Source organism: Chryseobacterium wanjuense (assembly GCF_900111495.1).
GTDB lineage: Bacteria > Bacteroidota > Bacteroidia > Flavobacteriales > Weeksellaceae > Chryseobacterium > Chryseobacterium wanjuense.
Genome location: NZ_FOIU01000001.1, coordinates 2,536,507 through 2,594,177 on the forward strand (window position 1 = coordinate 2,536,507; position 57,671 = coordinate 2,594,177).

Here is a 57,671-nt window from a genome sequence, read left to right on the forward strand (position 1 = left end):
AAAATTCCGTATTGCTGATTGGCGTGATGTCACAAACCGAATCCGAAGCGCCGCCGTCCTGTTTGTATAAGTATTGCTTTGTCTGTCCGCTTACCAGATCAAAAGTGACAATCCTAGTTAACGTCGTATTCGTTGCCAAAGCCTTTGTTGGAACATACATCGTCGATTGCATCGTCCCTACCAGCATTTTTCCGTCTGGTGTCATGCACATGCCTTCCATTCCTCGGTTAGGTCTTCTTTTGGCAAAAACGGCAGGAAGTTTTCTCGTTCCGGTATTTACTCCGTACGGGCTGATTCTTTCCAACTCTATTCCATCTGCGCTGTAATGAACAATGTGCGGTCCATATTCATCAGAAACCCAAAAAGTTCCGTCTGCTGCAGCAACAATACTTTCGCTGTCTAAGCCGTAATTATCCGTTCCCAACACACTTCCGTCTGCTGCATAGGCAATTTCTCCCGTGCTTCCCATTCCTACGGGATTCGGAAGACCTGTGATAGGCTGTCCGGAAGGATTTTTAAGTTTGATATACTTTATTACCTCAATATTTCCGTCTGCATTTATCTTAAAATGCATAATTGTCGGTGTAAAATTTGGAACCAGGATTTTAATTCCGTTTGAATACGCCACGTTCGGGCCACGATCGGTAATGGCGTAGAACTCTCCTTTTTGAGTCGGATGTGCTGTTGCGCCTGACCCGAAACCTCCGTTGATTACGTTAATCCCGTTTAAAGTCGTTAATGTAGAAAAAGGGAATTCCTGAGGAAGTTTGGAATAATTGATATCCTGATTGTTTACATTGTCATCATCATTACAAGCCAATACAGTAAGGGCAAATAAAGGTAATAAGAATTTTTTCATGTTTACTTTTTACTGGGAGCGAAAGTAGGCATTGATTGTAAATTGATCTTGAATGCAATATTAATTTTGAAATAAATAAATGAAAGTGGGAAGATGGAGGCTGGAAGTTTATCTAATTGAATAAACTGCCAAGTTAAATTTTTTCAATAGGAACGGGCTTTAACCGAAACCTAAAATTATAAGTTTTGGCTAAAGCCAACCAGCATACTCCAAACTGAAAAACGGGCTAAAGCCCGTCTCTATTGATGAAAATGTCTGTGGAAACCTATTGGTGATTGAGGCTCTCAAAATCACCATTCCCTGACACAATAGCCCAGATAGAAACGGCATCCTTTTTTGTTGCGGCTGGAGCAAAGCGGAAGCCGTAACAAAAAAGATATAGTGGATAGCTGGAAATAGCTTCTAAAAATAAGTAATGAACAATTGGCAATGAGTAATAGATTACATTTCAAATAAAAATATTCATAAAAAAAAACGCACCAAGGTGAATTGATGCGCTTTTAATTATTTCTTTAAAGAAAATTATTTTTTCTCTGCAGATCTCTGTAAAACTTCGTCTACCATTCCGTAGCCTTTTGCTTCTTCAGAAGTCATCCAGTAATCTCTGTCTGAGGATTTTTCAACCCAGTCATACGCTTGTCCTGAATGATGAGCGATGATCTCATAAAGCTCCTGCTTTAGTTTCAACATCTCTCTCAAGTTGATTTCCATATCTGAAGCCACTCCTTGAGCACCTCCTGAAGGCTGGTGAATCATTACTCTTGAGTGTTTCAGGGCAGAACGTTTTCCTTTTTCTCCGGCTACCAACAATACAGCTCCCATAGAAGCAGCCATACCTGTACAGATAGTCGCTACATCGGGCTTGATGATCTGCATCGTATCATAAATTCCCAATCCCGCATAAACACTACCACCAGGAGAATTGATATAGATCTGAATATCTTTTGAAGGGTCTGCGCTTTCTAAGAATAAAAGCTGCGCCGTAACGATATTGGCAACCTGATCGTCGATCCCGGTACCTAAGAAAATGATCCTGTCCATCATCAAACGGGAGAAAACGTCCATCTGAGCAACGTTTAATCTTCTCTCTTCCATGATGTACGGCGTAAGATTCGTTGGACCATACATTCCCATATACTGATCGGTAACCAGACCGTTATTTCCTAAATGTTTTACAGAGAAATCTCTGAATTCTTTTTTAATGTCCATATTTCTATTGTGTATTATTAAAATTTATTGAAGTTTAAATTACAACTTTTATTCCTAAAATTTTATAGGACTTTTTGTCACAGAGTTGGCAAGTATTGTGTATAATTTTAACTTATCTGTCAGTATAAATGCCCGTTATTGCAGAATAATTCAAGATTTTTGTTAATTCTATGGAAACCACGGTAAGCATCTGAATTTTCTTTAATAAGTCAAAATATTTTTCTTCGTCCGAATCTGCACATTCCGCAAGCTCTCTTTTGCTTTTTAAAATAAGAAAATTAACATATCTGAATTTATGAATCAGGATATCACCGGCAACCTGCTCGGGAATTCGGTCTCCGTAATTCGGTGAAAAAATATTTCTGGTCTCCCAATTGTTGAGCTCACTGTAAATATTCATTGAATTGACGGCGGCTTTGCTCAGTTCCTCATCCATCAATCCAAAAAAGAAATTCCCTTTTCGCAGTTCTTCTTTTTCGATTCCTTCCTTGATGTACTCTACGATTTTCTTATTTAATTCAACTTGAAATTCATAATCGTCTTCCTCAAAATGATGTAAAATTTCCTCAATTACCGTAATGTCATATTTTTTTTCATCGGGAGTTGTCCGTTGCAGAACCACGTCGCCATAGTTCAGCATATGATTGATCAGGTCATTTTCAAGTTTGGTTACATTAAAAATGATAGGATCAACTTCCTCTTTACTTTCATGAACAATCTCAAGTTTTGCCGGCTGAGCTTCCGTTCTTGCCTGAGCTTTCTGCGTCTGGTTCTGGGTAATCTGCTTCTGAACATCCAGCTCATTAAACAAACTCTGCTCCGACAATCCGAATTTATTGGAAACCTGTTTCAGATAAACCTCTCTTTTTAAGGCATTCTGAACAAAAGAAACCGATTTTACGATATCGCGGATGGCTTCAGCTTTTTTTATCGGGTCGTTTCCGACTTCTTTTAAAAGGATTTCAGCTTTAAAATCAATAAAATCCATCGCTTCATTTTCGATGAATTTTTCGACATATTCCTGCGGATGTTTTCTTGCAAAAGAATCCGGGTCATCACCGTCCGGAAACAGAAGAACACGGATGTTCATTCCTTCCGTCAGCAGCATATCAATACTTCGGAAGCTGGCTTTGATACCGGCATTATCGCCATCGAAAAGGATGGTAACGTTTTCCGTAAGTCTTTTGATTAATTTAATTTGTTCCGTCGTTAAAGAAGTTCCGGAACTTGCCACAACATTTTCAATTCCCGACATATGAAGGGAAATCACATCCATATATCCTTCCACCAAAAGACAGACATTTTTTCGCGAAATAGCCTGTTTACTTTGATTTAATCCGTAAAGAACATTGGATTTGTGATAAATTTCCGTCTCGGGCGAATTGAGATATTTTGCCGTTTTGACATTATTTTTAAGAATTCTCGCTCCAAAACCAAGCACCCTCCCCGAAAAACTATGGATCGGGAAAATGACCCTCTCCCGAAAACGGTCGACTCCGGCTGGTGTATTTTCAGGGAAAATAGAAAGTCCGGATTTTTCGAGAATTTCTTTTGCATAGCCTTTTTCAAGCGCATATTCCGTGAAAGCATTTTTCTTCTCCGGAGAATATCCAAGCTGAAATTTTCTGATGATATCATCCTTCAGCTCACGCTCTTTGAAATAAGCGAGACCGATCGATTTTCCTTCTTCGGAATCCCAAAGTATTTCCTGAAAATAATTATTGGCAACTTCGTGAATTTTATATAAAAGATCCCTTTCCGTATGCGCCTGCTTTGCTTCTTCGGAAAAGTCTTTCTGATCTTCTTCAATCTCAATTCCGTATTTTTTGGCGGCATGGCGAAGTGCTTCCGGATAAGTGAAATTTTCGATTTCCATTAAGAATGAAATGGCTGTTCCACCCTTCCCGGTCGAGAAATCCTTCCAAATCTGCTTGCTCGCCGAAACCACAAAACTTGGTGTCTTTTCATCATGAAACGGACTGAGTCCTTTATAATTAGACCCTGCCCTCTTCAACTGCACATATTCTCCCACAATCTCTTCTACGCGGATTGTGGAGAATATTTTATCTATGGTCTGTTTGGAAATCATGATGTAAAAATAAGAATATGTTTCTTATTTCCTTTAAAAATAAAATTTCGTGAAAATCTGAAACAAACTTAAAATTTAATCATAAAAAATGTAATTCACTAATATTAAAATATTTAGATTGTCTATCCCCGACTATCATGAAATCAATAAGAATGAATAAGTAACTCATAGTCAGTTTTTTACTTAAAATTTCCATTCACATCCCAAATTGCGCTGATTTCCAAATACATACATTTATTATATCTTCACTGAAAATAAATTAACTATAATTGATTTTACATCACAAATCAGCAAAAAACACAAATTATTTTTTAAGAATTCAAAACACAACAAATCAAAAAAAATAATTAAGATGAAAAAAATTACTTTTCAATTCAGAAAATGGGCATTTTTGTTAATCTTCTCTTTTATCGATTGTAGCATATTTGCCCAAGAGAGAGCGCAAGAATACCAATTAGGTACAAACACAGACTTTTTAAATCAATTACAGTCACAACTAAACACAAATGGTAAAAATGATCTGCTGACTCTTCAAGTATCTGACAAAGAAGCCCTAAGATCGATCGTAAACTATTACGAAAGAAGCCCTGACGGAACTTTGCATCTTGAGGGAGAGCTTACTGGAAGCGCAACCGGAACTTTCAGCATCCGAATAAAGGAAAATAAGCTTGAAGGAAATATTATGCTTCCAAAAAACAAAGAGGCATTTATTTATAAGTCTGATACTAAAGGGAATGCCTTTATCAAAAAAATTGATATTAATAAAATCATCTGTGTAGATTTTCATGTTCCCGCTCAAAAATTAACGGAAAATAAGGTAGTCCGAACTCAGAAAAATTCTGTTCTGGGCAATGTTTCCAGTCTGCAGAGCAATCCGGGAGCCGGAGGATGTCTATTGCTGGATTTTAACGGATATATAGTACCCGCAGGAAGCGGATGGAACGGAGGAAACTCTTTTGTAGCCGCACCTTCAGGGATGAGCGATGCCGATATTCTGGAAGCCTGGGAGCTTGTATCCGAAGATTTCAGACCCTTCAACCTGAATGTGACCACTGATGAAGATGTCTTCAACAGCTATGCTCAAAACAAAAGAAGAAGATGTGTAATCACTCCTACCAGTACCGCTTCATCAGGAGGTGCGGGAGTTGCACTCATCAACAGTTTTTCATCGACGTCAGATTTACCTTGCTGGGTATTTACACAATCGGCAGGAACGTATGGAAAAATCGTAGGCGAAGTGGCATCTCATGAGCTGGGACATACACTAGGACTGCATCATGACGGGCAGGCTCAGTATACCTATTATGGCGGTCATGGAAATTGGGCGCCGATTATGGGAGTAAGTTATTATAAGAATGTAACCCAATGGAGCAAGGCAGAATATTCTAATGGAAACAACCATGAAGATGATCTTTCCATCATCAGCAGTGCTACGAACGGTGTTGGATACAGAATTGATAATCAAGGAGATAACTTCACCAACGCAACAACACTTAACACACTTGGAGAAGATGTTCTAGCTACACAAAATCAAGGAGTTATAGATCACACCAATGATATCGACGTGTTCAAGTTCCATACTTACGGAGGAGATGTTAATTTAAAAGTACAAGCTTCGGAAATACACAGTAATCTGCTTTTGAAAATCGCATTATACAACAGTCAGAATGTTTTAATAACCTCAGCCACAGGACATCCTGACAATCTGGGCGATCCGGTTGTCATTAATACCAACCTTACTACCGGAGATTACTATCTGGCCGTTACCGGAATCGGAGAAGGAACTCCCGATACAGGCTATACCAGTTATGCATCACTGGGTTATTACAACATTTCCGGAACACTGCCAAAAATTGGCACTTTAGCTGTAGATGAGCTTGAAAATGCAACCATCTATCCGAAAATGGTGAAAGATGAGTTTACCATCGACACCAAAATGAACGGAGAATATGAAGTACAGGTCTTAAACAGCTTAGGACAACTGTTGTACAAAAAACTTTTTTCTGATCAGATTCACCAGATAGCTTTTGCTGACAAACCCGTCGGAATTTATTTCGTCATTCTAAAAAACAAAAAAACAGGATTCCAAAAGTCACACAGCATTATCAAAAATTAATATCAATAAATAAAAGCTGTTTTACAGAAATAAAGCAGCTTTTACATTTTAATCACCAACAAAAAAATAAACAAAATGAAAAAACAACTTATTTTTGCAACATGGGCAAGCCTGCTTATTTGCATCTCAGTATTCAGTAATTTTTATGCCCAGGAAAAGCAGTCTTATTTTCTAGGAAGCACAGCGCAATTTGAACAGCAATTAACATCTTCTGTTTCAGAGCGCGAAGCGAGAGCATTAAGTTTAGCCATTTCAGAGCATGAAACCTTAAATGCTACAGTGAATTATAACAAAATTAATAATGGCTCCATGCACCTTGAAGGGGAAATACAGGGAGATCATCCCGGGAGTTTCAGTATTGTAATAAAAGAAAACAAATTGAATGGAAACATCTTACTTTTTAAGGATAAAAAGGCCTACACTTATTATTCTGACAACGGAAAAGCTTTTGTAAAAGAAACTGATATAAATAACTTAGTCTGTACAGACTTCAGTAAATCACCAAGTTCTTATAAAAGCGAAAAATCTTCATCGAGAACAACTTTAGCTGATATTAATAACCTACAGAGCTTTCCTGGGGCTGCAGGATGTATCCTGCTAGATTTTAACGGACATTATATGCCTGCAGGAAGCGGCTGGAATGGTGGGAATCCTATCAACGCACAACCTTCCGGCATGACTGCCAGTGCTATTGAAGAAGCATGGGAAGTTGTGGCAGAAGACTACAGACCTTTCAGTATCAATGTAACTACCAATGAAAGTGTCTACAACAGCTACCCTCAAAATAAAAGGATGAGAGCTGTCATTACTACCACTACCCAATACCACACCCCCGGTTTATCAGGTGTTGCCTTTGTAAACAGTTTTTCTAATGCTTATGATAATGATACCCCTTGCTGGGTTTTTACATGGGGTGCAACAATGCCAGGGAAATTCACGGGTGATGTGGCTTCGCATGAGCTGGGACATACTTTCGGACTCGGCCATGACGGAATAAATGGTGGCGGCTACTATGCCGGTCATGGCAATTGGGCACCTATTATGGGAATGTCTGACAGGCCCGTAATGCAATGGAGCAAAGGAGAATATACCGGAGCAAGTAATCTTGAAAATGATTTGGCTATTATTTCAGGAGCTGCCAACGGTGTCGGCTATCGCGCTGATAACGCAGGTGGTACCTACCCGACTGCCGTTCCCTTAACTATTGTAGGAAATCAAATCACGCCTGTAAAGGGTGTCATCGAAAGAACAGGAGAACTTGACATATTTTATTTCAATACAACAGGCGGAAATATCGAAATATCCATAAAAGCAGCCGACAGACACAGCAATCTGCGTCCGCGAATAAGACTTCACGGAAATACGGCTTTGCCTCCAATACTCGACTATACTGCACAGTCTAGTAACTTAGGTCTTCCTTTAACTTTCAATACCAATCTTCCGGCCGGAAAATATTATATCATCATAGAAGGCGTTGGTGACGGCACTGCAAACACAGGATATACCAATTACGGAAGTCTAGGCGCATACAGCATTTATGGGAAAACCAATTCTTCACTTTTGAGTACCAAAGAGATTAAAGAGAATAATGCTGTTAAGATTTTCCCTAATCCTGTAAAAGATAATCTCACTATCGACCTGGGATCCGACAATGACACCTATGAAATAGAACTTGTCAATCCTGTTGGGCAGTCATTATACAAAGCGACAACTTCGGAGAAAACTCATAAAATATCCGTATCAGAGAAACCAGCCGGAAAGTATTTTATTATTTTAAAAAATACAAAAACCGGATTGCGGAAATCATATAATATTATTAAACAATAAAATAAATGACAGGAATCAGTTTCAAAATTTGAAGCTGATTCTTTTTTTTGACTTCTCTTATTTTACTTTCGTTCTTATTTTCTATATTTTTGACTGTTGAATTTTAATTCAGAGAAAATGAAAATGACCATTCAGAAAAAAGAAGACTGGCAGGAGATTGTAGAGAAGATTCTCCCTCAGCTTAAACATAATATTTTTTTATTAAAAGGAAATCTCGGAGCAGGAAAAACCACTTTCACACAGTTTTTACTTAAAAATTTAGAAAGTGAAGATGAAGTGAGCTCTCCTACCTATTCCATTGTTAATGAATACAATACCCCAAAAGGAAAAGTATATCATTTTGATCTGTACCGTTTAAAAAACATCGAAGAAGCTTACGATATCGGTATTGAAGAATATCTGGACAACGCTTTTCTGTGCATTATTGAGTGGCCGGAAGTCTATCAGGATGAGCTTTACGGGCTTAACTATCACGAAATGAATATCATCAATAACGGAGATACAAGAGAAATTTCATTCGAGTAAATATTATGTATCTTTGCTATTGAATTTGAATGTAAATAACTATCTGTAAGAACCTAATTTAATTAAAGGATGAGTACTACAAATATTTTTACTCCTTTTACCGAAGAGGAACTGATGCCGAAGGAAGAAAAACTGGAGGTTATCAAAAAAGGAAAACAATTCAGTATTGGAATTCCTAAGGAAACTTCTCTGAACGAGAGAAGAACTTGTATCACACCCGATGCGGTGCAGGTTTTGGTAGAACACGGTCATGAACTTATCATAGAATCAGGAGCCGGTGAAAGTTCGTTTTTTACAGATTTGCAGTATTCTGAGTCGGGTGCGAAAATCACCACCGACCCGAAAGAAGCATTTGCTCAGGATTTAATCTTAAAAATCAATCCTCCGACAGAAGAGGAAATTGATTACATGAAACCGAACACTTATCTGGTTTCGGCACTTCAGATCAACCTGAGAGATAAAGATTACTTCCTAAAACTGGCAGAGAAAAAAGTAAACGCCATCGCTTTTGAATTTATTGTAGATGAATACAAGCAATTGGCTTTGGTAAGACTTGTCGGGGAAATCGCCGGAACAGTTTCGATTTTATACGCCTCTGAATTATTGGCATTATCAAACGGCTTAATGCTGGGAGGAATCACGGGAGTGAGACCTGCCGAAGTAGTCGTTTTAGGAGCCGGAATTGTTGGAGAATTTGCTACAAAAGCAGCCGTCGGTCTGGGAGCCAGTGTAAGGGTTTTTGATAATTCACTTTCGAAACTGAGAAGACTTCACACCTTAGTCGACAGCAGAGTACCGACCTCCATTATCGATCCGAAAGAATTAGGCAAAGCATTAAGACGTGCAGATGTTGTTATCGGTGCGCTTCCAAGATTAAATATGACTCCGATTGTGACCGAAGATATGGTCATGAAAATGAAAAAAGGCAGCGTAATCATCGATATCACCATCGACAACGGAAAAGTAATTGAAACATCCGAGCTTACCACAATGGAAGATCCTTACGTGATCAAGCACGGCGTTATCCATTGCGGACTTCCGAATCTTACCTCAAGAATGCCGAGAACGACGACAAAGGCCATCTCCAATTTCTTTCTTTCCTATATTTTAAATTACGACGAAGAAGGCGGCTTCGAAAATATGCTGGTGCGCAAAAATGAAATGAAACAGAGTCTTTATATGTACAAAGGCAGACACACAAAGAAAATCATCTGCGACCGTTTCGGGCTTACTTATCACGATATCAATCTTTTAATTTTCTAATGAAAAAACTGAAATTCTACTTAATTGGTCTTGTTCCGGGACTTCTTATTGTATTTTTTATATTAAACAAAAAAGGCGCAAGCTGCAGCGGTTATCTTCCCAACAGCCGTGTCATCGCGGAAACTCTTTCTAAAGATTTCAAGTATTCTGATGCTTTTAAAACAGAAATGAATACCTTAAAAATCGATGAAAAATTCCTGAAAGACAGCATTATCACCAAAGGAAAAGTAGATTTTGACAGAAGTCACGCCCAGAAAAAGCCGTGTCCGGATTATCTTTTGACATATCCTGAAAATAATCCGACTTACGAAATCACCTTTGAAAAATGTGAGGAAACCGTAATGTTGAATTCTTTGAAGAAATTGAAGTAAAAGCTTTGCAAAGCATTTATGCCTTAGCTCCTTTTAAATTAGAATTATCTTTATTAAAAACTTTGCATTAAAAAAAATGCTTCGACAACTGCGAATACTAAAAGTTTAAAAAAGATATTAAGTAAATAAATTGTAAACCCATGGAAGGCAACTACTACATGATTCATGATTATCTGATATTCATTGGAGTATTTGCTATTTTCTTTTTTTTAACGGTAAGCATTTATTTATTTATCCAAAATCAAAAATTTAAAGTAAAAAACGCTAAGCTTTCGGAAGCCAACAAAATAATCCAACAACGATTGAATGAAGTTCAGCTCGAGCATATCGGCACCAAACTGAATCCTCATTTATTCAAAAATATTTTAAATTCCGTCCAGTCACATGCTTATCAGACGTATATGTCGTTGGATAAATTGGCGAATGTTTTAGACTATATTTTATATGAAAGCAACAATAAATTTGTAAGCCCGAAGGAAGAATTAAATTTCGCTTTAAGCCTAATTGAGATTAATAAAATTAAAGTAAATCCTCTTTTCGATTTCAGAATTAAATCCAGAATTAATAAATCTGATGCCATCTACGAAGAGAAAGTTTTTGCCCCGTTAATTTCGGTTGACCTCATTGAAAATGCCTTTAAGCATACAGATTTTCTTGCTCAGGATTCCTTCATTTCCATTCAGATGGAGCTTGAAGACGGTATTTTTACCATGAAAGTGAGTAACAAAGCTTCCTTGAAAAACATTTTGGAGAAAGAAAAAAGCGGTTTCGGAAGCCAGTCACTGGATCAAAGATTGAAAATGATCTACAATAATCATTATTCACTTCACAAAAATTCAAAAAATGGTATCTTCACCGCAGAATTAACAATCAATCTAGGAGAATTTTATGATAAAATGCGTTATTCTTGATGATGAATTACTGGCTATCAGTTATTTAAAACTTCTATGCGAACAAATTGATAATGTGGAGGTTGTAAAAGCATTTAACGATCCTAAAATATTCCTGAACGAAATCGCCAATCTCGACTGCAACGTCTGTATTTTAGACATCGAAATGCCGGGAATGAATGGTCTGCAGGTCGCCGAACTGATTTCAGATTCAAAAAAAATAATTTTCACCACCGCTTATAAAGAATACGCCGCAGAAGCTTTTGACCTGAATGTGGTGGATTATGTAAGAAAACCGATCAAAAAAGAAAGGTTGATCCAGGCATTCGAAAAAGCGAAAGAACTCATCCAGAATTCTCATAAAAAAAACTTCATCGAGTGGAATACAAACATTGGTAAAACCGTGATTTTCACCGATCAGATCGTTTATATCAAAACATCCGAAATCGACAGCCGCGACAAAGATATTATCTTAAATGACGGTACAGCCATCGTTCTGAAAAACCTGAGCTTTAGAAATCTTCTGGAAATGCTTCCTGCAAAGGATTTTGCACAGGTAAATAAAAAAGAGATCATTGCCATTTCTTCTATCAAGATTTTCTCTACCAACGAAATCATCACCACCATCGCTGAAGGCGAACATTTTCTGAAACTGCAGATCGGTGAAACCTACAAAGGCTCATTAATGGAGATGTTCGGAAAATAGGTCTTTCAAAGATTTCTTCTTTTATTACAGAAATCAGTCGTTTTGTTACATGGATGGTTTCAAAAATATTTAGTCGTGTATTTTTGCGCCCGATTTACATTACCCTCCCAAAACGGAACGTGGAAAATGGGAATTGGTTGAGGTATTCTTTTAGATAATTTCATTACATTATTTATGACATTTATTACATTTTAGAAATAAAAATTTTCTCATAATTATATTCTTATCAACTTTGCAAAAATTTTAGGATCATGAATTTGGGGAAATATAAAAATCTCATTTTTTACGTCAGTACTATTGCATTTTTTTCATGTCTTATGTATTGGTTTTTTGTTGAAGGGAAAACATTGGAAATCGGGGAAAATATAGCTTCGCCCAAAGGTACAGGTGCTACCATGTGGGAGAATTTTGCCGATTCTTTTATGACGAATCTTCATCATCCTTTAGCCCTTCTGTTGGCTCAGATCGTTACCATCATCATGGTGGCGAAACTTTTCGGATGGATCTGTGTTAAACTAAAACAGCCTTCCGTAATCGGTGAAATGATCGCCGGTATTGTTTTGGGACCTTCCCTTTTCGGTCTCTATTTCCCGGAACTTTCGGCCTTTATTTTCCCGAAAGAATCGCTTCCGAATCTACAGTTTTTAAGCCAAATCGGTCTTATTCTTTTCATGTACATCGTGGGAATGGAGCTGGATTTAAGTGTTTTAAGAAAAAAAGCCCATGATGCTGTGGTGATCAGTCACGCAAGTATCATTATTCCTTTTGCATTGGGAGTCGGGCTTTCGTATTTTATTTATAAAGAATTTGCTCCGGATGGTATCCAGTTCAGTTCGTTTGCTTTGTTCATCGCTATTGCAATGAGTATCACTGCGTTTCCTGTGTTGGCAAGAATTGTTCAGGAAAGAAATTTACATAAAACAAAAATCGGAACCGTTGTAATCACCTGTGCTGCCGCGGATGACATTACAGCATGGTGTATTTTGGCAGCAGTAATTGCTGTTGTAAAAGCAGGATCTTTTTCGGGATCGGTTTTCGTTATTTTAATGGCGATTCTGTACGTATTCATTATGATTAAAGCGGTAAGGCCGTTCCTTGTAAGAATTGCAGAAGCCCAAAAAGGTAAAGGATTTATCAATAAAGCATTGGTTGCTGTATTTTTTTTAATATTAATTATTTCAGCATACGCTACGGAAGTTATTGGTATTCATGCACTTTTCGGAGCATTTATGGCCGGTGCGATCATGCCTGAAAATGTAAAATTCAGAAACCTTTTCATTGAAAAAGTAGAAGATGTTGCCTTGGTTTTATTACTTCCGCTTTTCTTTGTATTTACGGGATTAAGAACTCAAATCGGGTTATTGAATGACCCTCACCTTTGGAAAATCGGAGGATTCATTATCCTTACTGCCGTTGTCGGAAAATTCGTAGGAAGCGCACTGACGGCGAAATTCCTGAAAATAAGCTGGAAAGACAGCCTCACGATAGGTGCTTTAATGAATACAAGAGGTCTTACAGAACTTATCGTATTGAATATTGGTTATGACTTAGGGGTTTTAGGCCCTGAACTGTTTGCAATGTTGGTGATCATGGCATTATTTACAACTTTCATGACGGGACCTTGCTTAGATTTGATCAATTATCTTTTTAAAGGAAAAAAATCAATGATAGAAGACGATGAACATGAAAAAAATGATCCGAAATACAGAGTTTTATTATCTTTTGAAACTCCGGAATCAGGAAGTACCTTATTAAAATTAGCAGATAATCTTACCCATAAAATGAATGGAAATAAGAGCGTAACTGCAATGAATATCGCACCTGTGGATGAGCTTCACGCTTTTGATATTAATGATTTTGAAAAAGAACAATTCAAAGATGTTATCGAAACTTCACATGATTTGAAACTTGAAGTGACGACCCTTTTCAAAGCTTCAACAGATGTGGAAAGTGATCTGACCAATATTACGAACAAAGGAAACTATGACCTCCTTCTCATCATGCTTGGAAAATCGATGTATGAAGGAAGTTTATTGGGCAGACTATTAGGTTTTACTACAAAAATCATTAATCCTGAAAAACTTTTAAACACCGTAAAAGGAAAAGGAAATATTTTCAACAACTCCCCTTTCGACGATCTGACGCTTCAGGTATTAGATAAAGCGACGATTCCTGTCGGAGTTTTGGTGGAAAAAGAATTCAAATCTGCGGATAAAGTATTTGTCCCGATCTTTAATTTAAGTGATTTTTATCTGCTTGAATATGCGAAAAGACTGATTAATAATAACAATTCTCAAATCATTATTCTGGATGTCGCAGGACAGATCCGAAATAATATTGAAGTGAAAGAGCTGATCAGAAGTATTGAACAGGTTGCACCAAACCACATCACCCTATATAACGAGAAAAAAATAGAGAAAGAATTTCTGAATTCTCAGGACTTAATGCTGATCAGCAGCAAAAGCTGGAAAAACCTGATCGACACAAAAGACCTTTGGCTATCGGATATCCCTTCTACATTGATTATCAGCAATCCGTAGATTGGTCAATGGTGAATTTTGCTTCGCAGGGCAATTTTCAAAGTCAATTGTGAATTGTCAATTCGCTTTGCTGTTAATTAATTTTATTGTGAATGTAAAGATTAACAATTGACTTGCAAAGCAAAATTCACCATTCACTTTTTTTAATTTCAATTAAAAAAATTCATACCTTTGTCTCGTGATTACAAACAACGGAACATATTATTACGGAATTTTTAACTCAGATTTGGGATAAGGATTTCTTATATACATAACATAAACCTCGTCCTTGGGCGGGGTTTTTTTATTTAAAATTTAAAAGATGAAAATAAGTATTATAGGTGTAGGACTGATTGGAGGCTCGATTGCTTTAAAACTGAGAAAAAACGGAATTGCCGATTTTATCTATGGGATCGACAACAATAACGACCACCTTAATGAAGCTTTAGACTTAAAAATAATTGACGCAAAAGTAGATCTGGAATACGGAATTAAAAATTCTGACCTGGTGATTATTGCCATTCCTGTGGACTCTGCAAGAAAATTATTGCCTGATGTTTTAGATTTAATCTCTGAAAATCAAACCGTAATGGATGCAGGATCAACAAAAGCCGGAATTGTAAAAGCGGTAAAAAATCATCCAAAAAGATCTAGATTTGTAGCGTTTCACCCGATGTGGGGAACGGAAAACAGCGGTCCGAAGTCAGCCATTTCAGACAGTTTTACAGGAAAAGCCGGAGTCATCTGCAATAAGGAAGAATCTGCAGAAGATGCTTTACAAATAGTTGAAAAAATCGTTGAAAGTCTTGATATGCATTTGATTTACATGAATGCTGAAGATCATGATGTTCACACTGCTTATATTTCACACATCTCGCACATTACCTCTTACGCGCTAGCCAATACCGTTTTGGAAAAAGAGCGTGAGGAAGAAACGATTTTTCAATTGGCAAGTTCGGGTTTCTCGAGCACCGTCCGTCTCGCAAAATCTCATCCTGAAATGTGGGTTCCGATTTTTAAACAAAACAAAGAAAACGTACTCGATGTTCTGAATGAACATATCGCCCAGCTAAGAAAGTTCAAAGCTGCCCTGGAAAAAGAGAATTTTGAATATCTGGAAGAATTGATTTCTAATGCGAATAAGATTAGGGGGATTCTTGATAAGTAATAATTTTCTTTTGTCTTGAAACAAAAGAAACAAAAGTTCAAGACTTGGAAACTTCCGCTAAAAATTAAAAATTAACCCCCCAAAACTTGCGCGAATTCAATGTTGGCTCTTCGGTTCAACAGTTGTCTCGCGCTTCAAACAATGGGAATTTCTTAACGGATTAAGTAACTGATAATATTACTCATTACCAATTACTCATTGCTCATATTTTAACATTCCGGAACGTTGACAGCAATCGCCAAACCACCTTCCGAAGTCTCTTTAAACCTGTCATTCATCGAAAGAGCGGTTTCCCACATGGTCTGAATCACCTCATCCAGTGTTACTCTTGCTTTCGTTGGGTCACTTTCTAAGGCGATATTAGCGGCTGTAATGGCTTTTATAGCACCCATCGTATTTCTCTCGATACACGGAATTTGCACCAGACCTTTGATCGGGTCACATGTCATTCCCAAATGATGTTCCATAGCGATTTCAGCGGCCATTAAGACCTGACCAACACTACCTCCAAGAATTTCCGTAAGTCCTGCTGCAGCCATCGCCGAAGAAACTCCGATTTCTGCCTGACAACCACCCATTGCAGCGGAAATAGTTGCATTTTTCTTGAATAAAGTTCCGATTTCACCTGCCACCAAAATAAATCTTACAATATCATCATCACTGATAAACTCTGTGAAAGCCTGAGAATACATTAAAACTGCCGGAATAACGCCACTCGCACCGTTGGTAGGTGCTGTAATAATTCTTCCGAAGCTTGCATTTTCTTCATTTACAGCCAATGCAAAACAGGAAATCCATTTATTGATATTGGTGAAATTTTCTTCGGCATCTACAACCTGCTGGAACCATTCATCTTTATTTTTATAGATTTTATCACCTAATAATTTTCTGTTGATTCCGGCTGCACGACGGGAAACATTCAATCCGCCGGGAAGAATTCCTTCTTTATTCACGCCTTTATAAATACATTCTTTGATCTGCTGCCAAATATAAAGTGCTTCCGCTCTCGTTTCGTCCTGGGTTCTCCAGCTTTCTTCATTAATAAAAATTAAATCCGAAACTCTGTTAAGCCCCAATTTTTGACAATATTTCACAATATCAGAAGCGTGATGACAAGGATATAAAGTGCGGACACAGTGTTTTTGAATAGATTTTTTTTCCTGACTCATGATAAATCCTCCACCTACAGAATAAAAATCCTGAACAATCTCGGTACCGTCTTCGAAAATCGCCTTAAAAATCATTCCGTTCGGATGAAAATCAAGTGATTTTTGCATATTTAACACTAAATGATGGCCGTAGATAAAGGGAATTTCCTTTTCACCACCCAAATTAAGAATCTGATCGTTTTTTATTTTTTCAACCTTTTCATCGATTTTTGTGGTGTCAATGGTTTTATAATCTTCACCGCTCAACCCCAGCATTCCGGCAATATCTGTTCCGTGCCCGATTCCTGTTTTAGCTAAAGAACCGAAAAATTCGAGAAAAACTTCCTTTACCTCAGCGATAGATCTTTCTCTGTTTATAATTCTGATAAATGCTGACGCCGCATTCCATGGTCCCATCGTATGCGAACTCGACGGACCTATTCCTACTTTAATAATCTCAAAAACCGATATTGATTCCATATAGAAAATTGATCATTTTTCCTTACCACAAAGATACACGATAAATCGACACCCAAAAGCCAAAGATGAAAAACACCTTTGGCTTCGAGAATTAAAACTATATGAACGCAAAATATTTTATAGTGAATGGTCAATAGTGAATTTTGCTTCGCAAGTGAATTTTAAAAATTGACAGCAAATCTAATTGAGAATTCACAATTTACTTTTTTAGCATAAGCTCTCTTCATGCTGAGAAATATCCAATCCCAAATTCTCAGATTCTTCGGAAACTCTCAATGTGATGATACTATTCGTGATTTTATATAACATTAATGAACCAAAAAACGCAAATAACGAAACTAAAATCAAAGCCATGATATGATGGGCAAACACTTCAAACCCACCGTGAAGAAGACTTGCGTTTTCGCCGTGGGCAAAAATTGCCGTTAAGATCATTCCCATAATTCCACCCACTCCATGACAGGCAAAGACGTCTAAAGTATCATCAATTTTCTTTAAAGCTTTCCAGTTGACCATGATATTAGAAACAATCGCCGAAATAAATCCGATAAAAAGACTTTCCGAGACCGAAACAAAACCACATGCCGGCGTAATAGCTACCAATCCGACTACCGCGCCAATACAGGCTCCCATAGCCGAAATTTTTCTTTTATTAATTCTGTCAAAAAAGATCCAGGTCATCATCGCTGAAGCAGATGCAATAGTGGTAGTTCCAAATGCGGTTGCAGCGGTGGCATTTGCACTTAATGCAGAACCCGCGTTGAAGCCAAACCAGCCGAACCAAAGCATTCCCGTACCCAAAATGACGTAAGAAATATTGGAAGGTTCGTGATGCGGATTTTTCCTGTTTCCTAAAACAATCGCTCCCGCCAGTGCTGCAAAACCGGCGCTCATGTGTACGACCGTTCCTCCTGCAAAATCTTTAACTCCAAAATATTTGTTTAAAAGCCCATCCGGATGCCAAACCATGTGACAAAGCGGCGTATATATAAAAATGCTGAAAAGCACCATAAACAGCAGATAAGAAATAAAACGAACCCTTTCTGCAAAAGATCCCGTAATCAGCGCCGGAGTAATCACGGCAAATTTCATCTGAAATAAGGCAAAAAGAATAAACGGAATCGTAGAAGCCATCGCTTTATGCGGCAAAACTCCTACTCTGCTGAAAAAAGGATAGCTCAGCGGATTACCAATAATTCCGTAATGCACTCCATCGACGGTAAATCCTATAGAATCACCAAATGATAAGGAAAAACCAACAACCACCCATAAAATAGAAATAACGCCAAGTGCGATAAAACTCTGAAGCATAGTGGAAATCACATTCTTTTTACCTACCATTCCGCCGTAGAAAAATGATAATCCGGGGGTCATTAAAAGTACCAGACCGGCAGCCGCCAAAATCCAGGCTACATCTGCCCCGACAATTTTATCTTCGGATAAGAATTCTCCTGTATTCGGAAAATCCACGATGGGACTCCAGAACAGTCCGCCGACAGCAACTAGAGTAATAATGGAAAATGAAGCGATCCATTTTAAGCCTACAGTCATATAATTTATATTTAACCCCTTCAAAATTAAACATAAATTTCATAAAAACATATATTTTTTTTTAAATACCCCTTAAATTTTTATATCTAATTAACAAAAAATTAAAATTAACTAAACACCTCCCCTAAAATTTTAGACACTTCTTTGTATTTTGTAGCAGGAAAAAGATGAGTACCCCCTTTGATGATATAATCAGGTTTTGAGTTCTTAATGGGAAAAACAATATCCCTGTCCCCTAAAATCTGAATGACATCCGGTGTTTCCTCACACTTCCATTCGGAAATTTTCTCGATAGACCACTTCAGGTAATAAGGATCGCGCACCCTGAAATACTGTAAAACCCTGGGATTTTTAGGATCAAAGAGTTTCCTGACAACCGAATAGACATTCGTTGTTTTATCATTAAATAAGCTTACAGGCAGATATTTCGGAATTCTTGTGATCTCTCCTACCCGGATTAATTTAGATTTTTCTTTATGTGATTTTATGCTTCCCAAAATGACAACTTTTTGGGCCGGCTTTAATTTGTGAATTTCCTGAACCATTATTCCGCCAAAAGAATATCCCAACAGATAGAACGGTTCCGAATCATCTATTTTTTCGGCCATTCTTTCAACATATTGAGTAAAAGTTTCATTCTGACCGGGAATAAGCCAATCAATAAAAATAACCTCGTGCTGTTCCGGAAACTGCAGCTTTTCTAATACTTTAAAATCTGCGCCAAGCCCGCTTACTACGTAAATTTTCATGCTACTAAAATAAGAAAAAGCATCTAATGATGCTTTTCCCTTAACAAATATTATCATGTTGAAGTTTAATTTTTTTGAAACGAAATTCTGGTCACACTATCAATGGACAAGGTGGTAATCGTGTCTGAAGCAACCCACTCCAAAATATATCCACCTCCAGTTCCTAAAGGTGCGGGAAGGCTCGCTCCGTCTGCAATAGTTGTGAAATTGTACACCAGAATGCCACTCGTTTTGCTGGAAGGAATGACACCGCTTATTTCCGATCTGAAACCTGACAAAGGATTCCTTAAAATAAACCGTATATCCTGGCTCAGAATGTTGGAGCTTTTTGTATAATTAATAATAATTCTCCATTGATGAACCTGCCCCATAACTCCATTTTCAATAAACTGATTTCCCGAATAAATTTTGGCATCTGACACCAGAGAATTTTCGGACCAGCTTGTTGTAGGTGACGAAGCATAAATCAGAGGCAAAGCATAAGTGACTTGTCTGGTTGTGTTTGCAGCGGTATTCGTCCAATTCGGTTTTGTCCCGCTTCCTGCACCGCCTGCATTTATTTTCACAACACCGTCGTTGGACCTTTCCAGCTTCCTGCTGTATATCAATGTTCCCCAACTCGTCCCATCAAAATACCTGACTGTTTTATTGGTTTTGTCGTACGCAATCATCCCTTCGACGGGTGCTGCGATGGTTTCGGGATCTGCCATTCTGGGAATGACGACAGTAGACGTGGTAGAGACAATATCCAGTACTCCTTTTGGATTTGTTGTGTTGATTCCCACCTGAGAATAGGCTCCTGCTGACGATGCAAGAGCAATGATAATGATTTTGTTTGTCATAAAAATGTATTTAGATAATCAAACCATACATTTTCATGAGTATTAAGTAATGCAAAGATGAAGGATTTTTTATTAATTTAAAGGAAAAAAAATTATTTTACATTAATTAAATAAAAGTGTAAATTAAAATCAATCAACACATTAATTTTAATTCAAATAAAAAATTCAGAAGATTATATTCACCTTAATTGGAGAAAAAAAATGAGCAATTCCCAAGGAAATCACTCATTACTTTATTAAAAAACAGACTTACTGTTTTATTTTTTCTTTACCGGAGTCCTGTTTTCGTTATCCAATTTTTCTGTCGAAATTCTGAACTGGATATCCATTTCGTTTTTGATGAAATAATCCTTCAATGAAGACTGATAGAATACTTTGAAGTCTCTTCTGTTTAATGAGAATTTTGCAGACTCGATCACTACCGTAAACTGAGTGATATACACATTCGCAGGGAAGGTAATGGTCTTTCTCACGCCTTTAATTGTAATATCTCCGTAAACCGTAGAGTTGAACTCGCTGTTTGCTAAAGGAATAATTTTCGTCAAATGGAATTTTGCAAGAGGGAATTTCTTCACTTCGAAGAAGTTTGTGCTCTTAAGATCGTTCGTAAGTTTCACCATATCTTCATCCTGGCTTGAAACATCTCCTGCCATGATCGATTTCATATCAATCACGAATTCACCGTCTACCAAGACTGTTTTATCGAAGGTAAATTTTCCACTTTTCAGTTTCACCGTTCCAGAATGTGATGTAGGAACAGTCTTTACAACCTTGTAACCCCACCATCTTATCTCCGACGACGTTACCTTTACCACTTTATCACCTTTCTTTTGAGCGAAAACAAATGACATGCATACACACATCATAGCAAACAATAGTAATCTTTTCATTCTTTTTTATTTACAATTCAACAAAAATAAAAAAAAGTGTAGAACTTCTACACTTTTAACAATCTTTTTTTGATTAAATTATTTAGCAGTCACTTTTACAAGCATATCGATATCATCTTTCACAAAAACATCCTGCATTGTAGACTTGTAAGCCACGTCGAATTTTTGTCTGTCGATCGTGAATTTGTTTGATACTAAACTTACCACTCCTTTGCTGTAAGAAATCTTAGCCGGGAAAGAAACTACATTGGTTTTTCCTTTTACCGTAAGATTACCTGTAACAATAGAATTGTAGATTTTATCGTTGTTTTTCTTTACACCGGTAATTTTGAAAGTTGCTGTAGGGAATTTTTCAACCTCGAAGAAGTCTCCGTTTTTAAGGTGACCGTTCAGTTTTTGCTGATATTCACCTGTAAGATCCGTAGAGTTGATAGAATTCATATCCAAAACTACAGTACCTCCTACTAACTGGTTTCCTTTCATTACCAAGTCACCAGACTTTACTTTCACAGTACCATCATGAGAACTTGCCTCAGACTTTGCTACTTTGTATCCCCACCAGTGGATATCAGAAGCTACTACTTTTTTTGACTGACCGAAAGCTAAACCACTAGCTAAAACTGCTAATAAAAATATTTTTTTCATTTGAATAAAGTTATTTACTTGTTTGTTATTTACTGATGCAAATGTAGCTAACTTCTTCAATAGATTTTATTGATGTACATCAATAAAAACGATTATTTTCATGAATAATATCAGCCATAAAAAAACTCCGAATTTCTTCGGAGCCTTGTGTTAGTCTTGATAATAAGCAGTATAAAGCGCTATACCGTTTAAAGCCGTATGATTTTGCTTGATCAGATAGATCGGGATGTTTCTCAGCATCTCTTCCATCTTATCGCTGATCTTATATTTTTCGTAGAATTTATCTTTATTAATATATTCCCTGATCTCCATAGGAATATCTCCTGAAATCAAAAGACCGCCTGTAGCTTTTAATTTTAATGTTAAATTGTTCGCTTCTCTTGCAAGGAATTCAAGGAAAGTGTCTAAAGCAATCTTGCAGATCAGTACATCTTCCTCAACAGCAGCTTTGTATAATTCCTGAACGAAGTTTCCTTTTGCCAGTTTTTCAGCCAGCCATTCCGGTTCCGGATGTCTTTTTACATCTCTTAAAAATCTGTAAATATTAAATAAACCTGTTTTGGACAATACATTTTCCCAGCTTACAATTCCGTAGATATTATTCAGGAACTGGTAAAATTCTACCTCAACAGTGGTTCTTGGAGAGAATTCCGAGTGGCCGCCTTCCGTTGCAAATGGTCTCAGGTATTTTCCGTCAAAAAAATATCCGGCTTCTCCTAACCCGTTTCCGGGAGCAAGAATTGCTACATTCCCGTTTTCCAGGTGACCGCTTGTGTAGATAGGATCGAGATCGCTGTCTTCCAAAAGCCCCATTCCATATGCCGAAGATTCCTGGTCATTCAGCATGTTTACTCTTTCAAAGTCGAAATCACTTTTGAAATCTTCAACATCAAGATGCCATCCCAATCTTGCAGGGCTGCTTTTCCCGTTCAAAACAGGTCCCGGAACTGCTATTCCCAGTCTTTTCACATTCTCCAACTGGTTATCCTGAATAAACTTCTTTAAAATATCAGTAAAAGAAGCATATTCTTTCGTAGGATAAGTGTTTTGGATTTTAATCTCAAGACCTCCGTTACTAGAAACAAAATAGCCTAAACTTGTAATATCTTCACGAAGGTTTGCGCCAATAATAGATACATTATCATTGTTACCGTTTTTTACTCCTGGTAAATAAAGTGGAAATTTTGGATTCAAAATCATAACCTCAAATTTTATCAAATATAATAATAGTTTTCGTAAATCCGACAGGGAAAAATAAAACCTTTTCAAGTTTTTGAAAAGGTTTGGCTAATAATTGTTTATATTTAAATCTAACTACTTTCCTAATGGAATATTGTAAGAGAAACCTACCCCAATGTTCCCCACATTGTAGTCCTGGTTTGGCAAATCTCCTTTATCTCCTACAAATACTTTCTGATACTGTACAAAGAAATTCCAGTCTCTGTTGTGATATCCGATCTCCGGCTTGATGTAGAAACCTCCGTCTGGTCTGTCCAGCGTGCTGTTTGAAGCTACTTTTTCATCACCTACCAGGAAGCCATATCCTAGGTCTGTTCCGAAATAAAATCCTGTTTGTTTAGGATAAATTCTGATCAAAGCTCCTACAGGAATTACTCCTACATCATTATTATTATATCCGTTGTTATCTTTACCGAAATAATGAGTATATCCTGTTGCAATACCTAACCCGAATCCCGGTGTGATAAGGTTCTGATAAGCAACATCCACTCCTACAGAAGCAGAAACATTATCTGCAGGAACAGCTAAACCAGCATTTGCCCCCACTTTAATCATATTGTTCATCTGTGCACTTTGTGCGCTCACAACACCAGCTGTCAAAATTCCAGCCAATAATATTGCTTGTTTAAACATTTTCATAACTCTGATTTTTAAATTTTACTAAGCTGTAAGATGTAAAAATCGTGCCAAGGAACGGTGTTTTTCCTATTTTAACATTAATAAAATTCCCAAAATAATGAAAATCAATTAATTAAATTCAGTTAAAATTTAAATGTTTGTTTAAAAAAAATGACGCATTTTTTTAGAGTTATACCATTAATATTTATAATTAATTCATCATCTCAACCGGAAGATTTTCTGCAATATTAATAATTGTTAATCCGTTATCATTTAACCTTCCTTCCTCAAAAACATCAAAAAATAAAATATTCTAATGACAGTTCCATCTCTCATCAATAATAAACATCTTCTCTGGCGTGCAGGTTTTGGCGCGGGAATCAATCAGTTTGAAGATCTGAACAATAAGGATATTAAAGCTTTACTTAATGATCTTTTTAGAGAAGAAACATTTCTTTATATAAATTATGACACTCCCGACGTGGAAATCATCGACTACATGAACGATAAATCCCCGGCTGAAAAGAAAAAGGAAATCCAAAGGATCAACAGGGAACAAAATCTTGAACTTAATCTGAATTTTCTCGATAAAATGGTCAACAGCAAAGAACAGATGAAAGAAAAAATGGCATTTTTCTGGCACGGACACTTTGCATCGAGAGTCGTAAATCCAAGATTTAACCGGCAGATTTTAAATGTTATCAGAAAAAATGCTTTGGGAAATTTCAGAGACCTTTTGTTTGAGGTGAGCCAGGCTCCCGCTATGTTGAATTTCCTAAATAATCAGCAAAATAAAAAAGATCATCCCAATGAAAATTTTGCCCGCGAAGTGATGGAATTGTTTACCATGGGACGCGGAAACTACACTGAAAAAGACATCCGTGAAGGAGCACGGGCTTTTACAGGATGGGGATTTGATAAAGAAGGAAATTTCAGGGAAAGAAAAAATCTTCATGATGAAGGAACAAAAAATTTTCTTGGGAAAACCGGAAATTTTACAGGATCCGATGTTTTAAATATCATTCTCGAAGAAAAAACTACAGCCAAATTTATTACCACTAAAATTTATAAGTTTTTCGTTAATGAAAATGTGGATGAAAACATTGTTAATAAACTGAGTGATAACTTTTACCAATCCGGCTACGACATCAAAAAGCTGATGACAGAAATCTTTTCAAGCTCATGGTTTTATGACAAAAAAAATATCGGAAACAGGATAAAATCCCCTATCGAACTGATGGCGGGAATGATGAGAACCCTTCCGATGAATATTCAGAATCCGGAAAACCTCATCGTTTATCAAAAACTGTTGGGACAAATGCTTCTCTATCCACCGAATGTTGCAGGCTGGCCCAACGGAAAATCATGGATCGACAGCTCGACTCTGATGCTGCGGCTTCAGATTCCGCAAATTTGGTCGGGTTTAAGACCATTGGAATATACACCAAGACAGGACGACGACATCGATATGGGCATGAAATCCCGCGAAACCGCTTTAAACAAAACCTTTAAAAATCCGAATATTACCATCGACTGGGCTCGGGTGGAAAAGGTTTTTAAAGATAAAAAAGTGGAAGATTATTTAATTCAAAGCTCAAAATCTCTGGATATGAATTCTGTGAAAAATTTTTCAGATAACAGCGTGAAAATGAATGTCATCAATCTCATGTCAACCCCCGAATATCAGCTGATGTAGTTTTCAGGTTGCAGGTCGCAGATTTTAGCTGACAGTTAAAATGCAACGATAAAAACCTACAACCTAACATCTTTAACCTAAAACCTAACACTCTATGTTAATCAAAAGAAGAGAATTCCTAAAAATAAGTTCATTGGCTACCGCATCGTTTCTGATGCCTAATTTCCTGAAAGCAATGACATTCGATGAAGCACTGGAACCCAATCAGAAGATTTTGGTGGTATTGCAGTTTACTGGGGGAAATGATGGTTTAAATACAATTATTCCGACGAAAAATGATATTTATTTTAAAGAAAGAAACAGCATTGCGATTCAAAATTCTTTGTCTCTGACGGATGAAGCCGGCATCAACCCTGCCCTTTCCTATTTTAAAGAACTTTATGATAATGGCGAACTTTCTGTAATGAACAACGTTGGCTATCCGAATCCCGACAAATCCCACTTCCGAAGCATGGATATCTGGCATTCTGCAAGCCGCAGCGACGAGTATCTGGAAACAGGCTGGCTGGGAAGATTTCTGGACGAAGAATGCTACCGCTGCGACCATCCGACTCAGGCGCTGGAAGTTGATGATATGCTAAGTTTAGCCTTAAAAGGTGAAAATAATAAAGCTTTTGCTTTTAAAGATCCGAAAAGACTGTATCAGACCAGTCAGGAAAAGTATTTCAAATCATTGTACGACCATCATCATGAGGACGAAACGGTTTCCTACCTGTATCAGACATTAGGCTCGACGATCAACAATGCAGATTATATTTTTGAAAAAAGTAAAGCCAAAAAAACAGAACAGACCTATCCGAATTCACAGCTCGGAAAAGACTTCAAAACCGTTGCTTCATTGATAAAATCTGACATTAATACCAGAGTTTATTACCTTTCCATCGGGAGTTTCGACACGCATGTGAACCAAAATGAAAGGCAGCAAAAGCTTTTCAATGATATCAATGAAGCTGTAAAATCTTTCGTGGCAGACATGAAAAGCAATGGACTATTTGATGATATTTTATTGATGACGTTTTCCGAATTCGGGCGTCGTGTTGCTCAGAACGCGAGTAAAGGAACCGATCACGGAACGGCAAATCAGATGTTTTTCATCAGCGGAGGACTGAAAAAGAAAGGGATTTTGAATGCGCTTCCGGATTTAACCCATCTTAATGAAGGAGATTTAATTTATTCCGAAGATTTCAGGAAAGTCTATGCAACGATTCTCAAAAACTGGCTAAAAGCAGACTCTTCCAAAGTGTTGGGCTGGAAAAACGGGATTTATGATTTTGTCTGATTTTATATTTTAAAGCAAAAAATAAAAAGAGGCTGTCCGAAAAAATGACAGCCTCTTTCTTATAATTCTAAATTTTAACTACTTTCAGTTTAAACGGGAATCTGTTTCTTATCTTCCGTTGGTTTTTTATTCATTTTCTCGGATATTTTTTTGACAATAAATTCTATCACCAAAGGTGCTACAATTGCTAGTAATGTTTTTAATATTCGTGATTTCATAATGCTAATTTTATATGATGATTCATACAATTTCTAAGCCATAAAGTTTTAATGAAAAATATTAATCTTCATCAGATACTACTAAATTTTCGTAATTCTTAGTTCCCGCTTTAAATTTTTCTTCAAGCCGGAGCCTTAATTTTCTTGGTTTATGTACAATGAGACTTTCTCCAAAACCCAATAAAAGTCTTTCTAATTCATAATTCAGCTGAACACAGATTTTAAAGATAGTTCCTTCATTCGACTCGCTTACAATTTCCTGACTGCTGTGTAAAGGTTTGGTTTTCACATACGGAGCATTATGAGAATCGACAAAAAAAACGACATTCCGCGGAGACATCGTGGGAGAAACCGTTACCCCTACAATATCTTTAAAATATTCATCACCATCGAGATTCATATCAACATAATCAATCTTTTCTTCAATATTGATGTTTTCCATTCTATCCAGCGCCAGATTATACACATATTGTTTATTCGAGCAGATCAGAAACCAACGGTTATTAAACTCCTTCAACAATTGCGGATGCACCACATAAGAATCTGATTCTCTGGCTTTAAAGCTTTTGTAAGTAATATTCAAAACCTTTTTATGCAAAATCGCATCATACAGAATATCAATATGTTCCAGACCTTTCAGCTGCTCGTTTTTATCCAGATGAATGATCGATTTCTGGCTCGTCGCATGAATAGAATCCTCCAACTTCTGGATCACCCCGTTCATTTCCTTAAACATCGAAAAATCCTTGAACTGCTTCAAAATCTGCACCGCATTATTCATCGCTTTCAGATCACTTTCGTTCACCGAAATGTTGTGGATGCTGTAATCCGGGTCGCTGTAGCGGTAGTATTTCCGGTCATACACTTCAATCGGAGCCTCATACCCGAATTTTTCACTGCGCATATTCTGCAGATCGAGCTGCACGGTGCGTTTGCTTACAAAAGATTCCTTTCCTTCAAATTCAAACAACGCTTCGGAACATTCATCAATCAAATCTTCCAAAGTATATTTCCGGTACTTGTTTTTCAGGCATTTATCCAACGTTTTATAGCGGATCAGGGCATTTTTATTCGATGACATGATTTTTTATTTTTATGTCATTGCGAGGAGCAAAGCGACGTGGCAATCTCAATAATCAATCTATTCTATATTGTTCGAGATTGCTTCATCATTTCATTCTTCGCAATGACAATTATTTTCTCGTTAAAGCTTTTCCTTCAAAAGAAATCCCGTCCCACCCAAAATTCATAAAGTTTCTGATATTTTGATGATCTTTTCCTTCAGGATTTTGTAAAACATCTTCTCTATAAAAAGCCCCGAAAAGAGAAAGTGTTTCTTCTTTTGATAGGTCATTTAACTTAGCAAAACTAAAAACTTTACAAGATCCATTGTTCTGATCGGCTTCGTTTACTGTATTACCATTGGTAAATTTTGTCGGAGTAAAATCATAATGTTCATCAATAAATGCAATCACTTCTTTAAACTGAATTTCTTCCGCTGACTTTTCTAATTGTTCGAATAACATTTTTTAAATTTTATCAAAAATAATTAAAATAACTTTATCTACGCAAAAACATTGCACACTGGCATTCTTACTTTGCATTATCAAAATGAAATAAAAATGGAATTTAACGGAAATAACTTAATAGAATTAGGATATAGATCAGCAAAATGGTTCAAAGAAGCCATTGCGCATATCAACGAAAATCAATTAGACGAAAATCAAATTAAAGAATATCTAGAACAATTCAAACAACCTGAACTGATCTCGCTTCACGAAACTCCGAAAGATTTTGTGATCAACATCAGAGCCGAACACGAAAGCGAAAATGACAACGTAGAAAAAGTCATCAACACCATGAAAGTTTTGATGAAAACCCCTACGCTAGTGGAAGGAGCGATCATGCCCGATGCCTGTCCGACAGGTCCGGAAGGTCAGATTCCGGTAGGTGGAGTTGTTGTGGCAAAAAATGCCATTCATCCAGGATTTCATAGCGCAGATATCTGCTGTTCAGTAATGTTGACGGATTTTGGAAAAGCCGATCCTAAGGAAGTTTTGGATGCCGCTCATTCTGTAACACATTTCGGATACGGAGGAAGACCGAGAGGTGAGCAGATGGAAATGTCTCAGGAATTGATGGATGCTTTCAGAGAAAATGATTTCCTGAATGATGAAAAACTCATCAGCATCGCCCGTTCGCATATGGGAACTCAGGGTGACGGAAACCATTTCCTATTTGTCGGAATTTCCAAAAACACGGGAAATACAATGCTGGTCACTCACCACGGTTCGAGAGCTCCGGGAGCGGCATTGTATGATAAAGGAATGAAAGTGGCCAATAGATTCAGACATGAAATTTCTCCTGAAACATTAAGAGAAAACGCATGGATCCCTTATGAAACAGAAGAAGGAAAATCTTACTGGGAAGCCCTTCAATTGATAAGAAAATGGACAAAAGAAAACCATACTTCCATTCACGATGCTGTTTTAACCAAAATGGAAATCGAGAAACAGGACAGATATTGGAATGAACATAATTTCGTTTTCAAAGATGGAGATTTGTTTTACCATGCTAAAGGAGCTACTCCGCTTGATGATAAATTCATGCCGGATATTACGGGACCAAGACTGATTCCGTTGAATATGTCTGAACCGGTTTTAATCGTTCAGGGAACAACCAATGAAAGAAATCTTGGTTTTGCGCCACACGGAGCGGGAAGAAATTTCAGCAGAAGTCAGCATAAAAAATCACTGGCTCATAAAACGATCGAAGAAATTTTTGCAGAAGAAACAAAAGGACTAGACGTTCGTTTTTACTCTAATGAAATTGATATTTCCGAGCTTCCAACTGCTTATAAAAGCGCCAAAAACGTAAGAGCTCAAATTGAAGAATATGGACTTTGCGAAGTGCTGGATGAAGTAATGCCTTACGGATGTATTATGGCAGGTGATGTGCAGAAAAATGCACCCTGGAAGAAGAAAAAGAAGTTTAGAAAAGCATAGTTGTTGGTCAATCGCAAAGGCGCAATTTCTTTTAACAGCCATACTTTTTAAGGCACAAGAAAATCAAGGATTTTCATTTAAACAGAATTAAATTTTATCGCAGATAAAATCTTTGCGCCTTAAGCAGTTTAAAATTAACATTTGCGCCTTTGCGTTTAACCCAATAAAACAACAAAAAAAATGACACCCAAAATACTAGAAAAATTAAAAGAAATAGAAGCAAAAAGAAATATAGAAATACTTCTTGCCGTAGAATCGGGAAGCCGGGCATGGGGTTTTGCGTCTCCCGACAGCGATTATGACATACGGTTCATATACCGGCACGAAAAAGATTGGTATCTGTCGCCGTGGGACAAGGATGAAACAATAGAATTTATGACCGAAGACGATCTGGATGGTTCCGGTTGGGACTTGAGGAAGACTTTCCATTTGCTCTTGAAGTCGAATGCGGCTTTGCTGAGCTGGTTTTATTCGCCTATCGTGTATGTTAAAAATGATAAGTTTTATGATGTATTCAAATCTCTGGCTGATTCCTGTTTTTCGCCGATAGCGGTTTCTTACCATTACCTAAGTATGAGTAAAAAGTATCTGGAAGCCTGCCGAAGCGACGAAGTAAAACTGAAAAGCTATTTCTACTGCCTTCGAACAACCCTAACCGGAAAATGGATATTGGAAAAAGGAACCGTCCCTCCGGTTTTGTTCAGTGAACTGCTGGTTTTAGTGGATGATTTTACCAAAACGAAAATAGAAAATTTAATCGCTCTAAAAGCCACCAAAGGAGAATCTTACTACCATCCGAATGACTGGGAATTGTTTGGATTTCTGGAGAAAATGGTCGCAGAGAATGAAGAAAGAGCGAAAGGTTTGAAGGGAGGAAATGCGGATAAGAGGGAGATGGAAAAAATATTCAGAACAATTTTAGAAAATTGTTAAAATCATTAATTTTAAAGCTTAAACAAAAACATGAAAAACATAGTCGCTCTATCTCCTATATATACAGAAGACAGCAACAACCTTAAAAAAGCATCTATCAATTCACCTTACGAATTGAACCGTTTTAATGCAAAATGGAATGTTCCTAAAGAATTTCGTGAAGATGTCATTGCGGTATATGGTGAAGATATTTATGCGGAAATTGTTGCAGATCAATGCAATCTGATTCTTTCAAAACCTGCAGACAATTGGCTTTCAAGGATTTCTGAAGAATTTACAAAACGTAAAATCTCTTACGGTCAACTGAAAGATTTTGTGCATGAAGAAAATATTTTCATTAAATGTTCTGATTTTAAAAGTTTTAAGGCAGGAGTTTTCGATAGAGTTACCAATATCAAAGGATTTGATTCTTTGGACTTGGAAAGCATGGTTTTCACCTCGGAAGTTGTAGAGTGGGAGCTTGAAGTAAGGTGTTTTGTTTTAAATAATGAAATAAAAACTTACTCTTCTTATTGGCGAAACAATGCTTTTGACACCAATCTTCTTTCTGAAATTGAGCAAAGAGATTTGTTTGAGTTTTTTAACAATTTTATTCAACAATATTCTGAAACGCTACCCAAAGCGATCGTTATTGATTTTGGAATTATTCAAGGGAAAGGCTGGGCTTTGATTGAAGCGAATCCGGCCTGGTGTTCGGGATTGTATGCTTGTGATGCGGAAAAAGCGTTAGAGGTGGTTGTGGAGAGTTGTGTGAAAAATTAGAATAATATTATTACATTTATATTTGACAAAAGTTCCCTATTATAGGGACTTTTGTCATTAAAAACACTCTTAATAAATAAAAAAAGAGAACGAAATGAACTATAAAATCATTTATAACAAAGAAAAGCTAAAACAATTCATCGACTGGCTTCCAAATTTACTGCCAAACGAACAATATTACGTAGCGCTTTTGGCAAGAAAAAAATACAATCCGGAAACAGGTTTGAAAGCAGATAAAGCACAATTAAAACGTTTTACATCAACAAAAGAAAGACTTCTTCAAAAAATCAAGCAGCTTGAGCTACCTTTAGGTGTGTATGAATCTGGGAATATGGAAGTTTCGCAAGATAATCTTGCAATTTATATCACTCCGAATCCACGAGACCTGCATAAGGCTTCTTTGTTTTTAATGAAAGAAATTTCAGAAAAACTGATCCGGAATGATAATGCTATCCATCCACATTCATTAGCTTTAAATTTAATTCAAACCACTACTTCAAGGAAAATTTTCTTTGATCTGGACATTGATTTTAAAACCGGGAATCATCAGCAAGCCATTGAAAAATTTAAATCAGATATTTCAAATTGCATTAATTCGGATTGTCTTACTTTTATCAAGACAAATGGAGGGTTGCATTGTCTCATCAATTTGCCCAACATTGCAAAAGAATACCAAAAAATCTGGCATCAGAAAATTTCACAGCTTACCTGCAATGAATATGAAGTAACGATGAACGGTGATAATGTATTACCAGTCGTGGGAGGTATTCAGGGAATTGATTTTTCGCCTTACTTTTTAGATTAAATTATTATGTGTATACCGAATACTGAACTACAATTTTGCACCTGTGTTGAGGGAAATATTTTCGATATTAAAGATATCTACATCTGGACTTTGAGAACATTTGTTGGTTTAAAAGAATCAGATAGACGAGGAAAAATAATGATTCCTGTAGAAAATCTGGGTAATGGAATTACAATAGAAAACGTAATTGCAAGATTAAATACTGGAAATATTTTTGATTTCGAATATATTCCTAAAGAAAGAGACACTCTTCACATCAGTTTTAATGCTAAAAATAAGTCAGATTATAAATACTTCTCGTTAATATATATAAATAAAATTTGGGAGCAAGGCAGCAATCCTGTTTTTACAAGTATTTCTAATCAAATAGCAGAAGGAGAAATCATCATCAAAGAAAAAAAAATTTATGACCATCCAAACCTTAAAAAATAAAAAACTCCTCCTCCTCCAAGCCATCTCCGGGAGCCGCTCTTTCGGTCTTGCAACGGAGAACTCCGACACAGACATCCGTGGAGTGTATTATTTACCGAAAGAAGAGTTTTTTGGTTTAAATTATATTCCGCAGATTTCCAATGAGACGAATGATATTACGTATTATGAGATCGGGAGGTTGGTAGAATTACTACAGAAAAACAATCCGAATATATTGGAAGTTCTGGCCAGTCCGGAAGATTGTATTTTGCAGAAAAATCCGTTGATGGATCTTTTGAAACCTGAAGATTTCCTTTCCAAATTATGTAAAGATACCTTTGCGGGATATGCGATTTCACAGATCAAAAAAGCGAAAGGACTCAACAAAAAAATCCTTAATCCCATCGATAAAGAAAGAAAATCTATCCTGGATTTTTGCTATATCCTGCAGAATCACGGTTCGGTTCCATTGAAAAAATGGCTGCGAGAATTCCCCTTCTCTGGAGGGGTATCCGAAGGACGGGGTGGTCTTTTACAGGAAAAATGCGGATTGGTAAGCCTCGACAACACCAAAGGAATGTTTGCCCTTTTCTACGACGAATCGGGAGAGCTGAAATATAAAGGAATTATACAAAACGAAGAAGCCAATCAGGTTTCTGTTTCATCGGTTCCGAAAGAGGAAAAACCTCTCGCTTATCTGTTCTGCAACCTCAATGCCTACTCCACTTACTGCAAAGATTACCGGGAATATTGGAAGTGGGTTTCCGAACGAAATGAAGACCGATACAACGTCAATCAGCAGCACGGACAAAACTACGACAGCAAAAACATGATGCACACCATTCGCCTGTTGCAGTCGTGTGAACAGATTTTTAAAACAAATTCTCTGAACATCCGGGTAGAAAACCGCGACGAATTGCTAGACATCAAAGCCGGAAACTGGTCATACGAAAATGTGATGAAAAAAGCTGAGCATTTGATTAAGTCTATTGAATATTATCATTCAATTTCTACCCTTCCCGATTTCCCTGATTTGGAGAAAACAACGAAAATTTTAATTGATATTCGGGAAGATCTATACAAATAATTTCATCTGATTTCCACCAATGATCTCATAAAACCACTATTTACAGTGGTTTTTATCTTTTATAGAAAATTTTTCATTTTTTTCTGTAACAAAATATCGAGAGCTTCTACCAATTAATTGATATATCAATATTTGATAAATCATTTTTTATTTACATTAAAAATTTTCACCATGGAAAAACTGGATTCAATTATATTTTATAATATAGATAAGGCGATCAGAGCCTATAGAAATTTCGCTCAGCGTCAATTAAAAGCGAATGGATTTAACATTACCATCGATCAATGGTTAATTATTAAAGCAATTTTAGAAAATCCCGGAATTACACAACATGAAATCGGAGATTTGGTTTTTAAGGATAATGCTTCGGTAACAAGAATTATTGATCTGCTGGTAAAATCAGAATACATCAACAGGAATACCAACTCCGAAGACCGCAGAAAAACAGATCTGGACGTCACGGAATCCGGAAAAGAAATCATCCAAAAAGTACAAAATCTTATTGTGAACAACCGAAAAATCGCATTAAAAGGTGTTTCAAAAGAAGAACTTCAAATCATGAATTCAGCATTAATAAAAATATCAACTAACTGTCTCAACACTAAAAAATAACACAATGGCCAGAATATTTATACTCATTTTTGTTTGGATCCTGTCTTTTTTAAGCACAGTTTCAGCACAAAGCATACAGAATTTTTCTTTATCGGGAAAAATAGACTCTGATAAAGCCAATCAGATGGAAATCAATCTGTTTAATTCTGAAAATAAATTAGTTAAAACCGAAATTGCAGACTCCAAAGGAAACTTCAGTTTCAATGATCTTGCCTCTGGAAATTATTCGTTAAAAATCAATAAAAACGGAACAGAAGCTTATAAAGCCGACAATATTTCGGTAACAGGAAATACAACACTGCCTTCCATTCAACTGAATGAGAAAGTCATTGAAGGTGTGACAATTACAAAGACAAAACCCTACATCGAGAGACAGGAAGGAAAAATGATCCTGAACGTCGAAAACAGCATTGCAAGTACCGGAAACTCAGCATTTGAGGTACTGGAAAAGGCACCGGGTGTAAAGATCGACAACAACGACAACATCAGTCTTCGCGGAAAAGGAAATCTTTTAGTACAGATCGACGGGAAAAATACCCCGATGACAGGAACTGATCTTGCCAATTACCTCCGCGGAATCCCATCTGCAAGCGTTGAAAAGGTAGAATTCATCACCAATCCCTCTTCAAAATATGACGCGTCGGGAACTTCAATTATTAATATCAAACTCAAAAAAGACCAGCGAAAAGGAACAAACGGAAGTGTTTCAACTGCTTTGGGAACGGGAAGATATTTTAAAAACAACAACAATTTCAGCATCAATCACCGGAATAAGAATGTAAACATTTTTGCGAATTACAGTTTTGCGTATAGGGAATTTTTCAATCATCTTGTTTTAGACAGAAATTTCTATGACGGAAATAATTCCTTTGAAAAAGCCTATTTACAGGATAATTTTTTGAAAATGAATTTCAGGAATCATATCGCCAAAGCCGGGATGGATTATTATATGAATGATAAAAATATTCTTGGATTTTCGGTAGGTTTTATCAGCAACAGATTTGATCCGAAAGGTGACAATTCGAGTACAATTCTCGGTTCGGATCACCTTCCTACAGGTACTTTCACTACCCAAAACCGTTCTAAAGACCACTGGAAAAATGTTTCTTTTAATTTAAATCACAAATACACCATCGATTCTTTAGGTTCTGAACTGACAACGGATTTTGACTTTATTAATTATTCCAATACTTCACTTCAGAATTTTGATACAAGAAATTATGACCTTTCCGGAAACTTGAGTCAATTGGACATTCTGAAAGGAGATATCAGTGGAAACCTGAATATTTATTCTTTAAAATCAGATTTTACAAAAGCTTTAAAAAAAGATTGGAAGCTGGAGGGCGGTGTAAAAACAAGCTTCGTAAAAGCTGATAACGACCTGAAATTTTTTGATGCAAGCTCAGGGACTTCTATTTTAGATGAAACAAAAACCAACCATTTTATTTATGAAGAAAACATCAATGCAGTTTATGGAAATGTTTCTAAGAAATGGAAAAAATTTAGTACAAATTTCGGTTTAAGAATGGAGAATACCAACGTAAAAGGAACTCAGATGACGACCAATCAGGTAAATAAAAAGAATTATACCCAATTATTTCCAAGTGCCGTGTTTTCTTATGATCTGACGGATAAAAGCAATCTTGAAATCAATTTTAGTAGAAGAATTACACGGCCAAGCTATAATCAGTTGAATCCTTTCAAATTTTATCTTGATCCAACTACCTACAGAGCAGGAAACCCTGATCTGAATCCGCAGACAACAATGAATTATGAGCTTACATACAGTTTCAGTAATAAATATTTTGCAACGTTAAGCTATTCCAAAACTTCGGATAACATTACGGAAGTCATTAAACCAATTGTTGAAAATGGTGAAAATATTACAGTTCAGACTAATGAAAATCTGAGTTCTGCTTCCTATTTCGGGTTGAATGTAATCGCTCCCGTTAAAATGGCAAAATGGTGGGATATGAACAACAGCGCCAATTTCTATTATGGCTCTTACACCGGAAATGTTTCGGGAACACAAATTAACAACAAAGGAAATTTTACATTTTCTTTAAACAGCATCAATTCATTTAAGCTTGGAAATGGCTTTACAGCCGAACTTACAGGCAATTACCAGGCAAGAGAAGTGTATGCTTACATGGATGTAAAACCGATCTGGTACCTGAATATCGGTGCACAGAAGAAATTTAAAAATTCTAGCACTTTGAAGCTGGCTTTCAATGATATTTTCTTCACCAGCAATCCGAAAGCACGGACAACATTTAATAATTATGTAGAAAACTTCGTCGTAGAAAGAGATACGAGAGTGGTTACGCTTTCTTACACTTACAATTTCGGCTCAGGAAAATCCGGGCAGCCTAGAAAAACAGGGGGTGCGGATGATTTGAAGCAGAGAATTGGAAACGGTTAATTTAATTAACTTTAAAATCAAATAAAATAACCCTCCGGAATTTGGAGGGTTTTGTTATTAATCTTAATCCAGAAAAAAACTTCCGTCAGTTCGAATATTTTCGTAATGATGAAGAAAATTATTGAGACTTTAATTCAAACTTCTCGATACGATTTTTTCAAAATCTACTCGAAGTGATGCAGTTTTATGATCTTCCTGGAAGGAGCTTATTTTCTTGCTCAATTTTTTAAGTTTTTAAGCATAAAAAAATCCTTCAACCTGAAGGATTTATATATATAATTAAAATGATGTTTTTGATTAATTATTTAACCAATCTAATCTCGATTGCAGAAAATCCTTTGGGAGATTTTTCTTTTTCAAAAGATACTCTGTTCCCTTTTTTAATCTGATCTATACAGTTGTTATTGTGGAAGAAAACGTTTTCTTTGGTTTTATCTTCCGTAATAAATCCGTATCCTTTTTCACTGAAAAATGTTACAATTCCTGTTTTTATTGTTTCGGTTTCGATAGGTGCAGCGCCAAGCTGAATATTATCAAGATCTATTTCCGCTTTTGTATTACCATCAGGAGGAGTAGATGTTAGTTGACCGTTTGCATCTACATACATGAACATTTCGTCAAGGCTTTTGCCTTTATCATTGCTCGCTTTACGCTCTTCACGACGCTGAGCTTTTTCTTTTTGTTTTTGAAGTTTTTTCTTGAAATTTTCTTTTTTAGAGAAAGAATCTGCCATATATTTTTTAAAATTTAATTGTTACTGAGTACTATTTTCTTGTTTAAACATAGTATTATATTTAAACTTAATATTAATACATCTTTCCAAAAGAGATGTAATATGTTTTCTGGTTGTTTTATTATTAGAACTGATTGTTCAGAGAACAATTTGAAAAAAATGAAGAATGAAATGACATTCTAAATAACCACAACACTGCGAAAGCAGAGAACTTGTCTTTAAGATAATATACAAATATACGAAAAATAAATACATGAAACAACCCCGTTCTCATTTAAATAATTGACTTTCAATTTAGTTATAGGTGTATTTCATTCAATGTTACTTAAAGACTCATAAAAAAACCACCGAAAAAATTCGGTGGTTTCTATTTTTTAAGCCTGATCAGCTGGTTTTTCACTTGCTGGAGCCTGTCCTTCCGGTCTTGGTTTGCCTTCCGGTTTTGGAGGTCTTGGTAAAAGAACTTTTCTTGAAAGTTTCATTTTCTTACGATCATCGTAACCCATGAATTTTACTTCTACCTCATCACCTTCAGCATAAGGAACCTTGTCAAGACGCTTCCACTCGATTTCTGAGATGTGAAGCAACCCTTCCGTACCTTTAGCAATAGCAACGAAAGCTCCAAAATCCATTACTTTCACTACTTTACCTTTGTAAACTTCTCCTACAACCGGTACGAAAGTGATTTCATTGATTTTAGCAACAGCTGCATTGATTTTTTCTCTGTCTGTTCCTGCAATCTCAATTCTTCCGATTTCACCCTGTTCTTCGATTGCGATTACTGTATCTGTATCTTTCTGTAACTGCTGAATAATTTTTCCACCAGGTCCGATTACAGCACCGATGAAGTCTTTCGGGATCTCCATTACCACCATTTTCGGAGCGTGAGGCTTCACGTCTGCTCTTGGTTCAGAAATTGTTTCTGTGATTTTATTTAAGATATGTAATCTACCGTCTTTAGCCTGCATTAAAGCCTGTTCCATGATATCCATAGAAAGTCCCTGGATTTTAATATCCATCTGGCAAGCCGTGATTCCATCTGCAGTTCCCGTTACTTTGAAGTCCATATCACCAAGGTGATCTTCATCTCCTAAGATATCGGAAAGAACCGTCCATTTTCCTGATTTTTTATCAGTAATAAGACCCATTGCAATACCTGAAACCGGTTTTGTGATTTTCACCCCTGCATCCATTAATGCCAATGTTCCTGCACAAACCGTTGCCATTGAAGACGAACCGTTTGATTCTAAAATATCAGAAACAATTCTAATTGTATATGGATTTTCTGCCGGAATAACTGCTGTTAAAGCTCTTTGAGCCAAATTCCCGTGTCCTACTTCTCTTCTTGAAGTCCCTCTTAAAGGTCTTGCTTCACCCGTTGAGAATGGAGGGAAGTTGTAGTGTAGGAAGAATTTTTCGTCGTGCTGCGTAATTACGCTGTCGATCATGTTTGCATCCTTGATAGAACCTAATGTCACAGCTGTCAGAGACTGAGTTTCCCCTCTTGTAAAGACTGCTGAACCGTGAGCTCCCGGAAGATAGTCGATTTCTGACCAGATCGGACGGATCGTTTTCGGATCACGACCATCAAGACGAATATTGTCTTCCAGAATCATCTGACGCATCGCTTCTTTTTCTACATCGTGATAATATACTTTTACGAAAGGAGTTACTCTTTCCAGTTCTTCTACATTATCAACATATTGAGCTAAGAATTCATCAAGAACAGCCTTGAATTTTTCGTGTCTTTCTTCTTTGTTTGATGGAGTTCTTGCTACTTCATATACTTTATTGTAGCATTCGTTCCATACCTTTGTACGGATATCTTCGTCATGAACCTCGTGAGAATATTCTCTTTTAGGTAAAGACTTTCCAACTTTTTCAGCCAGTCTTTCCTGAGCTTCAATCTGTTTTTTAATTTCAACGTGAGCGAAATTGATCGCTTCAAGCATTTCCTGCTCTGTGATCTCCTTCATCTCCCCTTCTACCATTACGATGGAGTCTTTAGTAGCTCCCACCATAATATCGATATCTGCTTTTAATAAATCTTCGTAACTAGGGTTGATTGATAATTCTCCGTCGATTCTTATAACTCTTGCCTCAGACATTGGCCCGTCGAAAGGAATATCTGTAATAGCAATCGCTGCAGAAGCTGCCAAACCAGCCAAAGCTTCTGGCATTACTGCTTTATCATAAGAAATTAATGAGATCATCACCTGTACTTCCGCGTGGAAATCTTCAGGGAAAAGCGGACGTAATACTCTGTCTACCAATCTCATTGTAAGCACTTCGTTATCAGAAGGCTTTGCTTCTCTACGGAAAAAGTTTCCAGGAATTCTTCCACCTGCGTAGAATTTTTCTCTGTAATCTACTGTCAGTGGTAAAAAATCCACACCCGGATTTGCTTCTTTAGCGGCTACAACAGTTGCTAAAAGCATTGTTCCGCCACATTTTACGACTACGGCTCCATCGGCTTGTTTTGCCAATTTCCCCGTTTCAATAATGATTTCCCTGCCGTCTGCAAGAGTAATCGTTTCTGTAAACGCTTGAGGTATACTCATAAAAAATTGTCTTCTTGTACTCCGTATTGAGTACGATTAAATATTTAAACTCTTTAAATTTTCGTTGCAAAGGTAATATATTATAATGATTTTTTAAATTTTTAGCATTAAAATCTCAAAATTACACCTACGATTTTAGCAATGAATGGTCTTTTAATAAAAGAATAAACAGTGAGTTTCTTTCTATTTTAATAAAAATAAAAATCCTTTTTGTCATTGATAATTAACTGAAAACCTACCATTTGAAATTACCGCAACAAAAAAGCAACCTCTTTCGAAGTTGCTTTTATTTGAAAATCTTTGTAGATTATTTTCTTAAACCTAGTTCAGCAATAATTGCTCTATATCTTGCGATATCTTTGTTTTTAAGATAATCTAGTAATCTTTTTCTTTTACCTACCAATTTCACCAAAGATCTTTCTGTGTTGTAATCTTTGTGGTTGCTCTTCAAGTGAGAAGAAAGGTGGTTGATTCTGAAAGTGAAAAGTGCAATTTGTCCTTCAGCACTTCCTGTGTCTTGTGCAGATTTTCCATGTTTCGCGAAAATTTCCTGCTTTTTTTCTGTATTTAAGTACATTCCAATATTATTTAAATGATTATTATGTAACGGGTGCAAAATTACGACTTTATTTTAATTCTGCAAACATTATTGATTCTATATATTAAAATTGATAGAAAAAAATGTTAAAAATTTCTTAAAAAAATTATGTCATCCCATTAAAAGACAGTAATTTTGCAAACGATTACTGATGAAAAAAATTATAACATTTACAATATTCATTGCAGTTTTATTTATAGGCATTTCTTCTTTAAAAGCACAGAAAAATGCCGATGATAAGATCAAAAAAGTCCTGTACTTCAATCCTGAGGTAGAGCCTGATGTCGAGGAAATCAAAGAACCAACGAATTATGCATTCTTCAGTGCGGTTTCTGACAATCTGAGCGAAAGGAAAAATAAAATGCTGCGCACAGAAATCCAGATCCCTTTTGACAGTATCGACAAAAAAACCATAGCCGACTATTGCCTCAACAATGACGCAGATTTTGCCATTGTACCCAAAGTAAAATATTTCAAAGTGGGAATCGGGAAATATGTCTTTTCCAATCAGGTAGTGGTAAGTATGAAACTTTTTGATGCTGAAGGAAATCTCATTACAGAAACTGATTACGACACGTATCGCAAGAATGTTCGCCTTCTGGGTTCTACCGTAAATTCTGTAAAAATCGGAACAAACGGAGCAATAAAAGGTATTCTGAAACAACTTCGAAAACTAAAACCTTCTACAGAAGCAGGGTTCTAATCTCTTTCCATTTACTTTCAAAAAATATTATGCACTCCATTGAATTTCATTAATTTAAATTCATGAAATAGTGAATAATTTAAATTATTTTTATTAATTTAGATAAAAACAATTCATTCCAAACAATCTCAATTGAAATTTCTTCAGACACCTGTAGTTTTCTGCGGGTGTTTTTTTATTTTTTTTACAATAAGTTTCTTTAAACTAATTGAAAATTTAACCACAAAAGATACAAAAGCTATTATTAAACTATTTAAAGTTTAGCTATTTTAACCAAGTTCAATTTAATAAATCCTTAAATTTCTCACTTCATTGGTCAGTCTTAAAAATTTGGATTATTTTTGCATATCTAAAAAAAATTGACGTTTTGAATTCTAAAGACGAACTTATCTTCAATCCTGCCGATATTGCCGAAACTCTCAGCGAACTTCCCGCTGATGAGAGGCTCCTGGCGTTTTTGAAAGTTCCGAAAGAATATAAAGCCGACGTTTTTTCCCATCTTGATCCGGACTTTCAGGAAGAGACCATCAGAAGTATCGGGAGCGACGATGTTTCCGAGATTTTGAATGCGATGACCCCGGATGACAGAACTGCCTTGTTTGAGGACTTTCCGGATGAGCTTATTAAATATTCTATCAATCATCTTAATCCGCAGGAAAGAAGGATTGCCTTGAAACTTCTGGGCTACGACTCCGATTCCATTGCCCGTCTGATGACGCCTTATTATATACAGATCCGTAAAGAATGGACGATAAAAAGATGCCTTCAACAGATCAAAAAGGTCGGAAGCAAGGTAGAAACCATGAATTATCTGTATGTAGTGGATGAAAGAAACCGACTGATTGATGATATTGCCCTGGGAAGTTTATTATTGGCGGAAGAAGATACTTTAGTTTCAGAAATCACTGATAATCATTTTGTTGCCATTACAACCACCACTTCCAAAGAAGATGCCGTAACGTATTTTGAAAAATATGACCGCGCCGCTCTTCCGATTATTACAGAAGCCGGAGTTTTGGTAGGAATTGTAACAATAGACGATATCCTCGACCAGATTGAGCAGCAGAATACCGAAGATATTCAGAAATTTGGGGGTCTTGAAGCCTTGGATGTTCCTTATACGCAAACGTCTCTTATTGAAATGGTAAAAAAGAGAGGAATGTGGCTGATCATCCTTTTTTTCTCTGAAATGCTGACTGCTTCAGCGATGGGATATTTTGAAGATGAAATTCAGAAGGCGGTTGTGCTGGCTTTATTTGTTCCGTTGATTATTTCCAGCGGCGGGAATTCCGGTTCACAGGCTGCAACATTGATTATCCGGGCAATGGCGCTTCAGGAAATCGGTCTGAAAGATTGGTGGTATGTCATGAAAAAAGAAATTTTCACTGGTTTATTTCTTGGTGGGATTTTGGGAATTATCGGTTTTTTAAGAATCATGATCTGGCACGAAGCAGGCTTCTTCAACTATGGGATGTACTGGCCTTTTGTAGGTTTAAGTGTAGGTGTTTCTTTAGTGATGATCGTACTTTGGGGAACTCTTTCCGGTTCGATGGTTCCATTTATTTTAAAGAAATTAAATCTTGACCCCGCCACTTCCTCTGCTCCATTTGTAGCCACTTTGGTGGATGTTACCGGACTTATTATCTATTTTTCCGTAGCCGGACTTTTCTTAACGGGCAAACTTTTATAATTTTTTGTAATTTTAGCCAAAGTCTAAAATACTAAAATGAAAGTTGTTTCTCTTGTTCCCTCAATTACTGAGGCTTTATTCGATTTAGGTTTGACCGAAAATGAAGTAATCGGAAGGACAAAATTCTGTATTCATCCCAAAGAAAAAGTGAAAAATGTGCCCCGTATCGGCGGAACGAAAAATATTAATATCGATAAAATTAGAGCTTTACAACCGGATCTTATTCTGGCCAATAAAGAAGAAAACATCAAAGAACAGGTAGAAGCTCTCATGAATGATTTCAAAGTAATGGTGACGAACGTTGAGACGATCGAGGATAATTATTATTTGCTTAAAAATCTTGGGAAAACCTTTCATAAGGAAGACAAAGCACAGGTTTTTAACCTTAAAATTTATGAGATTTTAAATCAAGCCAAAATTAACTCCAACATAAAAGTCGCTTATCTTATCTGGAAAAATCCTTATATGACGATAGGTTCCGATACTTTTATTCATAAAATTTTATCCGAAATCGGTTTTGAAAATATCTTTAAAAACAGAACCCGTTACCCGGAAATTCAGACCGAAGATTTAGCTGAAGCTGATGTTATTATGCTTTCTTCCGAACCTTTTCCTTTTAAAGAAAAACATATTGAAGAATTAAAGGAGTTTTATCCCGAGAAAAAGATTATGATCGTGGATGGGGAAGCCTTTTCGTGGTATGGGACACATATTGCCAAGTGTGGGGATTATTTTGAGGAATTGATTGCTGAGATGAATTTGTTTAAACACAAGTTTCACTAATTTTTTCACGAATGACACAGATGTTTTAAGTTTTGGCTAAAGCCCGTTCTTATTGACGAATCTTATTATATTGTTGATAAGCAAGTAGTAAATAAATTATCATAACAAAAGACTCCGGCCCTTCGGGCCGGAGTCTATATTTTTAAAAGAAATTTTTAATTATAAAATCTTTGAAACTTCGTTACAAAGCCATTCTAATAATTCTCTGTCCTCTTTTGTGAAAGGATCAATTGTATGAGAATCAATATCGATTTGACCAACATTTTTCCCGTCCTTGAAAATCGGAACTACAATTTCCGCTTTAGTATCAATAGAACAGCTTAAATAATTGCTTTCCTGATGAACATCCGGAACCACAAAAGTTTCGTTGGATACGGCCACCTGACCGCAAATCCCTTTTCCATAAGGAATAATTGTATGATCCGTCGGTGCTCCAACGTAAGGACCTAGTTTCAACTCATCCTTATCTCCATTTTTGAAATAGAAACCCGTCCAGTTGAAATAGGAAATTTCCTGATCCAGAAGGTGACAAACTTTTTCAAGTTTTTCCTCCGTATTATGCTTAGGACTTTCAAGAATAGAAGAAAGCCTTTTTTTTAATTCTGACATTGTATTTCTGTTTTTAAGAAAATTGTTTTAAGGAAAATTCCTCTTTATAACCAAACATTCCGCGCTCTTTGATCATTTCTGCAACACCTTCCGGAACCTGGATTTCCCAGCCTTTCATATTGCAGGCGATCTTTTTCAAAATATCTCTTGAATAAATTTCCAAAAACTCCGGATTGTAACTCTTGATGTCTACAATACGATCATTAAGTTTGAAATATTTATATAATTCCTTCAGGTTTTCTTCTACTTTTAATGTTGTAGAATCCAGCAGCTCATGAGTTTCAGGATCTTTATAAGGATACAGGTACACCCTCATTCCGTTTCTGAAAAACTTACCGAAAGCTTCCAGAATTCCGCCCGATAAATTTTTATAATATTTCTCTTCAAATACCATCAACAAGTTGTTTACTCCCATTGCAACACCAATATTTCCACCTGTATAGGACGCAAAATAGTCGATCAGACGATAATACTCCGAGAAGTTTGAAATAATAACGGTATAGCCCAGTTTTCCAAGAATATCTACCCTGTCGAGGAAATCCCTTTCATCAATATCACCATCTGCCCGCAGGTTTGAAATCGTAATTTCTATTAAAACTTCCGTTTCATCCGGTGTGCAGATCGCATCTTTCAGGAACATATCCAAACCGTTTCGAAGCATATCGATATTTACTTTCGTTACGGGTCTGAAGCTTCCTCTTACAGCGAAAATATTTTTCTTGTATAAAATATCTGCCGGAAGCATATTGTTTCCTTCAGAGTTGAAAATCACGGCGTCTGTCATTCCGTTTTTTACCAACTGTAGCGACATCAACCTGTTATCAACATATGCAAAAGCGGGACCACTGAAATCGATCATATCAATTTCAAGATTGTCCTTTGCAACATCGTCGTATAAAGATTCAATTAAATTTCTAGGATTATCGTAATAATGAAATGCACCAAAAATAAGGTTTACTCCAAGATTTCCCAACGTTTCCTGCTGCAAAGTAGCATCGTTTTCTTTGAATTTTACATGAATGACAATTTCGTTATAATCTTCATTCTCCTTCACCTGAAAACGAATTCCCACCCAGCCATGGCCTTTCACCGTTTTATCAAAATTGATGGTAGTAACCGTATTAGCGTAAGAAAAAAACTTTCTGTTGGGATTGTTTTCCCTTGAAATTCTTTCTTCGATCAAGGCCACCTCATAGCGAAGCATTTTTCGAAGTCTGTTTTGGGTAACATATCTGTTTTTTACCTCTTTTCCGTAGATGGCATCACTAAAATCTTTGTCGTAAGCAGACATCGCCTTAGCAATTGTACCCGAAGCCCCTCCTGCTCTAAAAAAATGTCGAACAGTCTCCTGCCCTGCTCCAATTTCCGCGAAAGTACCATAAATAGTAGGATCTAGATTAATTGTTAATGCTTTTTGTTTAGGAGTTAGTTTCTGATACATTAGGACATTAAATTTTTCGTAAATTTACCAAAATTAAACCAACCTCAAAAGAAAATGAAGTTGAAATTTTTAGGAACGGGAACTTCCCACGGTGTACCCGTTATTGGCTGCACTTGTGAAGTGTGTACTTCAAAGAATCCAAAAGACAGTCGCTTTCGATCTTCTGTGATGGTGACTACGGACGAAAACAGGAAAATCCTTATCGATTGCGGCCCGGATTTCAGGCAGCAGATGCTTATTAACCACGAACACAACGTAGATATCGCTCTTCTCACCCACGAACACAACGACCATGTGATCGGGCTTGATGATATGCGCCCACTGATTTTTAAAAGCGGAAAAGACATGCCTCTTTACTGCTACCAAAGGGTCGGACACGAAGTAAAAAACCGTTTTCCTTATGCTTTTACGGACGTACGGTATCCGGGAGCTCCGGCTTTTGATCTGCATGAAATTGAAAATAAACCTTTTACCGTTTTAGATACGGAAATCACTCCGATTGAGGTGATTCATTATAAAATAACAGTTTTCGGATATAAGTTTAAAAACATGGCTTACATTACCGATGCTAATTTTATTTCTGAAACCGAAAAGAAAAAATTGCAAAATCTTGATGTCCTGGTGTTGAACTGTATCAGGAAATTTGATCCGCATCCGGCACATTTTATTCTTCCGGATGTTATTCAATTATTTCAAGAGCTAAAACCTAAGAAATTATTTTTAACCCATATCAGTCACCATCTGGGTTTGCATGATATTGAAGATAAACAACTTCCAGCCGGAATGCACCTTGCCTACGATGGTTTGGAAATAAATTTTTAAAATTTTTTCATCAAAAAGCTTTTGAGAATTAATAAAAGTTTCTATATTTGCACACCTAAACAAAACAAGCCCGAGTGGCGGAATTGGTAGACGCGCTGGTCTCAAACACCAGTGGGAAACCGTGCCGGTTCGAGCCCGGCCTCGGGTACAAGACCGGAAAGAGGTGATAATTCACTTTCTTTCCGGTTTTTTTTCATACCTAACTCATTGTTTATCTGATATATATAAGAGAGCAAAACATTGGGTCGGGTGGTTCGATAATGATTTTTTGAAAATTGCAATTTTTCAGGAAATATCGAACCAATTATTTTACGTTTTACTTCGATATCCCCATCAGTATAGACTTTCGCAAGGTCTACTAGGTTCGATAATGCTTGGTCTAGTAGTTGTTGAAAATCTATTTTCTTATTATCCTTTCCTTTAGTTAATTTAGCTTCGAGCTTTTCAATTTGTGCTTTACAGTCGGTCTTAATTTCAAGATAATCTTCATCATCAATGACTTCCTCCATCAGTTTATTTCTTGCCTGTTTCAATTTACTGTTTAAACGATCTATTTCTAATAGAATTGCTTTCCTTTCTCTTTGGGGATTATTGATTAATTTTTCAAAATTTTGCCTCAGTACTTTTTTCAAATAATTTTTTATAGATATGCGCATTTCCAATGACTGCAATATCTCTAAAAATTTAGAATTAATAATCTCAGATTTGTAACGGTATGAACACGGGGACTGGCAATGATAGTAATAATATTTATTTCCAGAACGTCCCGTAGAGGCACTGCCTGTAATCAAATGACCACATTCCGGACACACAAGGAAACCTCTTAATGGCAAATTATCGTCAGACAGTACTTTTACATTAGGTCTGGCTGGATTCACATTTCCATCCATTATACATTGAACTTTTTCGAATAGTTCTTCACTGATCAAAGGTTCATGAATACTTTTAACAAAATGAGCCTCCTCTTCATTGAATTGCTCCACGTAAATTTTCCCACAATATTGTAATAGGAATTTTTCATAGATTTGTAAAGGTTTTTAATTTTTTAAAGATTAATTACTGAACTACGCTCTTTCCCGTAAGTGTCCAAACTGCATGGGAAGGGGCTTTTTTCTTTCTTCTGATTTTTAAGTTGAGTAGTTTTTGATTCATTTTTTAGATAAAGACTTTCCTGATGTCCTTTGGTATGAAAAAGGACTGGTGAGGTTCTGTAAGCAGTGACCTTTAGGGCACCGGAAAGAATTAAATATGAATGAAATCTGTGTTCCCGTGTAAGCTTTTTAAAGCCGCAATAGGTTGTACATTCCTATTGTATCGTGTAGTCTGATACTATGTTTAGGAAGCGGGCTTAGATTGTGATGTAGAGATAAAGCGAACTGCATTGAAAAAAAACGGCATGGGACTCAACATTATCAGTAATAGGGGTACTGGTATACCTTACACACAGATAAGAGGAAGAGACCCACGCCTAGGTCGTGAGCCGCTTACTTATCGTCTTGTGTGTTTAAAAATTACCAGTTTTCTATTACAAGATTCTAAGCAATAGCTTCTATTATTCGTTGAAGTATCGCAAAGTTAACAAACAATTATTTATTTGCTAACAATTATTCCAAATATACAAAAAATATCGGTACGGCATAGCGTAACGATATTTTTTTTCTTAAATCGTTAATTGCATTTGTGAATACAGAACAAAATATTTACAAGATTAAAATAATTATAACCTTAAAAAGACTTTTGGAGAGAGGGAAAAATCTTCAAAAAGAACTTAAGGATAATAAAGTTGTTTACAGTTATCATGGAGTTGCTTCCAATGCACTCTTACGAAAAGCTACAATAAATGATACCTTAAACGGTATTACATCACCTAAAGCCACAACTTTAATTAGTATCGTTGAAGCCATGGAATTCACAATGACAGATTTTGGCAAAGAGTTTGACAGTATCTCATATGATGAAATAAAGAAATTTATGAATGAAAATTCATAAAACAATTTATTCTAATTTACCAATTTCTTTATAATAATGACCAGAACATTGTTTTAAAACTTGTTTTATTTCTTTATATTCTTTTTGTTTTTTGATTAAGATAAATTTATAGTACAATAAAGGTGATAGTCGTAATAATGCTATAAATTTTTAGTGTTTTCATATTTGTGGTTTTTGTAAAGACAGAAAAATTCATGAATTGAATATCAAAAGAATAAATTGTTATATTTGAAGATATAAGAATTCAACAATAATAGTATGTATCATTTTGACGAGCTTACTTTCGAACAAAAAGAAAAATTTAAAGAATTTAAAAAAATAACTAGCTCCTTTGAAATTGATGTTGAGGCGTGGTGTAAAATAACTGATGAAAACCCATACTTATGGCATACTGATTCATATTTCCCTGATAATTTTCTTGATGATTATATTCTTAGAAATAATTATAATGAATGTAATGGATATATTAATGAATTAAAATTATTAATTGAAAATAGGAGCTGTACAGAAAGAGAAATCTTAAACTTTATTTCTAATGATAAACTTTTTATAGCCGCAGCTATCCTGAAAAGTTTTACTTTGTTTGGACATCACGACGGATATATTTTTAAAGAATTCGAATTACCCCCACATTACGTCTGCGATTATTTAATTGTTGGGAAAAATTCTGATGGTTACCATTTTCTCTTAATTGAATTTGAAAATATATATAATAATATAACAATTTCTGATGGAGATTTTGGAACAACAATCAGAAAAGGGTTGAATCAAATCGATGATTGGAAAAGCTGGATGGACAAGAATTTCCTAACATTTTCGAGTAATTTAAAACGATTTAAAAATAAACGAGAAACTTTACCTGATGAATTTAACGATTATGATTCGACCAGATTTACATATTGTGTTGTTGCAGGCAGAAGAGAAGATTATAAAGAAAAAACATATCGTAAAGTTAGAGAATTGTCCAAACAAAATATTATATTAACTCATTATGACAAGCTATTGGAAGAAGCAGAATTTCTATTAAATTCTGGAAGTTATTAAAACTTATAACAATATAAAATAGAAGTACATAATTATATATTTTTATTGCAATATTAAGTGTAAATATTTTAGACATAGAAATTAGCAAAATAATTTTATAGTCATTAGATAAAGTCGTGGCTATTACAAATTATCTAATATCATAACTATCTACATCTTTTGTATAATTTTTAGGATTAACTTCTTCAAATTCTTCTTTAGTTGCATACATGTATCTTCGATCTCTATGACTAAAGTACTCAATTAAATTTAAAATACAATCTCTTAATAAATGATCAAGCTTAAGATAATTTCGAAACATTTCTCCATGGCTTTTTCCAACTATACCTTCATGTACGGCAAGATTTCTTTCTCTTTTTATAAGACTTTTTACATTCTTATTAATAGGAATTTTAGCATATTCTAAGAAGTTAGTAAGTGATTTATTAGTACTAGTATGATTAATATTTAAGTTAGATATGATAGCATTCATTCTGGACCAAGATGGTTCATCAATACTTTTGACAGGTAAAATCGCTTTTATTAAATTGGGTTTTATTTCATTTGAAAATATATCTTCATCTATCATACCTGTAGATTCAACAGCTAGATGATTTGAATATTTTTTAGCAATTCTTTCAAGAGCTGTAATCAAGATAAAATACCTTTCCTCTACTCCGATAGTTTGTGATGAAACATTCAGTGAAAATATTAAAGATTCCAAATCTAAGATTTTATTAATTCTTTGAAATTTCACAAAAGATCGGAAAAATATTTCGCGGAAAATTTCATCGGAAAAAGAATGGTGGAAGTTTATAGGAATATAGCTATTATGTTGATCGTCATTTTTTTTTATAAAAGAGTAATTAATTTCTATTTCTGATGTGTATTGATTATTGCTTTGTCCATGATATCTTCCAATATATTCTTTTCGTATCTTTACACGAGCCCCATTAATAAACGACAGAATACTTATTAACTCATACTTTATTTTTAGATAATCTTCGTAGTATAATATACAATAGCTTCTTGGTTCCTTATGATTTCTGAAGTCAAGTAGTATATTTTCAGAATTCTTATTTTGAATCAATTTTAACTTAAAATAATTTCCATTACCTTCTAATCCATCAATCACCCAAGCAGTCTCAGTGTGATCGAATGCAAAATCAAAAAAATTATCATCACTTTTTGCACCTCTTATAAACTTTTTGGTTTCAGTCGAATTAGCAAATTTTGTATTAAAATTTTCAAGTTCAACATACCAAATATTTTGTTTCCTATCGATATCTTTTTCTTCCTCATCATATAATTTTCTCTCTGGAGCGTGTAACTTAATGTACCCCTCACAAATAAATGTTACTTTATTATTACCCCCTTCATGCCTTGTTAAAAATAAATCTTGGCATTCAATTTTATATTTTTTTTCAGTTAAACCAACTATTTTATAATAATGATTGGATTCATTTTTTTCATAAATTGAGTTGTCTGTAAGTAATGTTTCAACCTTATAAACACCATTTTCAAGAAAAACCAAAGCAAATGAAATATTGATTTTTTCATTTTGACATTCTAAATATCCAGAAGTAATAGTGTAAACTAAATCCATTTTCTTTTACAAGTAATTAAGTTTATTGAAAGTATAAAAAATTGTGACAATATGCTGCCAAATCGATCAGTTTCAAAACAAATACTTTCGTTAATTATGTGCTTTTTGTGAAGATAACAATGACAAAAAATACCGATTTCTCAAGAATTTCAGGAGCAATATATTAAATTGTAAATTAAAATAAAACTTCAAAATTATATAATTTATTTAAATAAATGAAATTAACTTTTTAAAAATTATACATTCATTTTAATAATTTATACTCGTCGGGTCAAATTATTTTAGTAACTTCAACCTATGAATTATGTAAAAAAGTTACCTTTGCAAAAATTATGGCACAGTTAGATTACATAAAGGAGATTGCAAAGTATGGTCTTGAAAATGATCAGGAGAGATTGTTATCTGTACTAAATGATTTAATTGAGCATTCCAAACAAACAAAAAAGCTAAATTTCGCAATTCAGCTACAATCGATTTTAAAAGATTCCTTAAGAGTTCAAAAGACAAGCGGTCTTACTACAGTAGGCTCTGAAACTCATCTTACCAGAATTGAAGATAAGGAATTATCCGACCTTATTTTAGAAAAAATCACATCAGATTATTCATTAGATAATATTATTGCCAATAATAAAATTCATAGTGAATTAGAATTTTTTATTGAGGAACATCAAAAAATAGAAATCCTAAGACAATTTGATTTACCCGTTTCTAATAAATTATTACTGTATGGACCGTCGGGCTGTGGGAAGACTTTAGCCTCTTATGTTATAGCAGGCGAACTGCAAAAAATGATGGTGGTTATCAATTTGGGAGCAATAGTATCCTCTAAATTAGGTGAAACCAGCAAAAATTTATCTAAAATATTCAAAAAATCCGCTACTGAAGACTGTATTATTTTTCTTGATGAATTTGACAGCTTAGGCAAAATTAGAGATTACAGCCAAGATCATGGCGAAATGAAAAGAGTAGTTAATACTATTCTTCAACTATTTGATTACCTACCGCAAAGTAGTATAGTTATTGCTGCCACCAATCAAAAGGATATGTTGGATGAAGCTCTGTTAAGAAGATTTGATAATATTATTGGGTTCGAACTGCCTAACGAAAGTGAAATTAAGAAATTAATTGATCTGATTTTAGTAAATGGTAATTTTAAATTTGATAATAAAACAGTCGCAAATAAAATAATTAAAGCTGCTGTTGGCTTATCATATTATAGCATTCAAAAAACTTTAATTACCGCAATAAAGCGCTCATTGTTTGCTGCGTCAGAAATCAACAAAGTTCTTGCAGCACAGATAAGTACATCTATTTGGAAAAACCTGATTGAAGTAGAGAAACATTCTTTAAACATTTAAGTCATCAGCCTCCAAAATCGTATCAAGATCATTAATTACTACAACATCATTAATTAGCTGTATTTCGTCATAAAGTTTTCCTTTACTATCCTTTATAGTTTCTTCAATTGTTAATACTAAGGAAAAAGGAAATTCTGTGGGATAATTTTCTGGTAAGCTTCCAACAATTTGTTCTGATAACTTTGCATGGATAGCCAGCTTAAATGTAGACTCTTCTTTTTTAAGATCTGTAACATTAACGCTAAGAGAAATTTTTTGACTGTTTGAATATGGTAAAGGTTTCGAAACAAATCTTCCATTTTCAGACCAAGAAAGATTATTTCTCAATTTAGACTTAAGTACATTGTCTGGTTTCATTATATCATCAGCAGTTTGATTTTTGAAGATACTGAATGCCATATGTATTGGATTATAGGAAAGTTGATTATTTTTAATAGGTAAAAATTTAAAACACAAAGTAGCAGTTATTTTTAATATCCCACTTTTCTTTCCGAGCTCTTCACTTATCAAATAGTCGGGGAAATTGATAGGATATATTTTAATTTTCCCATGACTTATTATATCTTCTAATATTAGTGTTGCTGAATTTTCATCTGAGTATAGGCTTCTTAGCTCATTTACTACACCATGTCCTACCACTCTGTTTAGTAGTTTCGAAACTCCATTATCAAATTGTATATAATTTAATGATGCTCCATTGATAATTAAAGCTTTAATACTTTCGTTAGTAAGATGTGGATAGTTCTTTATTAACCTAGCAGCTAGATTTGCAGTTAATGGTGCGGCAAAGCTTGTACCTACCTCTTGCATGACTCCTATATTTGATTTAGCTGAAAGTAATGTTAGTGCTGGCTCATCAAGCCAATCTAAAGTATTTTCATCATAATATCCAATGTCTCCACCACTTTCAATAACATCAGGTCTAAAGTAATTCTGATTATTTTTTTTCAAATTATATATAGCTGACAGATCAACATGCCCCTTTCTAGTATATAATGCCGGAAACTCACGTCCTGATGCAATACCTAGAAACGCACCATCTTTTAGATTATCAGCTGAAGCACCAACTACAAAATTATTGAGACTATCTGCTGGAGTCGACAAGTTAGTGTGCTCATTATTGAAATAGTCTAGATCATAGTTGGTATTCTCTGCAATACAATCTTCGTTGTTACCAGTACATATAAAAATTAGACTATTTGTTTCATATGCAAATTTATCAAGTGCATATGTATAGTCAGAAAATGCTTCGTTCGTACTCATATGACAGCTATAGCAAGTAGTTAAAGTAAAGAGTCTAATATATGGATATTTAGATTTAACTGAATAAAGCATTTCCAAAAGTTTCAGTTCAGAAATAAATCCGTTACCACTATCGCTGATTTTTATGGATAGTAATTTTGCATCGGCTTTGATTTCTCCTTCAAAATTATTTCTGTGATTTAATTTACCTAGGGCAACTAATCCACCCACTGCGGTACCGTGCCCTAATCCACGTCGACCAGCCTGATCCACAAGAGGGCTACCCGCAAGAGTAAAAGTAGCATCATTTAACAATATTGTAGCTAATGCGCTATCTTGTGAAATTCCAGTATCAATAATGCCTACCACAGGCAAATCTTCTTCGGCATTCGATATTTCAAAACCGAATTCACGTCGAACTGTATTAAAACCTCCTGGTCTCACAGTGGTAAAAGCAGAACAAGTAGCGCTTTCAATGATATCAAAATTTGAAACTATTTTTTGTATTTGATCAGGAGTAATATCGTGTAATTCAATCCGATCACTTTCAACATTATAGTAGTAATGAATATTATTTTTGTTAAGATAATTAAACAGATTATCTAAAATTCCGTACTTTAATTTGCTATCTAATGGTAGATCTATTAGAGATAAATAAACTATCTCTCCTAAATGTTCCATAGAAAATTTTAGAATATCACGCGCTCTCAAAAGCTTAAAATTCGAGATATATTTAATATTTGCAGAATACTTAACAAACTTTTTATCAATTTCATTTTGTGTGAAATTGATAATGTCATTGATGAAATTTTGAAATTTTTCTTTATTGACAACAGCAAATAAGCCTCTTTTCGCAAAATCGTAAAAAGCAACACCTTCTAGACCATAGTCATTATAATAGACTGAGAAATATTTTTTTATTTCAAAAAGTCCCTGAAAACTTATTTCAACGTAATCAATATCAATTGGAACCTCCAACTTGTGATCCCTCTCTTCATATTTTCTAATAATATCACGTTCAAATTTCCTCAAATTGCTTCGTAATACAGAGGCCAACATAAAATAGTTTTTAGAAGTATTTTCTTTTTCACCATTATTACCGTCGAAGCCATAATTGTACTTGAAATCTGCAATTTCAGATAATTGTTTTTCACTCAAAAATTTTAGATGAGATTTTTTACTCATGGAAAGAAGTTATTAGTTTTATGTGCTCTTTACTGTTTTAAGCCTGTAATAGTAGTAAAGATAGCAAAAATAAAATTGCAAAAGTATATAAATTAACAATTTAAGAGTTTTATCAACAATTTTAATAATGGATAATAATGCTGCGATTTATTATATTAGCTAATCATTATCAAACTCAAATAATACCGTTAAATCATCTTTGATACTTAAGTAAGCATCAAACTTTTTACCGTTTTTGCTTTTCATATCTTTGATTAATGATGTTTTGTTTTGAGTTAATAGTAAAGTAAGATCTTTACTACTGAGTTGTACTCCGCATATAGTTCTGAAGAGAATCCAACCGCATTGTTCATCTGGGCATTTGACAATTTTATCCTTGATAATAAGATTATGTTGTTGGCATTTGGGGCATTTTAATTGTGGGATGTTTTCTTGGGGAATATGAAGTGATAAAAGTTCGTTGGTGATTTCAGTTGTATAGTGTTGGATGTCGTTCATGAATTGGTTTTTACTGAGTTCACCTTTTTCAATTCTTTCCAGTGCGAGTTCCCATTCTGCGGTCATTTGGACATTGGCTATTTTTTTGTCTTTGACAAAGTTGTAAACCTGCAAGCCTTTATCTGTAGGATGCAACGTTTTGCTTTTCCTGATAATATAGTTTCTGCTGAGCAGCGTTTCGATAATGGAAGCTCTGGTGGCTGGGGTTCCAATGCCGATATTGGAGAGTGCTTTTTGTTCTTCTTTGTTTTCAATAGATCGGCCTGCATTTTCCATGGCTGATAAAAGGTCAGCTTCAGTAAAAAGTTTGGGAGGTTGCGTTACTTTTTCCAGTAGTTCGGTTTTTGATATCTTCAGCTCATCTCCTGTTTTGAATTCCGGAAGTTCAGTAAGGACTTCATTTTTATTATTGGAATTTTCATTGTCAGAAAGAATCCCTTTGATGACTCGCCAGCCTTTGTTGAGTATTTTTGAGCCCTTGATCTGGAATTCGTAATGATGGACTTTTATCTGGATTTGGGTGACTTGCTTTGTACAGGTGTGGGATAGTGATTCCAACAAGCGGTAAGCAATCATATCATAAATGGCTTTTTCCGTAGCGCTAAGTGCAGAAGGTGTTTTGGTTGTTATGAGTAATCCGTGATGGTCGGTAACTTTTAGATCATTAACGATCCGCTTGTTGAAGTTTCCGAATTTTAAATGGGTTATGGCTGTTTTGAAGGGTTCGGTCTGATTCAGTATTCTGACCAGCTCAGGAATATCAGTCCATACATCTTCAGGAATATACTTGCTGCCGGTTCTGGGGTAAGTGATGAACTGTTTCTCATAGAGGCTTTGGGCTGTTTGTAAAACCTCATCAGCAGAAAGCCCCAGTTTTCTGTTGGCTTCTTTCTGTAATTCTGTGAGGTCGAAAAGTAATGGAGATTGCTCCTGTACTGTTTTAACAGATACATCTTCCACAACAGCTCTACCCTCCCGCTCTATAATCTTTTGGATTTGTTCTGCCTGCTTTTTTTCTTCCCATTGTAATAGTGAAAGACTGGTGAAATCTGTATATTCTTTTCTGTGACTCAGCTGGATTTGAAAGTATTTTTGCTTGATGAAGTTTTGATGCTGAAGAAACCGTTGACAGATTAAAGCCAGCGTTGGGGTCTGCACTCTGCCTAATGAATAAACATCTTGGTTCCCTGCGATGGTTAATGCCTGGGTAGCATTGATGCCTACCAGCCAGTCTGCTTCACTTCTGGCTTTAGCAGCTTCATATAAACCGTCAAAGGTATCGCCAGGCTGAAGATTCTTAAAACCTTCCTGTATTGCCTTTTCGGTAAGGGAACTGATCCAAAGTCTTTCAAAAGGTTTGTTGCATTGTAGGTAGTGATAGATATAGCGGAAGATCAACTCTCCTTCCCTTCCTGCATCGGTGGCGACTATGATACTGCTGCATTGATTGATGACTTGTTTTATAGTGTTGAGTTGTTTTAAAGCGGAAGAATCTGGCTGATAGCCCTTTACTTTCTTTAGTTTTTTGGGAGTTAGAATAAAAGGGTTGGGAAAGATAGGTAAAGAGGCTTTGTTAAAGCCTCTTATACCATAATCCTCCGGCATTCCTAATGTGATCAGATGTCCTAATGCCCAGGTGACACAATAGCAGTTACCGGATAAGTAACCATCTTTCTTTTCATGAGCTCCTAATAATTGTGCGATTTCTCTTGCTACACTCGGTTTTTCAGCGATGATTGCTTTCATATGATGGATTTAGATGTTTATTATAGTTTTCGTCCTCTTGGTTTTCTAACCTTTTTTTGCTGGTCTTCCTGCTGTTGACTGGCAGGCTGCTGCTGTTTGGATTCTAAAGGCTCCTTCACATTTTTAGTAGCTTCATTGGTTTTACCCTGG

50 protein-coding genes and 1 tRNA gene (2 of these 51 only partly in view) are annotated in these 57,671 nt (G+C 35.7%); 27 read left to right on the forward strand and 24 right to left on the reverse strand.

Going from position 1 to position 57,671, the window contains the following annotated elements:
* The 3 genes from BMX24_RS11245 to dnaG form a co-directional block, all read right to left on the reverse strand.
* Window positions 1–859, reverse strand: the 5' portion of a protein-coding gene (locus BMX24_RS11245) for an esterase-like activity of phytase family protein (protein WP_089792568.1). The gene continues 401 nt to the left of window position 1, outside the view; only the first 859 of its 1,260 coding nucleotides appear in the window; it begins with the start codon at window positions 857–859; its stop codon lies beyond the left edge, outside the window.
* Window positions 860–1,381: 522 nt separating this feature from the next.
* Window positions 1,382–2,068, reverse strand: a complete 687-nt coding sequence (gene clpP, locus BMX24_RS11250; RefSeq protein WP_089792569.1) for an ATP-dependent Clp endopeptidase proteolytic subunit ClpP — start codon at window positions 2,066–2,068, stop codon at window positions 1,382–1,384.
* Window positions 2,069–2,180: 112 nt separating this feature from the next.
* A complete protein-coding gene (dnaG, locus tag BMX24_RS11255; RefSeq protein WP_089792571.1) occupies window positions 2,181–4,157 on the reverse strand; it encodes a DNA primase in 1,977 nt (658 codons plus the stop codon).
* 352 nt (window positions 4,158–4,509) lie between these two features.
* On the opposite strand from dnaG, the gene BMX24_RS11260 reads away from it, so the two are divergent.
* The 9 genes from BMX24_RS11260 (at window position 4,510) to BMX24_RS11300 (ending at window position 15,542) form a co-directional block, all read left to right on the forward strand.
* A complete protein-coding gene (locus BMX24_RS11260) occupies window positions 4,510–6,273 on the forward strand; it encodes a T9SS type A sorting domain-containing protein (RefSeq protein WP_089792572.1) in 1,764 nt (587 codons plus the stop codon).
* 75 nt (window positions 6,274–6,348) lie between these two features.
* A complete protein-coding gene (locus BMX24_RS11265; RefSeq protein ID WP_089792575.1) occupies window positions 6,349–8,100 on the forward strand; it encodes a zinc-dependent metalloprotease in 1,752 nt (583 codons plus the stop codon).
* Between the two features lie 117 nt (window positions 8,101–8,217).
* Window positions 8,218–8,625, forward strand: a complete 408-nt coding sequence (gene tsaE / locus BMX24_RS11270; RefSeq protein ID WP_089792577.1) for a tRNA (adenosine(37)-N6)-threonylcarbamoyltransferase complex ATPase subunit type 1 TsaE — start codon at window positions 8,218–8,220, stop codon at window positions 8,623–8,625.
* A gap of 69 nt (window positions 8,626–8,694) precedes the next feature.
* Entirely contained in the window at window positions 8,695–9,888 is a 1,194-nt protein-coding gene (locus BMX24_RS11275) for an alanine dehydrogenase (RefSeq protein ID WP_089792579.1), read from the forward strand.
* Entirely contained in the window at window positions 9,888–10,259 is a 372-nt protein-coding gene (locus tag BMX24_RS11280; protein WP_089792581.1) for a hypothetical protein, read from the forward strand. Before BMX24_RS11275 ends, BMX24_RS11280 begins: the two co-directional genes overlap by 1 nt.
* Window positions 10,260–10,399: 140 nt before the next feature.
* Window positions 10,400–11,170 (forward strand): histidine kinase, encoded by a 771-nt coding sequence (locus BMX24_RS11285; protein WP_089792583.1) that lies wholly within the window; start codon window positions 10,400–10,402, stop codon window positions 11,168–11,170.
* Window positions 11,148–11,855 (forward strand): LytR/AlgR family response regulator transcription factor, encoded by a 708-nt coding sequence (locus BMX24_RS11290; protein WP_089792585.1) that lies wholly within the window; start codon window positions 11,148–11,150, stop codon window positions 11,853–11,855. The genes BMX24_RS11285 and BMX24_RS11290 overlap by 23 nt, the downstream gene beginning before the upstream one ends.
* Before the next feature lie 257 nt (window positions 11,856–12,112).
* Complete coding sequence (locus tag BMX24_RS11295; RefSeq protein ID WP_089792904.1) at window positions 12,113–14,395, forward strand: cation:proton antiporter; 2,283 nt, start codon at window positions 12,113–12,115, stop codon at window positions 14,393–14,395.
* A gap of 301 nt (window positions 14,396–14,696) precedes the next feature.
* Window positions 14,697–15,542, forward strand: a complete 846-nt coding sequence (locus BMX24_RS11300; protein WP_089792587.1) for a prephenate dehydrogenase — start codon at window positions 14,697–14,699, stop codon at window positions 15,540–15,542.
* 209 nt (window positions 15,543–15,751) lie between these two features.
* Here BMX24_RS11300 and BMX24_RS11305 read toward each other — a convergent pair whose 3' ends face one another.
* The 8 genes from BMX24_RS11305 to BMX24_RS11340 form a co-directional block, all read right to left on the reverse strand.
* Window positions 15,752–17,170, reverse strand: coding sequence for an L-serine ammonia-lyase (locus BMX24_RS11305; protein WP_089792589.1), 1,419 nt, complete (start codon window positions 17,168–17,170; stop codon window positions 15,752–15,754).
* 207 nt (window positions 17,171–17,377) lie between these two features.
* Complete coding sequence (locus tag BMX24_RS11310) at window positions 17,378–18,721, reverse strand: ammonium transporter (protein ID WP_089792591.1); 1,344 nt, start codon at window positions 18,719–18,721, stop codon at window positions 17,378–17,380.
* A gap of 107 nt (window positions 18,722–18,828) precedes the next feature.
* A complete protein-coding gene (locus BMX24_RS11315) occupies window positions 18,829–19,470 on the reverse strand; it encodes an alpha/beta hydrolase family protein (RefSeq protein WP_089792593.1) in 642 nt (213 codons plus the stop codon).
* Window positions 19,471–19,535: 65 nt separating this feature from the next.
* Complete coding sequence (locus tag BMX24_RS11320) at window positions 19,536–20,312, reverse strand: hypothetical protein (RefSeq protein WP_089792595.1); 777 nt, start codon at window positions 20,310–20,312, stop codon at window positions 19,536–19,538.
* Window positions 20,313–20,569: 257 nt separating this feature from the next.
* A complete protein-coding gene (locus BMX24_RS11325) occupies window positions 20,570–21,202 on the reverse strand; it encodes a YceI family protein (RefSeq protein ID WP_089792597.1) in 633 nt (210 codons plus the stop codon).
* 78 nt (window positions 21,203–21,280) lie between these two features.
* Complete coding sequence (locus tag BMX24_RS11330) at window positions 21,281–21,847, reverse strand: YceI family protein (protein ID WP_089792599.1); 567 nt, start codon at window positions 21,845–21,847, stop codon at window positions 21,281–21,283.
* Window positions 21,848–21,997: 150 nt separating this feature from the next.
* On the reverse strand, window positions 21,998–23,047 hold the full coding sequence (locus BMX24_RS11335) for a glucokinase (protein WP_089792601.1): 1,050 nt from the start codon (window positions 23,045–23,047) through the stop codon (window positions 21,998–22,000).
* A 114-nt stretch (window positions 23,048–23,161) separates the two neighbouring features.
* Complete coding sequence (locus BMX24_RS11340) at window positions 23,162–23,725, reverse strand: hypothetical protein (protein WP_089792603.1); 564 nt, start codon at window positions 23,723–23,725, stop codon at window positions 23,162–23,164.
* Window positions 23,726–24,020: 295 nt separating this feature from the next.
* Here BMX24_RS11340 and BMX24_RS11345 point away from each other — a divergent pair, with 295 nt between their 5' ends.
* Together BMX24_RS11345 and BMX24_RS11350 are read left to right on the forward strand one after the other, a co-directional pair.
* Window positions 24,021–25,400 (forward strand): DUF1800 domain-containing protein, encoded by a 1,380-nt coding sequence (locus tag BMX24_RS11345; protein WP_089792605.1) that lies wholly within the window; start codon window positions 24,021–24,023, stop codon window positions 25,398–25,400.
* 94 nt (window positions 25,401–25,494) lie between these two features.
* The gene (locus BMX24_RS11350) at window positions 25,495–26,679 is read left to right on the forward strand and encodes a DUF1501 domain-containing protein (protein ID WP_089792607.1); all 1,185 of its coding nucleotides are present in this window, start codon (window positions 25,495–25,497) and stop codon (window positions 26,677–26,679) included.
* 89 nt (window positions 26,680–26,768) lie between these two features.
* Here BMX24_RS11350 and BMX24_RS21440 read toward each other — a convergent pair whose 3' ends face one another.
* The 3 genes from BMX24_RS21440 to BMX24_RS11360 all read right to left on the reverse strand — a co-directional run bounded on the left by BMX24_RS21440 (window position 26,769) and on the right by BMX24_RS11360 (window position 28,423).
* Window positions 26,769–26,897, reverse strand: a complete 129-nt coding sequence (locus BMX24_RS21440; protein WP_262485637.1) for a hypothetical protein — start codon at window positions 26,895–26,897, stop codon at window positions 26,769–26,771.
* Window positions 26,898–26,958: 61 nt separating this feature from the next.
* Window positions 26,959–27,978: a helix-turn-helix transcriptional regulator gene (locus BMX24_RS11355; RefSeq protein ID WP_089792608.1), complete on the reverse strand. Its 1,020-nt coding sequence runs from the start codon at window positions 27,976–27,978 to the stop codon at window positions 26,959–26,961.
* A 112-nt stretch (window positions 27,979–28,090) separates the two neighbouring features.
* A complete protein-coding gene (locus tag BMX24_RS11360; RefSeq protein ID WP_089792610.1) occupies window positions 28,091–28,423 on the reverse strand; it encodes a HopJ type III effector protein in 333 nt (110 codons plus the stop codon).
* Window positions 28,424–28,519: 96 nt separating this feature from the next.
* Between BMX24_RS11360 and BMX24_RS11365 the strand changes: the two genes are divergently transcribed.
* From BMX24_RS11365 to BMX24_RS11400, 8 genes are all read left to right on the forward strand, one after another.
* Complete coding sequence (locus BMX24_RS11365; RefSeq protein ID WP_089792612.1) at window positions 28,520–29,902, forward strand: RtcB family protein; 1,383 nt, start codon at window positions 28,520–28,522, stop codon at window positions 29,900–29,902.
* 180 nt (window positions 29,903–30,082) lie between these two features.
* Complete coding sequence (locus BMX24_RS11370; protein ID WP_089792614.1) at window positions 30,083–30,835, forward strand: nucleotidyltransferase domain-containing protein; 753 nt, start codon at window positions 30,083–30,085, stop codon at window positions 30,833–30,835.
* 30 nt (window positions 30,836–30,865) lie between these two features.
* Window positions 30,866–31,597, forward strand: a complete 732-nt coding sequence (locus BMX24_RS11375) for an ATP-grasp domain-containing protein (RefSeq protein WP_089792616.1) — start codon at window positions 30,866–30,868, stop codon at window positions 31,595–31,597.
* Between the two features lie 94 nt (window positions 31,598–31,691).
* Window positions 31,692–32,402: a hypothetical protein gene (locus BMX24_RS11380; protein WP_089792618.1), complete on the forward strand. Its 711-nt coding sequence runs from the start codon at window positions 31,692–31,694 to the stop codon at window positions 32,400–32,402.
* 6 nt (window positions 32,403–32,408) lie between these two features.
* A complete protein-coding gene (locus tag BMX24_RS11385; RefSeq protein WP_089792621.1) occupies window positions 32,409–32,834 on the forward strand; it encodes a hypothetical protein in 426 nt (141 codons plus the stop codon).
* Window positions 32,809–33,900 carry a DNA polymerase beta superfamily protein gene (locus BMX24_RS11390; protein ID WP_089792623.1) on the forward strand — a complete coding sequence of 364 codons (1,092 nt, stop codon included), beginning with the start codon at window positions 32,809–32,811 and terminating at the stop codon, window positions 33,898–33,900. The genes BMX24_RS11385 and BMX24_RS11390 overlap by 26 nt, the downstream gene beginning before the upstream one ends.
* Window positions 33,901–34,071: 171 nt before the next feature.
* Window positions 34,072–34,512 (forward strand): MarR family winged helix-turn-helix transcriptional regulator, encoded by a 441-nt coding sequence (locus tag BMX24_RS11395; RefSeq protein ID WP_089792625.1) that lies wholly within the window; start codon window positions 34,072–34,074, stop codon window positions 34,510–34,512.
* A gap of 4 nt (window positions 34,513–34,516) precedes the next feature.
* A complete protein-coding gene (locus BMX24_RS11400) occupies window positions 34,517–36,934 on the forward strand; it encodes a TonB-dependent receptor (RefSeq protein WP_089792627.1) in 2,418 nt (805 codons plus the stop codon).
* Window positions 36,935–37,235: 301 nt separating this feature from the next.
* On the opposite strand, the gene BMX24_RS11405 is transcribed toward BMX24_RS11400, so the two are convergent.
* The 3 genes from BMX24_RS11405 to rpsO all read right to left on the reverse strand — a co-directional run bounded on the left by BMX24_RS11405 (window position 37,236) and on the right by rpsO (window position 40,805).
* Window positions 37,236–37,667 carry a cold shock domain-containing protein gene (locus BMX24_RS11405; RefSeq protein WP_089792629.1) on the reverse strand — a complete coding sequence of 144 codons (432 nt, stop codon included), beginning with the start codon at window positions 37,665–37,667 and terminating at the stop codon, window positions 37,236–37,238.
* Window positions 37,668–38,041: 374 nt separating this feature from the next.
* Entirely contained in the window at window positions 38,042–40,228 is a 2,187-nt protein-coding gene (locus BMX24_RS11410) for a polyribonucleotide nucleotidyltransferase (RefSeq protein ID WP_089792631.1), read from the reverse strand.
* A gap of 307 nt (window positions 40,229–40,535) precedes the next feature.
* Entirely contained in the window at window positions 40,536–40,805 is a 270-nt protein-coding gene (rpsO, locus tag BMX24_RS11415; RefSeq protein ID WP_089792633.1) for a 30S ribosomal protein S15, read from the reverse strand.
* A 172-nt stretch (window positions 40,806–40,977) separates the two neighbouring features.
* Between rpsO and BMX24_RS11420 the strand changes: the two genes are divergently transcribed.
* The 3 genes from BMX24_RS11420 to BMX24_RS11430 all read left to right on the forward strand — a co-directional run bounded on the left by BMX24_RS11420 (window position 40,978) and on the right by BMX24_RS11430 (window position 44,002).
* Entirely contained in the window at window positions 40,978–41,529 is a 552-nt protein-coding gene (locus tag BMX24_RS11420; RefSeq protein ID WP_089792635.1) for a pyruvate decarboxylase, read from the forward strand.
* Between the two features lie 367 nt (window positions 41,530–41,896).
* Entirely contained in the window at window positions 41,897–43,219 is a 1,323-nt protein-coding gene (gene mgtE / locus BMX24_RS11425; protein ID WP_089792637.1) for a magnesium transporter, read from the forward strand.
* Window positions 43,220–43,255: 36 nt separating this feature from the next.
* Window positions 43,256–44,002 (forward strand): ABC transporter substrate-binding protein, encoded by a 747-nt coding sequence (locus BMX24_RS11430; protein WP_089792639.1) that lies wholly within the window; start codon window positions 43,256–43,258, stop codon window positions 44,000–44,002.
* Between the two features lie 159 nt (window positions 44,003–44,161).
* Here the strand turns inward: BMX24_RS11430 and BMX24_RS11435 are convergent, their stop codons facing one another.
* Together BMX24_RS11435 and BMX24_RS11440 are read right to left on the reverse strand one after the other, a co-directional pair.
* Entirely contained in the window at window positions 44,162–44,611 is a 450-nt protein-coding gene (locus BMX24_RS11435) for a GAF domain-containing protein (RefSeq protein ID WP_089792641.1), read from the reverse strand.
* 13 nt (window positions 44,612–44,624) lie between these two features.
* Window positions 44,625–46,052 (reverse strand): nicotinate-nucleotide adenylyltransferase, encoded by a 1,428-nt coding sequence (locus BMX24_RS11440; protein WP_089792643.1) that lies wholly within the window; start codon window positions 46,050–46,052, stop codon window positions 44,625–44,627.
* Between the two features lie 54 nt (window positions 46,053–46,106).
* On the opposite strand from BMX24_RS11440, the gene BMX24_RS11445 reads away from it, so the two are divergent.
* Both BMX24_RS11445 and BMX24_RS11450 read left to right on the forward strand, forming a co-directional pair.
* Window positions 46,107–46,874 carry an MBL fold metallo-hydrolase gene (locus BMX24_RS11445; RefSeq protein ID WP_089792645.1) on the forward strand — a complete coding sequence of 256 codons (768 nt, stop codon included), beginning with the start codon at window positions 46,107–46,109 and terminating at the stop codon, window positions 46,872–46,874.
* A gap of 68 nt (window positions 46,875–46,942) precedes the next feature.
* Window positions 46,943–47,022 (forward strand) — tRNA-Leu (locus BMX24_RS11450).
* On the opposite strand, the gene BMX24_RS21515 is transcribed toward BMX24_RS11450, so the two are convergent.
* The gene (locus BMX24_RS21515) at window positions 46,976–47,764 is read right to left on the reverse strand and encodes a recombinase zinc ribbon domain-containing protein (RefSeq protein ID WP_139176837.1); all 789 of its coding nucleotides are present in this window, start codon (window positions 47,762–47,764) and stop codon (window positions 46,976–46,978) included. The genes BMX24_RS11450 and BMX24_RS21515 overlap by 47 nt on opposite strands.
* 790 nt (window positions 47,765–48,554) lie before the next feature.
* On the opposite strand from BMX24_RS21515, the gene BMX24_RS11455 reads away from it, so the two are divergent.
* On the forward strand, window positions 48,555–48,863 hold the full coding sequence (locus BMX24_RS11455) for a hypothetical protein (protein WP_062671412.1): 309 nt from the start codon (window positions 48,555–48,557) through the stop codon (window positions 48,861–48,863).
* A 258-nt stretch (window positions 48,864–49,121) separates the two neighbouring features.
* Complete coding sequence (locus BMX24_RS11460; RefSeq protein ID WP_062671414.1) at window positions 49,122–49,907, forward strand: Shedu anti-phage system protein SduA domain-containing protein; 786 nt, start codon at window positions 49,122–49,124, stop codon at window positions 49,905–49,907.
* 130 nt (window positions 49,908–50,037) lie between these two features.
* On the opposite strand, the gene BMX24_RS11465 is transcribed toward BMX24_RS11460, so the two are convergent.
* A complete protein-coding gene (locus tag BMX24_RS11465) occupies window positions 50,038–51,492 on the reverse strand; it encodes a hypothetical protein (protein WP_062671416.1) in 1,455 nt (484 codons plus the stop codon).
* A 332-nt stretch (window positions 51,493–51,824) separates the two neighbouring features.
* Here BMX24_RS11465 and BMX24_RS11470 point away from each other — a divergent pair, with 332 nt between their 5' ends.
* Entirely contained in the window at window positions 51,825–52,850 is a 1,026-nt protein-coding gene (locus BMX24_RS11470; RefSeq protein WP_062671417.1) for an AAA family ATPase, read from the forward strand.
* Here BMX24_RS11470 and BMX24_RS11475 read toward each other — a convergent pair.
* From BMX24_RS11475 to BMX24_RS11485, 3 genes are all read right to left on the reverse strand, one after another.
* Window positions 52,839–55,277: a S8 family peptidase gene (locus BMX24_RS11475; protein WP_062671419.1), complete on the reverse strand. Its 2,439-nt coding sequence runs from the start codon at window positions 55,275–55,277 to the stop codon at window positions 52,839–52,841. The genes BMX24_RS11470 and BMX24_RS11475 overlap by 12 nt on opposite strands.
* Window positions 55,278–55,436: 159 nt before the next feature.
* A complete protein-coding gene (locus BMX24_RS11480; protein ID WP_062671421.1) occupies window positions 55,437–57,521 on the reverse strand; it encodes a type IA DNA topoisomerase in 2,085 nt (694 codons plus the stop codon).
* 20 nt (window positions 57,522–57,541) lie between these two features.
* Window positions 57,542–57,671 carry the final stretch of a DUF3945 domain-containing protein gene (locus BMX24_RS11485; RefSeq protein ID WP_062671423.1) on the reverse strand. It continues 1,310 nt past the right edge of the window, so the window shows 130 of its 1,440 coding nt (coding positions 1,311–1,440); its start codon lies beyond the right edge, outside the window — the gene reads right to left on this strand; the stop codon is at window positions 57,542–57,544.

Excerpts from the sequence above, each read along its gene's own strand:
- BMX24_RS11370 (WP_089792614.1), top strand. The coding sequence starts at position 30,083 with ATGACACCCAAAATACTAGAAAAATTAAAAGAAATAGAAGCAAAAAGA.
- BMX24_RS11320 (WP_089792595.1), bottom strand. The coding sequence starts at position 20,312 with ATGACAAACAAAATCATTATCATTGCTCTTGCATCGTCAGCAGGAGCC.
- BMX24_RS11480 (WP_062671421.1), bottom strand. The coding sequence starts at position 57,521 with ATGAAAGCAATCATCGCTGAAAAACCGAGTGTAGCAAGAGAAATCGCA.
- BMX24_RS11470 (WP_062671417.1), top strand. The coding sequence starts at position 51,825 with ATGGCACAGTTAGATTACATAAAGGAGATTGCAAAGTATGGTCTTGAA.
- clpP (WP_089792569.1), bottom strand. The coding sequence starts at position 2,068 with ATGGACATTAAAAAAGAATTCAGAGATTTCTCTGTAAAACATTTAGGA.
- BMX24_RS11440 (WP_089792643.1), bottom strand. The coding sequence starts at position 46,052 with ATGTATCAGAAACTAACTCCTAAACAAAAAGCATTAACAATTAATCTA.
- BMX24_RS11430 (WP_089792639.1), top strand. The coding sequence starts at position 43,256 with ATGAAAGTTGTTTCTCTTGTTCCCTCAATTACTGAGGCTTTATTCGAT.
- dnaG (WP_089792571.1), bottom strand. The coding sequence starts at position 4,157 with ATGATTTCCAAACAGACCATAGATAAAATATTCTCCACAATCCGCGTA.
- BMX24_RS11275 (WP_089792579.1), top strand. The coding sequence starts at position 8,695 with ATGAGTACTACAAATATTTTTACTCCTTTTACCGAAGAGGAACTGATG.
- BMX24_RS11460 (WP_062671414.1), top strand. The coding sequence starts at position 49,122 with ATGTATCATTTTGACGAGCTTACTTTCGAACAAAAAGAAAAATTTAAA.
- BMX24_RS11310 (WP_089792591.1), bottom strand. The coding sequence starts at position 18,721 with ATGACTGTAGGCTTAAAATGGATCGCTTCATTTTCCATTATTACTCTA.
- BMX24_RS11325 (WP_089792597.1), bottom strand. The coding sequence starts at position 21,202 with ATGAAAAGATTACTATTGTTTGCTATGATGTGTGTATGCATGTCATTT.
- BMX24_RS11390 (WP_089792623.1), top strand. The coding sequence starts at position 32,809 with ATGACCATCCAAACCTTAAAAAATAAAAAACTCCTCCTCCTCCAAGCC.
- BMX24_RS11300 (WP_089792587.1), top strand. The coding sequence starts at position 14,697 with ATGAAAATAAGTATTATAGGTGTAGGACTGATTGGAGGCTCGATTGCT.
- BMX24_RS11285 (WP_089792583.1), top strand. The coding sequence starts at position 10,400 with ATGGAAGGCAACTACTACATGATTCATGATTATCTGATATTCATTGGA.
- BMX24_RS11465 (WP_062671416.1), bottom strand. The coding sequence starts at position 51,492 with ATGGATTTAGTTTACACTATTACTTCTGGATATTTAGAATGTCAAAAT.
- BMX24_RS11375 (WP_089792616.1), top strand. The coding sequence starts at position 30,866 with ATGAAAAACATAGTCGCTCTATCTCCTATATATACAGAAGACAGCAAC.
- BMX24_RS11305 (WP_089792589.1), bottom strand. The coding sequence starts at position 17,170 with ATGGAATCAATATCGGTTTTTGAGATTATTAAAGTAGGAATAGGTCCG.
- BMX24_RS11410 (WP_089792631.1), bottom strand. The coding sequence starts at position 40,228 with ATGAGTATACCTCAAGCGTTTACAGAAACGATTACTCTTGCAGACGGC.
- BMX24_RS21515 (WP_139176837.1), bottom strand. The coding sequence starts at position 47,764 with ATGGATGGAAATGTGAATCCAGCCAGACCTAATGTAAAAGTACTGTCT.
- BMX24_RS11445 (WP_089792645.1), top strand. The coding sequence starts at position 46,107 with ATGAAGTTGAAATTTTTAGGAACGGGAACTTCCCACGGTGTACCCGTT.
- BMX24_RS11395 (WP_089792625.1), top strand. The coding sequence starts at position 34,072 with ATGGAAAAACTGGATTCAATTATATTTTATAATATAGATAAGGCGATC.
- BMX24_RS11380 (WP_089792618.1), top strand. The coding sequence starts at position 31,692 with ATGAACTATAAAATCATTTATAACAAAGAAAAGCTAAAACAATTCATC.
- BMX24_RS11260 (WP_089792572.1), top strand. The coding sequence starts at position 4,510 with ATGAAAAAAATTACTTTTCAATTCAGAAAATGGGCATTTTTGTTAATC.
- BMX24_RS11335 (WP_089792601.1), bottom strand. The coding sequence starts at position 23,047 with ATGATTTTGAATCCAAAATTTCCACTTTATTTACCAGGAGTAAAAAAC.
- BMX24_RS11350 (WP_089792607.1), top strand. The coding sequence starts at position 25,495 with ATGTTAATCAAAAGAAGAGAATTCCTAAAAATAAGTTCATTGGCTACC.
- BMX24_RS11265 (WP_089792575.1), top strand. The coding sequence starts at position 6,349 with ATGAAAAAACAACTTATTTTTGCAACATGGGCAAGCCTGCTTATTTGC.
- BMX24_RS11280 (WP_089792581.1), top strand. The coding sequence starts at position 9,888 with ATGAAAAAACTGAAATTCTACTTAATTGGTCTTGTTCCGGGACTTCTT.
- rpsO (WP_089792633.1), bottom strand. The coding sequence starts at position 40,805 with ATGTACTTAAATACAGAAAAAAAGCAGGAAATTTTCGCGAAACATGGA.
- BMX24_RS11475 (WP_062671419.1), bottom strand. The coding sequence starts at position 55,277 with ATGAGTAAAAAATCTCATCTAAAATTTTTGAGTGAAAAACAATTATCT.
- BMX24_RS11420 (WP_089792635.1), top strand. The coding sequence starts at position 40,978 with ATGAAAAAAATTATAACATTTACAATATTCATTGCAGTTTTATTTATA.
- BMX24_RS21440 (WP_262485637.1), bottom strand. The coding sequence starts at position 26,897 with ATGAAATCACGAATATTAAAAACATTACTAGCAATTGTAGCACCTTTG.
- tsaE (WP_089792577.1), top strand. The coding sequence starts at position 8,218 with ATGAAAATGACCATTCAGAAAAAAGAAGACTGGCAGGAGATTGTAGAG.
- BMX24_RS11290 (WP_089792585.1), top strand. The coding sequence starts at position 11,148 with ATGATAAAATGCGTTATTCTTGATGATGAATTACTGGCTATCAGTTAT.
- BMX24_RS11400 (WP_089792627.1), top strand. The coding sequence starts at position 34,517 with ATGGCCAGAATATTTATACTCATTTTTGTTTGGATCCTGTCTTTTTTA.
- BMX24_RS11315 (WP_089792593.1), bottom strand. The coding sequence starts at position 19,470 with ATGAAAATTTACGTAGTAAGCGGGCTTGGCGCAGATTTTAAAGTATTA.
- BMX24_RS11340 (WP_089792603.1), bottom strand. The coding sequence starts at position 23,725 with ATGAAAATGTTTAAACAAGCAATATTATTGGCTGGAATTTTGACAGCT.
- BMX24_RS11385 (WP_089792621.1), top strand. The coding sequence starts at position 32,409 with ATGTGTATACCGAATACTGAACTACAATTTTGCACCTGTGTTGAGGGA.
- BMX24_RS11330 (WP_089792599.1), bottom strand. The coding sequence starts at position 21,847 with ATGAAAAAAATATTTTTATTAGCAGTTTTAGCTAGTGGTTTAGCTTTC.
- BMX24_RS11365 (WP_089792612.1), top strand. The coding sequence starts at position 28,520 with ATGGAATTTAACGGAAATAACTTAATAGAATTAGGATATAGATCAGCA.
- BMX24_RS11360 (WP_089792610.1), bottom strand. The coding sequence starts at position 28,423 with ATGTTATTCGAACAATTAGAAAAGTCAGCGGAAGAAATTCAGTTTAAA.
- BMX24_RS11355 (WP_089792608.1), bottom strand. The coding sequence starts at position 27,978 with ATGTCATCGAATAAAAATGCCCTGATCCGCTATAAAACGTTGGATAAA.
- BMX24_RS11405 (WP_089792629.1), bottom strand. The coding sequence starts at position 37,667 with ATGGCAGATTCTTTCTCTAAAAAAGAAAATTTCAAGAAAAAACTTCAA.
- BMX24_RS11345 (WP_089792605.1), top strand. The coding sequence starts at position 24,021 with ATGACAGTTCCATCTCTCATCAATAATAAACATCTTCTCTGGCGTGCA.
- BMX24_RS11435 (WP_089792641.1), bottom strand. The coding sequence starts at position 44,611 with ATGTCAGAATTAAAAAAAAGGCTTTCTTCTATTCTTGAAAGTCCTAAG.